Below are 57,671 nucleotides of genomic sequence, written 5' to 3'. Positions count from 1 at the left end.
AGTCGTTCCCCAGTGCATCGGCGCTCGCCACCCGTTTTGGGGTCTCCCGGCCGACCGTGGCCAAGGCGCTGGACAAACTCGAGACCGCGGGGCTGCTCTCAGCGACGCGGCAAGGAAAGCAGCGCACTGTGCTGGCAGTGCCGAAAAGGGAGGAGGGGTCGAAGCTGTGAGCACACCCGGACTGACAGAGCGGGCGTACCCCCTCGCCGAGTCGCTACTGGCCGAACCTCTGCCGCGGCGGTGGAAACACTCGCTCGGGGTGGCCGAGCGAGCGCGAACCATCGCTCTCATCCTGGGGGAGGATGCCGAGCTGTTGGAGGCTGCGGCGGTACTCCATGACATCGGGTACTCACCGGACCTTGCCAAGACCGGTTTTCATCCGCTGGACGGTGCCCGGTATCTGCGGGATCACACCGATGCGGACGTGCGGGTGATCCGGCTGGTGGCTCACCACTCGTGTGCGTGGATGGAGGCTGAGGCGCGGGGACTGCGCGACGAGCTGGAGAGCGAGTTTCCCCGCGAGCGCCCGCACCTCGGGGACGCGCTCTGCTACTGCGACATGAACACCACGCCGGACGGGACCCCTACCAGCCCGGTGGACCGCGTGAACGAGATCGCTGGGCGATACGGGCCGGACAGCCTGATCGGCACGTTCATCCGCCGCGCCGAACCGGAGATCCTGGCCAGCACCGCCCGCGTGCTGGAGCGGGTTGCCGCCGCGAAACGTCAGCCGATATAGGGGACCGCGCGCGTCCGGTCCATGGCGTGCTCGATGCGCAGGCGCATCGTCGGGTGGATGTCGAGTTCGGCCAGGTCCGCTGGGTCAACCCAGCGGACCTGTGTCGTCTCGCTGCTCGTACGCACGTCACCGCCGACCGGCCGGGCCCGAAAGCAGATGCTGAACTGCTGCCGCGCCTCGCCGTCGTCGTACAGCATCACGTGTCCGGGGTCGGTGTAGATCCCGGACATGTCGATGACTTCGGCCTTGATTCCAGTCTCTTCCCAGACTTCACGCACGACCGTGTCACTGATGGACTCCCCTACGTCGTGTCCGCCGCCGGGGAGGGCCCACCGGCCGTTGTCGGACCTTTGGATCACCAGTACCTCGCCCGCGTCGTTCTGGACGAACGCGACGACGGACGGCACTACCGAATTAGCCGGCGGGGCGTCAGGGTCGTGCAAATAGTCAATGCGTCCCATGGTCAGACTCCCGTCAGGTCGTGATCCGTCACCTGGCGCGCGCCTCCCCAGGTCTGTTCGATGCTATTCGCGTACGTGTCGAAGAGGCCGCCGCCCGGCAGGCGCCGGAGGTGCAGGACCGGGGCCAGGTACGCGCCAATGCCGTAGACGTGAGTGTTCACCAACATCTCGTCATCGGCCCGGAACAGCGAGTTGTAGAGCGTCGCGTCATGAAGCCGGAAGCCGATGTCCGGGTGACTGGCAAACAGCGGCCGGTAGTTCATCAGGGCGTTGCGAATCTTGCCATCCATGATCTGGTGACCTTCGTCTATGCCGCGCTGCTTGACGGCTGCGCAGCCTGGGTCGCCGAGCAGGATGCGCACCTGGGCATTGGCCTGCACCTTCGCCTTGAGCAGGTCGTGGAAGAGTGGGTCCTCTGACAGCCACAGGCCGGAGTAGACGAGAACGTCTACGTGCGCCTGGGCCCGCCCGTAGATCTCGCGCCACAGGCCAGCGGGCACCATGTGCCGGTGCGGGTAGACCGTGACAATCTCGGCCTTGCTCAGGTCCGATGCGCTTTCGACCGTGCGGGAGTCCTCCCACAGCGTCGTTACATCAACCTTGAGCAGTGACGCTGTCGCGTATTGGTGCCTCCGGTACGGGACCTTCCCCTGGGTGATCCAGCGTTCGACGGTCTTCGGGTTGACCTCGATCGCGTCCGCCAGGTCCTGAACGGTCATGCCCTGCGCCAAGAGGGCCGACCGTAAGCGCTCGTTGGACATCTCAACCCCCGGTGGGACGTCTAGGGACTTCCTGACGGTACTGAGATCTCCCCAAGGTGTCCACGAGCGGGGTAAACAACGCCCCCTACCTGCATCGATTCTGATGGTGCGCCAAGAAGTCCCGGCGCGAAGCACGGAGAGTCCGCCAGCAAGCTTGACGGAACTCGATGCAGTACCTGTAATAGAGGTACTGCATCTAGCTTCGGCTCGATCGCGGTTCTCAGCGTGCCCGTGCGACGGGCGCGCCGCTCAACAACTCAACAGCGTGATCCACCGCAGCATCTCGGCCGTGACCAACCCGGCCGAGGCGAGTGGAGACCAGCCGACCGAGAAACGGCCCGCGTCACACCCGGGCCCACACCCCTAACCGGGAACGCCATCGGCTCTAAGAACCGCACGGCACACCTTGAAACTGCGACGACATCCGGGATTTCGGACCTCCCCGGGTCGAGCAGCGTCGTGCGAAACAGGAGATCCGAACCTGTACCAGCGCTCACGGTGCCCGACATCCCATCGCCGTTCCGGCTGGCGGGTGTCGGGTCGCCGTGGTCGCTCGTAGCCCACGACCGACCCACCCAACGGCGCGCGGCCCCGGTGTCCTACCACCGGGACCGCTTCGAGCCGTCCACCTGCTAGGGAGACACGACTCATGAAGCACATCGTTGCTGTTCAGGCGGTTGTTACCGCCGAGCGGATCGACTGCGAGCCTACGGCCGCGGAGCTGGATGCGATCGAGCGGGAGATGCCGCTGATCGTGGCGGAGGTCGAGTTGTTGGACGCGCAGATCACGACCCTGGACCGGGAGCCGTCGCCGTTGGATGTGCGGCGGGTCCGCCGTGCCCGCAACCGGGTGCTGGCCGCCCGCGCGGCGCTGGCCAACCGCGGTGCGTGTGGGGAGGCGGCGTGAGCGCGCAGACTCTCGCGGACCTGTCGGCGCCGCTGGTGGCGCTTCGGCTGCTCTCTACGGAGTGCGGGCATCTGCCCGCGCCGTCCGTGGCCGTGTCGACGGTCTACCCGGATCAGTTGACGCTGTCGTTCTACGACGGTCACGCCGACTTCGAGGCGTGGCGAGAAGCCTTGGCTGTTCCCCCGGACGATGTTGTTCACCGTGTTCAAGGTGACGGTCAGACCGGGGTCCTGGACGTTCACGTCGCCTTCGCCGGGGCGCGGCTGCGGCTGATCAGCTACGCCGACATCCCCGTGTCCGTGGCGGCGCGAGCGCTGTCGGAGGTCGGCCGGTGAACAGTGTTCAGATCCGTTCAGCGGAGCGTGCGCTGTCGGTGGGGACGTGGACGATCGTGGCGGGGGCGATGCTCTATTCGATCCTCACCGTCACGCCGCTGGCGGCCCGGCATACCCCGGACGAGTGGGCGTGGACGGCTCCGATCCTGCCCCTGGTGGTGGACGCGGCGGTGGTCATCGTGGTCAAGCTCGATGACGTCCTGGCCCGTCTGGGCGGGCACGGCGGCCGGTGGCCGATCGTGCTGCGCTGGATGACCGGCCTGATGACCTGGGCGCTGAACGTGGCCGACTCCGCCTTGAAGAAAGACCTGGTCGGGGTCGCGGTTCACTCGGTCGCGCCACTGCTGCTGATCGTCACCGCTGAGACCGGACTCGCCTACCGTCGCGCCATCGCTGCCGCGCTGGTCGCGCTGGATGCCAAGCAGCGGGCGGAGCGGGAGCGGCGGGAGCAGGCGGCCCGAGACCGTGCCGAGCGGGCCCGTGCTGAGGCGCGTGAGGAGCGGGAGCACACGGCGATGCTGGCGCGTGAACAGCGTGAACATGAAGCCCGCCTCACCCGTGAACAGGCTGAGCGTGAGGATGCCCGGCGCCGCGAGGAGACCGCCCGGACGGAAGAGGCGGCCCGGGTGGAGCGGGAGGCTCGTGAACGCCGTGAACACGAGCGTGAACAGCAGCAGCAAGACCGTGAACGCCTGGAACACGCTGCTGAACAGCGCCGTGAGGCAGAGCGGCTGGAGCGTGAGGCGCAGGCGCGCCGGCAGGAGCAGGAGCGGGCCGAGCGTGAACGCCGTGAACGCGCCGCGCTCCTGGCCGGTGGGCCGGTGAACGAGAAGCTCCCCGAGGAGCGTGCCCGCCAGATCGTGAAGGCGGCGTTCGGTGAGGGCCTGCCCGTGCGCACAGCCGTTGATCTGTGCGGCTGGTCGGTCGGCTGGGTCTCCACCCGCTACCAGGAACTGCGCGACCCCAACCCGGCGAAGAGCACCGTCCTTGAGGGGGCTTCCGCATGATCACCCTGGTCCGTACCCGCACCCTGAACACCCTGCGAACCAGCCTGGCGGAGGCGGAGAACGAGAGCGCTGCCGCGCGCAACGAAACCGAGCAGCACCGCCATGAGGCCGAGCTGGCCACAGACTCCGCGATCCGGGCGGCGGAGACCGTCGTTGAGGAACTGCATGCAGCACTCGCCCGCGCAGCGGCCGACATGGCTCGCCTTGAGGGTGAGCTGAACGCTTTGCGGGCGCAGTCGCTGTTGGACACCGAGGACCGGCAAGCACTCCGCACGCTGCTGCGCATCACCCGCAAGCAGCGCGCTTCGACAGATCGCGTCTACGTGCTCTTCCATCGCGGGCATCTGCACAGCCTGCACCCCAGCATGGAGGGGGCGGAGCTGGCGGCGGAGGCTGAGGGGGCGCCCCGCTCCGGGTGGACCGCCCACACACCGGGCGCCGCGCAGCCTGCAGCCTGCGAGGTTCTGTGGCGTATCCAGCCGCTTCCCCTCGGCAGCACCCCGTGAGCACCCTGCCCGTCTACCGGTGGCGGCTCGCCCCGGACGGCTACGCCACCTACCGCCAACTCCGCGCCCTCGGACTACGACCAGGGGGCCAAGGCGTCGCCGCACAGCTCGAACGTCCCCGGCGCCGCCGGGGCCCGCTGGTCGCCTACCTCTACCGGATCGACCGCGCTCTGCCGGTGCGGCCGATGACCCCCGCCAAGTGGGCGGCACTCGGCAAGGCGCACGCCGCCCAGCAGGTCTGCGCGAACTGCCGCCTGGACGTCGGCTACCGCATCCCACGTTCGGCCGGCATGTGCGGAACCTGCATCCACCTTGAGGAACAGCGCGCTGCCTGAAATCCACAGGGCCCGACCACACGCCTCCACAGCACTGGTCGGGCCCCTCTTTGCTCCCGAAGGGAGTGCCTTCAGCATGACCGAAGTCAGCACAGAACCGGTAGCCGCCCCGGCGGCCCCGACCCCGCCGCCCGAACCGCCCACGACACCCGAGCAGAGCACGAAGACGCCGCCCGAATCGGGCGTGGAGCACACGCCCGGGGGTTGGCCGGTCGCGCCGCTGGCCCTATCGGGTGCGAACGCGACCGTCTCCACGATCGCCGCGGCCGGTCTAACCGGCGGGCCGATCGCCGCGGCGGTCGCCGCCACCGGCATGGTCGTGTTCGGCTCCCTCGCCTCTTACCGCAGTCGCAATCCGCGTCCGAGGCAGGCCGCGCGCCGGGCCGCCGCGCGTACCGCGGCCCGCCAACAGGCTGCCCGCCACCGTTCCGCCGGAGTCAGTACGGCTGGCCGGAAGGCCGGTTCAGCCGGTGGTCGTACCGCTGGCGGACCGGGAAAGGTGCACGGTCAGAAGCGGCGCGGACCGGGCCCCGGTTCGGGGCGCGGCGGGGCTGGTCAAGGCCGCTCCGGGGCGGGCAAGCACCGCGCTCCGGTCTCCCTGAACAAGCCCGCCGGGCTCAAGAGCAGCGGCGCTGCTTCGGGTGCGCTGTCCAAGGCGGGGCAGGTCAAGGCACTGCGTAAGGCGCAGAAGCAGACTGGGAGCTCCCGCGCGCAGAAGCGGGAGCAGACGTCCGCGGCCCGGCGCGCCATAGCTGATGCTCGCCGCAACACCCCGAAGCCGAGCAAGCCCAAGGCTGGCACGAACAGGCCCGGTGCCGGCAGGGCGCGGGGGCGGTCGGGTGGTGTGGCGGGACGGATGCTCAATGGTGCAGGCCGGAAGGCGCGTGCAGTGAAGCAAGCGGCCATTGCCAAGCAGCGGGCGCGTCGGGATGCGGCCACCGCGCGGAAGGTATCCGCCGGGCGGTCGAGCGTGCGGAAAGCGCCTGCCCGGCAGGCCGCACGGAAGGCGCTGCGTCGCTCCGCGGCACGGTTCCACGGGCGTCGTCTGCTCGCCGCACTGCTCGCCCTGCCGGTCGGGCTGCTGGGCTGCCTGACCACTCCGCTCGGGCGCAAGCTCGGGTGGGAGTGGCTCCAGCACCCCGGGCGGTGGCTGTTCCGGCATCTGGCCATCAAGGCCGCTGAGCAGCGCGGCGAGCGGGACAAGGCCATCCGCGCCGCACAGGCGGACGAGGAAGACACGGCGGATGAGGAAGCCGCCAAGGAGACCACGGAAGGGCTCGGGGACCGGGTGGAGCGCCCGGCCGGGCCCGTCCCGAACAGCAGCGATCACACGTCATCAACCAGTGAGGGAGAGCACGTGTCCGGGTTCCAGTTCGAAGAGCACGCCGCAGAGATGGAGCAGGCCGCCCAGTCCTATGACCCCGAGGACGCCATGGAGATCCTCGCCATGGTCGAGGGGCTCCCCGCCGCGCTGACCAGCGTCGCGAACGTGATGAAGACCCTCGCCGAGCGCGCCGACAGTGAGTTCCCGCTGGAGAAGGAAGTCGCGGACGGCTTCAACGACATCTTCGGCGCCCTGATGTCCGCGGTCGCGGTCGCAGAGGACATGGGGCCGCTGTTCCGCCAGGCCCACGAGCAGGACATCGCCCGTCACGAGGACCCCCGCAACGGCCCGGAAGCCGAGAAGGGCTGGAACGTCTGACATGACCGCCACCACTGCCGCAAACAAGAAGAAGAGGCAGGCGGACAGTGGCCCGGTGCTGGACTGGAGCGCCGGTCACGGACCCGTGACCGGCGCCCTGTCCGCGACCACCGGAGCCCTGGCCATCGCCACCACCGGCGCCGCCACCGGCATGCCCCCCATGTGGGCCATGGCGGTCGGCGCGGCCGGAGCCCTCGGTCACACCGTGGCCGGGCTGAAGGTCCGCAACGCGGGCCGCACCCTCGCCTTCAAGGCCGCATCGTGGCTGGTCGGAGCCGGGTGGACCACGTGGGCCATGGCCACCGGGCCCCTTTCCTGGGCCGCCCTTGGATCGCTGGCCACGATCGGTGTCGGCATGGGTGCCGGCGCGCGATCCGTCGCCCTGTACGAAGAGGCCCGCGAGGAAGAGGCCCTGGCCGCGGAGCGGCGCCAGGTCGCGCAGGAGATGAGCGCGGAGCGGCGTCAGATCGCTGCGGAGTGGGTGGAGCGGATCCGCCGGATCTGCAACATCACCGTGCGTGTGCTGGCGGTGGAGATGTGGGAGACCGGCAACGGCTACTCCCTCGATCTCGAACCGCAGGGCGGCATCACCTACGACCGCATCGCCCAGTACGCCGCGGCCCTGTCCGCTGATGCGAAGCTGCCGCACGGCTGCACCGCCGCGGTAGGCCCCGGCGCCCACCAGGGCCGGGCGATCGTGGACGTCACCACCCGCAATGTCCTCGCCGAAGCGCGCGAGTACCCCACGGATTACACGCCGCTGTCGATCCTGACCGGCATCCCCTGGGGTTTTCGCACCAACGGTGACGACGTGCTCGCCTACCTGCGCGAACAGTGCGCGCTCGTGGTCGGGCCGACCGGATCGGGCAAGACGAACATGCTCCACACGATCCTGGCCGGACTCGCCCGCGCCGAAGACGTCCTCACCTGGGTGATCGACCTGAACGCTGGATCGGCCGGCCTGCCCTGGGTACGTCCCGCCCTCGCAGGCGAGCTGAAGCAGGCGGACGGGAATCCGGTGCAGCCCGGTGTGGACTGGCTGGCCGGCACGTATGAGGAGGCGTTGAAGCTGCTCGATGCGGCGATCGCCATCGGCCTGGCCCGCAAGCGCGGCTACCAGGAGCTGATGGCCAAGCACGACACCGACCTGTTGCCGGTGAGCGCGAAGATTCCGCAGATCATGCTGGTCATCGACGAGGGCGCGGAGATCCTGGTGTCCACTGACCGGCGGATGAAGGAACTCGCGAAGCGCATCTTGGAGTTCATCCGCATGCACCGCTCCATGGGCGGACGCACGATCATCACCGCGCTCGGGGCGACTGGCAGTGTGCTGGGGAACCTGATGATCCGGCGTGAGGCCAAGGTGAAGGTTGCCCTGACCGGTGGCGAGACCGAGGGCATGGACCTGTCGAAGATGTTCCCCGGCCGCCGGGGCTTGCGGGTGGATCAGGCGCCTTTCAAGGGCGCCGGGTTCATGGGCACCCCGGAGTCCCCCGGGGCGCTGTTCAAGGCGTGGCGGATCAAACCGAGCCAGATCCGCGACATCACCGTCGCCACCAGCGACCGGCGTCCGCGGCTGGACGCGGTGTCGGTGAACGCGGCCGGTGCGGACTACGCGCGGCGGTGGGACGCGGAGCGCACCGCGTGGATGCGCGACCTCACCCCCGATACGACCGGCCCCGAGCAATCCGCGCCCTGTGCTGGGGGTGGGTTGAACCTGTCCGCCCACCGCACCGACCGGGCCAGGCAGGCGGGTGGGGACGATGACCTGTTGCGCCGGTTCCGTGAGGAGATCGACGCCCAGTTCGCCACCGCCCCCGACCCGAGCGCGCCGCCGCCCGCGTCAGGGTTGAACCTGTCGGCGCTGCGCAAGGAGCAGGAGGACAGTCCCGCGCAGCGGGCCGCGCTCGCCGTGCTCCTCGCGGCCGGGCCGGACGGCACCGGGGCGTCCGCGATCGCCCGCGCGCTTGCGGACGAGTACGGCACGACCCGGCAGACGGTCGTGGGATGGCTCAAGGCGTGGGCTGAGGACGGCACCGCGGTGCGGGTCGGGGAGGGCACCAAAGCCCGCTACGTCCACCGCGACCACACCCCCGGGCCGCCCTCGGGCGAGTAGCGCTTGTCGCCTGTCACCTGCCCCACACGAACACCCGTCCTCGGGGTGTGGTGGAGGTCGGAAACGGCTTGTGACCTGCGAGGCGACAAGCGACAAGACAAGCAAGGCGACAAGACAAGCGACAAGCCGCACGACAAGTCAGACGACAAGCCATCGGCGGGCAGCACCCAGGTTCGGGGTGCTGCCCGCCAGCCGTTCCCGGGAGGCCCGCTCGTGATCGTCACCCTGTCCGCCGTCGCCCTCTTCGGGCTCATCACCTTCGTCCTCATCCGCTCCCGCTACGTCGGCCCCGCCGCCGCGCTCGTGGTGTTCCTCTTCGGGTTCTTCACCGCCGACACCGGGGCCTCCACCGCCATCCGCTCCGCGATACAGGCCCTCATCAACGCCGCGTCCAACATCACCTAACCCCGAAGGGAGGCACGGCCGTGAGCGAGACCGACACCCCGGCTACCCCTGCCGACTGGTGGCCGCGCATGAGCGACGAGGCAGCCAACGCCGAAGCCCGCCGCATCATCAACGACATCTACCGGCCCGCACCGCCCCCGGCGCCCATCCCGACGTCCTACCGCGACACCACCGAGTCGCCGAGCGTCGGGGACGCGCAGCCGGTCTGGCAGTACGACCACCGGATCGTGCCCGCCTGGGCCGCCGGAACCGCCATCGCCTCCATCGGCATCGGCGCCGGCACCACCGGCATCGGCTGCGGCGTCTGGCTCGTGCTGAAGGGATTCGCCTCCATGAGCGTCACCGGCGTCATCTGCATGGGCGTCCTCCTCTCCGGCATCGCCTTCGCGGCCTTGTCCATTGGTGCCGCGTTCGCCCGCGCCAAGCGCAGCGTCTCCAAGGCGGTCTACACCGGGCCGGTCACCAAGAACACCCACGTCACCACCCACACCCGGAGCACGTTCTCCCGCTCCCACACCCACCTGCACAACTGACAGGAGGCGCCCCGTGATCCGACCGCGCATCCAGGTCACGACCTGGCCCCGCAAAGCCCTGATCCTCACCGACACACCCCACCCGAACTGCCCCGACTGCGAGGGCATCGGCGGCATCGAGCACCCCTACGGCGACCACTACACCGGCGAATACGCCGACAGCGACTGGGCCCCTTGCCACTGCTGGGACGAAACCCGCCGCTGGACTCTGCTCCCTCTCCCGCACCGGCCCCGCTGGCCGCGCCGCCACACGAACCACCCCGACCCGTGGGCGAGCGACGAACCGCCGTTCTGACCCGAAGGACACCTGTGTTCGAGATCCGCATCATCTGCGACGACCACGACGCCGATCGCATCAAGACCGCTCTGGCCGAAGTGTTCGACACCGGCCCGCCCCGCCTGTACCCCGCCCGCGACACCAGGCGGACTCGCCTGTACATCACCGCCGACCACCAGCCCACCACGCCCGAAAGCGAGTGACGATGTCGTTCGGAGAGACCCCGATCACCATCATCGGCAACCTGACCGCCGACCCCGAGATCAAGTTCCTCGAATCCGGCCAGGCCCTGGCCCGCTTCACCGTCGCCTCCACCCCGCGCACCTTCGACCGCGAGACGAACCAGTGGAAGGACGGCAGCTCCACGTTCTTCCGCTGCTCCGCCTGGCGCGCCTTGGCCGAGCATGTCGCCGAGTCCCTCACCAAGGGCTCCCGCGTCGTGCTGTCCGGGCGGATCCGCCAGCACGACTGGCAGACCCCCGAGGGCGAGAACCGCTCGATGCTCGCCGTCGAAGTGGACGAGATCGGCGCGTCCTTGCGCTTCACCACCGTGACCATCAACGGCAAGCGCGGCAACGGCGCCGCCCCGACCGGCGACCCGTGGAACACCGCAGGCAACCCCGCCACGGACAACAAGCCGCCGTTCTAGACCCGCCCGGGGCGACCGCCCGCTCTCGCCAAAGATGCGCGGTCGCCCCGGCTTCTCCGTCCTCATCACAGAACTGGAGACATCCAGCATGGCCCATCACCCACCCCGTACGCTCCTGTCCGCGGCGCTGGACGCCGCGGCCCGGGGCTGGCGCGTCCACCCGCTCCGCCCCGGCGGTAAGGCATCCGCCCTGCACGGCGAACCCGCCTGCCCCCGTACCGGCCCGTGCGATCGGGGCCACGTGAAGTGGGAGCAGCGTGCCACCACCGACTCCGACCGTATCCGCCGGACATGGGCGGCGGGCGCGTTCAACGTCGGTATCGCCACCGGCCCCTCCGACCTGATCGTCATCGACCTGGACGTGCCCAAGCAGAGCAGCGCGAAGAGCAGTTCGGACGCGCCTTGCGGCGCGGCGTCCTTCCAAGCGCTCTGCGAGCGCGCCGGACAGCCTTGGCCAACTACGTACGCGGTGCGGACCCCGAGCGGCGGCATGCACCTGTACTTCCACTCCCCGGCCGGGGTGCGGCTGCCGTCCACAGCCAAGACCGTGGCGCCGAACGTCGACACCCGCGCGTGGGGCGGCAACATCGTCGCTGCGGGCAGCACCACTCCCGCCGGGCCGTACCAGGTGACCGAGCCCGCGCCCGCCGCACAGCTTCCCGACTGGCTGCTGCACCTCCTCCAGCCCGTACCCACCCTGGCTGCCATCCCCGCGTCGCCCGCTCCGCTGCTGGTCCCGGGCCGGGCCACCCGCCGCGCCACGGTGGCGCTGGAACGCGAGACCGCACGGGTCCGCAACGCCCTGGAAGGTCAGCGGCACCACCTCCTGCTCACCCGCACAATCGCCATCGGACGCTTCGTCGACTGGGGCGAGATCACCAAAGAAGCGGTAGAGACGGCATTTGGGGCGGCCGGGGAAGCAGCCGGACTGCCGCCAGCCGAGTGCCGCGCCACGATCAGGGACGCACTGGCCTACTCCGCCCGTACCTGCCGCGCCCGGGAGACGGCATGACCAACCACACTCCCCGCCCGCAGCCCAAATGCCGTCCCGACACAGCTGTCCGGACCAACTCCGCTACCAGCGCCGCACCCCAGACTGACGAATGCGACCAGAGCGAGGCCGCCCGTCAGGGCGTCCTCTCAGTCCTTCCCTCCGCCCAGCGCTCCATGGCCACGTCCCCGGGCAATGGACGCTTCCCTATCGCGTGGCTCCACATCCGAGCACCTCGCGGCGCCACCCCTACCGCCACCTCGCAGTGCGCGTGCGGCCGGGACCGCAGCGCCATCGGCCATCGCCGCGTACTCGCCCTCATCACCGACCACGAAGCCCACCGCGCCCTCTGCCCCCTCCGCACCACTGACCAGGAAGGGAGGAACGCCGCATGACCAGTACCGACCAGACCACCATTGGCGGCGCCGCACTGCTCGATGAGGTCGAAGCGTTCCACCGCCGCTTCAACGTCTTCCCCACCGAACACGCCTACGTCGCCGTCACCCTGTGGGACGCACACGCCCACCTGATCGACGCACTCGACGGCACCGCACGCATCGCCTTCCTGAGCCCTGAACCCGGGTCGGGGAAGTCACGCGCGCTGGAGATCATCGAGACACTCACCCCGCGCTCCGCGACCACCGTCAACGCCTCCGCGAACGCACTGTTCCGGCTGGTGGCGGCCGATGCGGGAACGCCGACGCTGCTGTTCGATGAGATCGACACCGTCTTCGGCCCCAAAGCCGGGGGGAACGAAGAAGTCCGCGGGTTCCTCAACTCCGGCTACCGGCGCGGCGCGAAATCCCTGCGTTGCGTCGGAGAGGGCTCCGAGCAGAAAGCGGGATGGTTCGACTCGTTCTGCGCGGTCGCCATGGCCGGACTCGGTTCTCTGCCCGACACCATCCTGACCAGGTCCGTCATCATCCGCATGCGCAAGAAGGCCCCGAACGAGAAGTGCGAGCCCTACCGACGCCGCGTCCACGAGAAGCAGGGAAACGCCCTGCGAGACAGACTCGCGGAGTGGACCGACACCATCCATGACCAGATCGCGGAAGCGTGGCCGCAGATGCCTGACGGCATCACCGATCGGCCCGCAGACGTGTGGGAACCGCTGCTCGCCGTCGCGGACGCGGCCGGTGGTCACTGGCCCGAGCGGGCCCGCGCCGCATGCGTTGCCCTCATCAAGGCCGCATCCGAAGGCGACCAAGCCTCCCTCGGCGTCAAGCTGCTCACCGATCTGCGGGACCGCGTGTTCTGTGGCGTCGACCGGATGCCCACAGCCGCCATCCTGGAAGTCCTCCTTCAGCTCGATGACGCCCCCTGGTCCGATCTGAGCGAGGACGGGCAGAGCAGCAAGCCGCTCACCGCACGGGCTCTGTCCAAGCTCCTGAGCCAGTACGTGCGCCCCGACAACACCACGATCAAGCCCCGCGGAATCCGGGTCGGCAGCACCACCCCGAAGGGCTACTACGCGGAAGACCTCAGCGACGCCTGGACCCGCTATTGCCCCCCGCCCCCCGGAGAATCCGCAACACCCGCAACACCCGCAACACCGCAGGTCAACGGGGGTGAATCTGTGGCGGAAACCCCTTCCGAGAGCCGCCACATGTCCGCGGGTCCCGACACACGCCAACTCCGGATCGTCGGCTGACCCATCGCACGCCATGGGTGCCGCCGCGTCCCCGCGCGGCGGCACCCATCCGCAACACGACCGGCATCCGCCACAGATTCAAGCCGCTGACCAGCAATGTTGCGGCGTGGCGGATGTTGCGGATTCCCCGAAAGGCCCAGAACGAGGAGTCGCAACGATGGCCCGACCCAAGATGCTCAAGCTCCCCGAAGTCCTCGAAGAGATCGAGATGAGCCGCGCTGCCTTCTATCGCATGCGCGCCCGCGGCAAGGCGCCCAAGCTCATCAAGCTGCCGAACGGGCAGATCCGCTGCCGTCGCAGCGACTTGGACGCGTGGTGGGACAAGCACGAGATCGCCGCCTGACCTTTGCCCAATTCGAAGGGGCTCCGCCGTGCGGCGGAGCCCCTTCGTCATGAAGGAGCACGATGCACAGCTACGACGTCCGTATTTGGAGCGTCCGGAAGCGTTCCAGCAAGTCAGCTCCATACCAACTCCGCTGGTACGTCAACGGGACGGAGTTCCCAGAGCGCTTCACCACGAAGACACAGGCTGAGGCTCGCCGCGCGGAATTGCTGACCGCGGCCCGCAGGGGCGAGCCATTCGACACCGAAACGGGCCTCCCCGTGTCGGAGCTCCGGGAGCGGAACCGTACGACTTGGTACGACCATGCCCGTGCTCACGCCGCGCGAAAGTGGCCGACAGCTGCCGCGAAGCACCGCGCGAGCATCGCCGAGAGCCTGACTGTCACCACGATGGCGCTGTGCACGGAAGGGAAGGGACGCCCTGCGGACGATCTCTTGCGCCGGGCGCTCTACCAGTGGGGATTCAATGCTGGACGCCATGACCAGGAGCCACCGGAAGCGGAGGCCAAGGCGTTGGCATGGGTGGCACGTAACTCGCCGGCGGTTGTCGACCTGGACAGCGCGAAGCGCGTGCGCGTGGTGCTGGAAGCCCTGGCCAAGCGCCAGGACGGCAAGGAAGCCGCAGCGAACACTTTTCGCCGTCGCCGAGCAGTGCTGAGTAACTGCCTACGGCTCGCCGTGGAACAGGAACTCTTGCCCGGCAACCCCCTGCACCGCGTGCACTGGGAGACCCCCAAAGCGGTGGAGGAGTTGGACGTACGCAGCGTCGCCACTCCGGCACAGGCGCGGGCGCTGCTGGACGCAGTCCGCGCGCAGGGGCCGCGCGGCGCCTACCTGGTCGCGTTCTACGCATGCATCTACTACGCCGCGATGCGGCCAGAGGAGGTCTCCATGTTGAGCGCGGATCAGTGCGAACTACCTCCAGACGGTTGGGGACGGCTCATGCTCGCTGGTGCACGACCGCAGGTGGGATCTGCCTGGACCGATGACGGCAAGCCATACGAAGTGCGGCAGCTCAAGCATCGTGCCCGCCGCGCGGTCCGACCGGTGCCCATCCCGCCGGTACTGGTGGCCATCCTTCGCGCCCACCTCGAAGCGTTCGGCACTACGACCGGGGGTCAGCTGTTCAGTGCCGTGCGTGGTGGGCCCGTCCGGTCGCAGGAGTACGGCGCGGTGTGGAAGGAGGCTCGCAAGAAGGCACTGACAGCCGCCCAGGTCGCCTCTCCCTTGGCCGCCATCCCGTACGACCTGCGCCACGCCTGTGTGTCGTTCTGGCTCCGTTCCGGGGTGAGCCTGGCCGAGACCGCGCGGCGAGCGGGTCAGAGCGTCGCCGTGCTTCAGCGCTACTACGCCAAGGTGCTGGACGGTGAGGAAGCGAGGATGAACGAGCTGATCGATCAAGGGTTGGCGGAGCAGGAAGACGAGGCCGAAGAGCCGTAGATCCTGGCCGCAGGTTGGCCGCACGCGCTGGTCAGAGGTGGGATACCGCCGATTCAGGGTGAGACAGCCTGCACGCAGAAGGGGTGCCGCTCCGGAGAGTGGCACCCCTTCTGACCTGCAAGCTTCTGACCTGCGGCGGTGGGTGTGGGATTTGAACCCACGGTGACATCGCTGCCACGACGGTTTTCAAGACCGTTCCCTTAGGCCGCTCGGGCAACCCACCCAAGCCCCGCATCACCTGCTGCGGAGCGGGCTACAGCCTACCCGCTGGGTGCCTCGCGCGCCGAAGCCTGGTCGCAGGGTGCCGGATGTGCCCCCGGTCCATTCGGCGGCTTTCGCGATGCCGCTTGGCGGGAGGTTCGAGCGGGCGGCGATGGGGCGGCTCGAGTGCCCCGTTCCTACCCCGCTCGTTGTGGCCCTGCAGGACGACAGGCCATCGAGTGCTCAACCCGGAGAGGTAATCGGGCTATGCGGTCACTTCGTCGACGTGGTCTCCTCCTCCACCGCCTTGCGCAACCAGGTGGGCTGCTTCGGAATCGAGGCTCCGTGTCTCAGATGATCTAAGGTCTGGGCGACCTGCCCGGTGGCCTCCTCGGCGTTCAGCCCCTGTTCCGCACGGCGTGCTCCATCGCTCAAGGCAGGCGCGTCTCCCAGCAGTTCCTGGGCCTTGACGAGTTCCCAGGCGCGGCCCCATGCCGCCGTGTCCGTCCCGCTTCCCCCGCAGGCCGAGACGAACGCTTCCACGAAGGACCACTTGGGCAGCTTCTTCCGCCGCAGGGTGTCACTGATGGTGCTGGTCGGCAGGGTGCCCTTGGCCGCTCGGCGCGACAGTTGCACGAAGGAGAGTCCGGACCAGGCTTGAAGCATCCTCAGCTGCAGGATGAAGGCTTCAGCCGTTCCGGCCGTGTGCGGGTTCGCAGCGAGCGCCCTGTATGCAGGCTCATACGGCCGCGGGGGGTTCGCTCGTCGGCGCCGCGAGGGGGCGGCGGGCTCGGATTCCTCCCGTTGCTTCGCTCTGGTCCAACTCTCGAACCATGTGTCGAGGTCCTCCTTGGCCTCGGCGGTGGACAGGGCGTTGAGGCTGGATATGAAGGCCTCGGTCACCGGCCAGGTCGGTACGCGGCTGCCGGCGGCAGCCTTGGACAGGGTCGAGTGCGCCAGGCCGCATCGAGCAGCCATGGCCCGGTAGTCCGGGTTTCCTGCCCGCTCGCGCGCACCCCGTATCCGGCAGCAGAAGCCACCGGCCGCGCTTTCGTACGAAGTGATTGCTTTTTCGGGGCGTCCCATTGCGTCCTCCCGAGGTCTCGGCACGGGTACGGGAGTTGCGGCCTGATCGACATCTCCTCAGGGGAGGTAGGGTTGTTTCCCCGCATCCGATTTCATCCGTAGGCATCACCGAAGCGCCCCAGGAAAACCGAGAAGCAAGAATCATTGCAGGTCGGAACACCTCACTGCATCCGAAGCAGGCCAGAAGATTCAACCCACCAGGGGAAACAAACCCTGATATCCCTGACCGACGTCCTCGAATAATGGGAAACAACCCGTGCACGACTCGCCCGCCAGCCGGACGGATCCGTTTGTTTCGGGCACCTGACGCGCCGGGAGCTGGGTCTGGCAGCCACGGGCCAAGCCTCACCAGGAGAGTTCGATAATCACACTCCGCGGAGCCGGCCCCGTCGCGGTCTGGATTCCGATGCCCGTACCCACGTCCATTCTGCGGGTTGAACTGCTGGTCGATGCTCACGAACTTGAATATAGAGCAGCCCAGGATGCGGCTTTGAGGGTGATGTCATGGCGTTGGCGCTACAGCGGCTGAAACGTTCTGCCTGTACCCGGCGACCGGCCACCGATGCTGCCAGCCCTTCGCGGCGCGTATTGACCTATCGGAAGTAGTCACTCGGCTGAAGTGTTGATCTCTGAGCGCGCCTCTCCCGTATGCAGCGGTGGTCATCGAAATGATTCCGGAGGGGCCAAGGCGCTTCGCCGCGGCCTCCGGATGAGTTCGAATCCACCAGAAAGCAGGGGACCTCATGAGTCCTGAGATCAGGACCGGATCGGGTTTCGGCCCGCGGCCCAAGCGGGCCAGGTTGCTCGCCGGTTGCGCGACCGCCTCGCTGACGCTGACGATGCTGGGCCTCACCACACCGGCCGTGGCAGCCGACACGGGCACTCCCGTGGCCGAGGGCGTCTTTGCGGCATGCAGCGGGTACTTCTCCGACGGTGTCAACAGCATCCTCGCGGCAGGCGGCGGAGACTGGTGCGGCGGCGGCCGCGGTCCGCAGGGCCCACGGGGTGACCGGGGTGACCGGGGCCCGCAGGGCCCACGCGGAGACCGTGGTCCGGCAGGTCCGGCCGGACCGTGCACCGACATCGACTCCACCGAGTACTTCGCACTCGACGTCTCCGAGCTCACGCTTCGCGAAGAGCTGAGTGTGGCGCTGCGCACCAACGGACGGGTCTTCGTCGGCCAGCGCGACCTCGAGCTGAACGGCGAGGCGGGAACGAACGATTACGCCTGGGTGCGGGTCGACGACAACACCGGCTACCCCACGGGTACTGCCTACAGGGCCTGCTCGGTCTCGGTCTCGGTGCCTTCGGCCGGAACCGCGGCCGCCGGCGACACCGCCTACGTCAAGGTGCTCTTCCAGAACGGCGAAGTGTGGGAGCTGCCGGGGGCCCGCACCGGTTCACTGCAGACGGATTCGTTCGACTTCAGCGGCAGCACGTGGGTCGCGGTCGACGACCCGCTGCCCGCCTGACAGCCCTGCACGAACTCGGAGGGTCCGCGAAGAGGTCGCAGGTGACACGCTGCGTCCGACGCGATCCCGCGCTGAGGCGGCCGAGGCTGGGGCCCGCTCCGTACGCTGGTCGGCGGAGCGGGCCCCGGCCCGTGCGCGAGCCCGTCCCTGCCTCGTCACCGGTGGAATACGCGGTCAGACTCACGACCTCATCGGCTGGTCGTGTCGGCGCTGCTCCCAGACTCAGCCACCGAGCGAGCGCGCGACGAACCTGTCGAGCACCACGAGCCGATCAGCCCTGGGGCGGTCGCGATCCGCGGTCGTGGCAGCCTGAGGCGCGCGGCTACGCCGTGAAGGCGTCAGCGATCGGCGATGTCCTCGCGCAGGCCGTCGGAGAACTCCCACCACGACAGGGGGAGCCAGTCACCATTGACGAAGGCATCCACCGTCGCACCGCGACCACGGACCGTGACCGTCGTACCGGGCGGGTAGGTGGTGCCGGACAGGCCGGGGACGGGGACGAGCAGGGTCCCGAGTCGCTGCGCTGCCATTCTCGTCCTCGCTTTCCGATTCCGCGGTTCATACCAGGGCTCACCAGGGCTTATAGGCTTCATTCCGACATTACCGGGTTGTCCGTCACCTGAGGTCGGAGAATCATGAGAGATGGGTCACGCGAGGCGCGGGCGGGACGAAGCGCGGGCGGGGACGGGCCGGGGGGCGGCACAGCACATGCATCGCCGAGCGGAGGTGGCAGGCATGAAGGCCGTCGTCTACAAGGGACCGTTCACCGTCGCGGTCGAGGACGTTCCGAAACCGGGGATACAGCACCCCAACGACGTGATCGTACGCGTCACATCCACCGCGATATGCGGCTCCGACCTGCACATGTACGAGGGCCGGACGGCGGCGGAGCCCGGCATCGTGTTCGGGCACGAGAACATGGGGATCATCGAGGAGACCGGCCAGGGCGTCACCGCGCTCAAGGAGGGCGACCGTGTGGTCATGCCCTTCAATGTCGCCTGCGGATTCTGTACCAATTGCGTCGAGGGATTCACAGGATTCTGCCAGACCGTCAACCCGGGCTTCGCAGGCGGCGCATACGGATACGTCGCCATGGGGCCCTGGATGGGCGGCCAGGCCGAGTACCTGCGGGTGCCCTATGCCGACTTCAACTGCCTGAAGCTGCCCCAGGGGAACGAGCACGAGACGGACTTCATGCTGCTCGCCGACATCTTTCCCACCGGGTACCACGGCTGCGAACTCGCTCAGGTACGCCCCGGCGAAAGCGTCGCCGTGTACGGAGGCGGTCCGGTCGGGCTGATGGCCGCCTACTCCGCCCTGCTGCGCGGCGCGAGGAAGGTCTTCGTCGTGGACCGGGTACCGGAACGGCTGCAGAAGGCCCGGGAGATCGGGGCTGTACCGATCGACTTCGCCGAAGGCGACCCGGTCGAGCAGATCAAGGAGCAGACCGAGGGCATCGGCACGGACAAGGGCGTGGACGCCGTCGGCTACCAGGCGATGGCGCACGGCAAGGACCAGGAGGAACCGGCGACCGTGCTGAACTCGCTGGTCGGTACGGTGCGGGCGACCGGGGCGCTGGGCGTGCCAGGACTGTACGTGCCCGCCGATCCGGGTGGCCCCGACGAGCAGGCCAAACACGGGATGCTGCTGGTCTCGATCGGCAAGCTCTTCGAGAAGGGACTGCGGATGGGCACCGGGCAGTGCAACGTGAAACGTTACAACCGCCATCTTCGCGACATGATCATCGAGGGCAGGGCGAAGCCCAGCTTCGTCGTCTCCCATGAACTGCCCCTGGACCAAGCACCGTCGGCGTATGACAAGTTCGACAAGCGGATCGAGGGCTACACCAAGGTCGTGCTGCACCCGAACACCTGAGCCGGGAGAGGGCGAGGGGCCTACCGAGAATCGGCAGGCCCCTCGCCCTCGTCATGTCGGCTGTCGACCGCGTCAGCCGTCGCCCTTGCGCTCGCCCAGCGTGAGGTCGACCGTGGACTCCTTGCCGTCGCGCTTGTAGGTGACGGTCACCGTGTCGCCGGGCTTGTGGTTCCAGATCTCGCTGATCAGGGTCGGCCCGCTGTCGACCGCCTTCCCGTTGAACTTGGTGATCACGTCGCCCGCCTTGAGCCCTGCCTTGGCGGCCGGGCCGTCGGGGGTGACCGCGGCTGAGCCGCCGGCGCCCTGGGCGGCGATCACGGCACCGTTCTCGTCACTCATGTTCACCGTGGCACCGATCACCGGGTAGACCGGCTGGCCGGTCTTGATCAGCTGCTCGGCCACGTTCTTGGCCTGGTTGATCGGGATGGCGAAGCCGAGGCCGATGGACCCCGCCTGCGACTGACCGAGGCCGCTGCCACCCGCCGACTGGATCGCGGAGTTGATACCGATCACCGCGCCGCTGGCGTCGAGCAGCGGGCCCCCGGAGTTACCCGGGTTGATCGATGCGTCGGTCTGGAGGGCGCTCATGTACGAGTTCTTGCCGCTTGAGCCGTCACCCGATGCGACCGGACGGTTCTTGGCGCTGATGATGCCGGTGGTGACGGTGTTGGACAGGCCGAAGGGCGCGCCGATCGCGATGGTGGAGTCACCGACGGCCACCCGGTCCGAATTCCCGAGTGCCAGCGGGGTGAGACCGGAGGGGGCGTTCTTCAGCTTCAGCACGGCGACGTCATAACCCTGGGCGCGGCCGACGACCTCGGCGTCGTACTTCTTACCGTCGGAGAAGGTCGCCGACAGCTCACCGCCGTCTGCCGCCGATGCCACCACGTGGTTGTTGGTGAGAATGTGGCCTTCCCTGTCGTATACGAAGCCCGTGCCTGTGCCGCCCTCGGGCTGGCCCTGGGCGACACCGGACTTGGCCTCGATGGTGACGACGCTGGGCAGCGCCTTGTTGGCCACGGCGGCGACCGTGCCCGGCTCCCGCTTGAAGTCGGCGGGGGCGTCGCCCGCGGAGACCGTTGTCGAGACACCGCCGCCGTCGCCGTGTTCCGCCGCCCAGTAGCCGATGCCGCCGCCCACACCACCTGCGATGAGCGCGGCGCCGATCACGGCCGCGAGCAGACCGTTGGCGAGGCCTCGCGGCCGGGACGCGGGGGCGGGGGCGCCCGGTGCCGCCGCACCCCAGGGCGCGGCGGGCGGGGGCCAGCCTCCTGAGCCGTGCCCGGCGGCGGGCGGCATCGGAGGGACGGCCGCCGCCGGTGCGACCGGACCGGGCGGTACGGGCGGCAGCTGCTGCGTCGGGGACACGGGCGGGACCTGCTGGGTCGGTGCGTCCGTGGCCGCAGGGGTGGAGGGGGCATGGGCGGTATGGCCGCCGAGTCCGGGATGGCCCGCGTAAGGCGCGCTGTCGGGAGCGGCCGGCGGCACAGAAGGGGGCACAGGAGGTGCGGACGGGGCGGACTGACCCGCGGGGCCCTCGGTGCCCTCGTTCTCGGTGCTCACAGGTGTCTCCTCGATAGCCGTGTCAGTGTCAGTGTCAGGTGCCAGCTTTTCCCACTGGCTGTCAGGCCACTGTAAACAGGAGCTGTGCATATGGGCGCGACACCATCCGCGACCTTTATCACGGACATAGCGGGCAGCGGTACGGCGCGGCGCCACGGCGCCTTTCGGACAGTGGCACCATGACGCGGTGACACAACTCCCGATCCAGGTCGTCGCTCATCGAGGCGCCTCCGAGGACGCTCCGGAACACACCCTGGCCGCCTATGTGAAGGCGATAGAGGATGGGTCCGACGCCCTCGAGTGCGATGTGCGTCTCACCGCCGACGGTCATCTCGTCTGTGTGCACGACCGCCGCGTCAACCGTACGTCGAACGGCCGCGGCGCGGTCTCCGCCCTGGAGCTGGCCGAGCTGGCCGCCCTCGACTTCGGTTCCTGGAAGGACAGCGAGGAGAGCCCTGACTGGGGTGATCGGGAGTTCACCTCGGTCCTGACCCTGGAGCGCCTGCTGGAGCTGGTCGCCGATGCCGGGCGGCCCATCCAGCTGGCCATCGAGACCAAGCACCCCACCCGCTGGCGCGGTCAGGTGGAGGAACGGCTGCTCCACCTGCTGAAGCGGTTCGGCCTGGACGGTCCGGTCGGGTACGAGGAGTCCCCGGTCCGGGTCATGAGCTTCTCGGCGCGTTCGCTGCACCGGATCGCTGCTGCGGCACCACAGATCCCCACGGTGTCACTGATGCAGTTCCTGCCGCTGCGGGCACGCGAGGCGCGACTGCCGGCCGGTGCGCGGATCGCGGGACCCGGCATCCGTCTCGTACGCAATCACCCCTCCTATGTCGAGCGGTTGCACGCGGCCGGTCACCAGGTGCACGTCTGGACGGTCAACGAGCCCGAGGACGTCGAATTCTGCGTCGAGCTCGGTGTCGAGGCGATCATCACCAACCGCCCGAAGCAGGTCCTGGAGCAGCTGGGGCGCGGCTGAGCACCTCGCGTGACTACGGGGAGTGCACCGGCGCGTTCGGTGCGTAGCGGGATGTGACGAGTGCGTCACCAGACACGGATTGGCCGGTTTCCGGTCCAGTCCATTGGGGCATCCACACCGTGGCGTGGGTGAAGGAGGTCTCGGGGGTGGCGTTGGTGGTGGCACAGGAGGTGCCCGCGTCGTCAAGCATGGCCGTTCCCCATGGCCCTGCGGGCGTGGGCGAGGCACGGCGCCGGATGCGCGAGCAGCTTCGGCGCAGCGAGGTGCCGGAATCGGTCGTGGACGATGCCGTTCTCATTCTTTCCGAACTGCTCAGCAATGCCTGCCGGCACGGCAGACCGCTGGGCCGGTCGGATATCGGGGACGGCGCCATCCGCGCTGCCTGGCACATGGACCCGGCAGGCCGACTGACCGTCGAGGTGACGGACGGGGGTGGCCCGACCCGCCCGGTTCCGGCGACGCCTTCGGTCACCGCTCGCGGCGGCCGGGGGCTCAACATCATCAGCGCACTCGCCCATGACTGGGGAGTGCGGGACAGCGCCGCGGGCGAGGTCACGGTGTGGGCACTTGTGAGCGGGAGCCATCGGCACGCCGATTTCGCTACGCGCGTCACCGGTCCCGGCACAGCCGTCCCCAGGCCGGGCTTCGACTTCGCGGACGCGTACGACTCCTACGACCGCGGTGCGTATGACGAACCCCACGAGTGCGCCTAAGGGCTTCGCAGCACTGGAGTCCGAGGAGTCCCGCCCGGGCCCTCTCGCTCCGTGTGTCCGAAGCCGCGTCCCGTGCGTCCGGAGTTCCGGGTCCGTCCTGGACGGCTGGGGAGTTCGGGCGCGCGCCGCCCGGTGACGCCGGCGGACGGGCACGGCCTACGTTGCCGCCTGAGCGCGTCCCGTAACGGCTAGGCTCGCGCCCGAGACAGAGGCATCACACAGCACCGCAGCCCTCGGGAGAGAGCCACACCATGGCCAAGAAGCGCCCCCAGACGAAGGCCGTCAAGTCACAGCTCACCGACGGCGAGATCCCGGTGGTCGGGGCCCGCGAGCCCTGCCCCTGCGGCTCGGGCCGTCGCTACAAGGCCTGCCACGGCCGCGCCGCCGCTCACGCGGTGACCGAACTGGTCCAGCGCCCCTTCGAAGGGCTTCCCGGCGAGTGCGACTGGGTCGCCCTGCGCGAGCTGGTCCCCGCCGCCACGGTCGAACTGACCCTGAAGGGCGGACTCCCCGACGACGTACCGTCCGTGACGCTCGCGACCGTGCTGCCGATGGCCTGGCCCGCGCTGCGCCGTGACTCCGGCGCCGTACTGCTTGCGCTGCAGAACGACACCTCGTCCGGCGATCTGAGCCGCGACATGGCTCACACACTCCAGCGTGCGCTCACGGCCGCGCCCGGCACCCCGATCGCGGGTGAGCGGGTGCCGGCGGACGGGCCTCGACTCCAGGACCTGCTCGACCTGGACGCGCCGTTCGAGCCCGTCGTGCACAGCGGCTTCGAGTTCTGGATCCCGGATTCCGCCGAGAATGCGAACCCGGAGGTCGCCGCTTCGCTGGAGCGTGCCAACGCCGCCGCCATCCCCACCGTCAAGCTGTCCGGCGTGGACGCGGCCTACTGGTGCGAGACGCCGGAGAAGAACCACCTGCGCTGGGTCATGCCGCACCCGGAGGAGCAGCTGCTCGACGCCCTCGCCCGACTGCACACGGCGGGCACCTCCAGCCTCGGTGAAGGCACCCGCCTGGTCGGCTCCTTCCGCGCGCACGGGCTGATGGTCCCGGTGTGGGACCTGCCGAGCGGAATGGGCGCGGAGGAGTGCGAGAAGCCGGCAGCCGAGTTCGCCGAGCGGCTCACGGCGGCGCTCTCCGCCGACTCACCGCTGACCGCCGACGAGCGACGGGCTCGCGGTGGACTCACCAACCGCCAGGTGACCCTCAGCTGAATAGCCGACAGACCGACCGTGCGGTCGGCGTAAGCGGAAGTTGATATTCCTGTCCACGCGTGACCGGGGGTAAGTGATTCCGGTCACAAACACCGCTTTGGAACGGTAATTCGGTGTCCGAATACCCGAGATCGAATTTGCGAACAGCAGATCTCTTGTTACCGTTCTTGAAGCCCGGTCGCTGGTGCATCCCCCGTCGCCAGCGACCGGGCGCTGCTATTTCCGGATTACGCGCCCCCGCATCCGCAGGTCGGCCCGGCATCGACCGGCTGCCGCACCGCCTCCTTCAACTCGCGCCGACCGTGCGCCAGTTGATCACGGAGCGCAGTGACTTGGCTCTCCGCCGAGAACCCGGAAGAGCCGTGTGGCCCCCGAACTGAGCGCTGAACTCCTCGACAACGCGAACTCGACGACCGACTCATAGGCATGGGTTTCACACAGGGTGCTCTCAGATCGATCTCAGCGGTGATTCGCAGCGCCGCCACCGCATGGCCGGCACCATGGCGAGACCACGCCGACGCACTCACCGTTCCTGTCCCGGGTTCGTGCGACGCTTCCTCTCAGCGACGAGGCATAGACGAGGCAAAGGCGAGGTGGCGGCATATCGATTCCGGCCAGAATTCGCGACTGCCACGCCCTCTTGCGAACCCCGCACCAGGCTCAGTAGGAGGCAGCAGCCCGGCGGGGGATCCGCAGGCTCAGTAGCTGAGCCACGCCCCGTCACCGGCTTCCGGCGGGCTGAACCCATCGGCCGGCACACTCACGCTCGCCTCGACCAGCGCGTCGACAACCGCCTCCACATCCGGCAGCCAGGGCCGCGCCGACCCGGGCAGCGGCTCACGTACCCAGTGCACCGGGCCCGTACCGGCCTCCGACGGGGGCAGCACCAGATAGCCACCACCCCCGTGGAAGCGGAGCGAGCCGGGCACGCTGTCCTTCGCGTGCAGCAACTCACCCAGCTGCTCCATCGAGTAGGGCGCCACCAGCAACGACCAGCGGGTCGGTGTGGCCACGACCGGGCCGAGTCGGACACCCATCCGGTCGAGCGCCGCCAGCGCCCGCGCCCCCGCCACCGCGGGCAGGCTCACCGCGCAGGGAGCCTTGCCGCCCGTCGCCAGCACGATCGGAGCCTTGGGGCGGTTGCTCCACCACCAACGCACCATGCGCCCGTCGGTGGTCGCCGCGAGAATTCCGGGGTCGAAGGGGTGCGCGCCGGGAACGACGCACTCGGGATCGGGGCAGGCGCAGCCGCGTGCCCGCTCGCCGCGCCGTTCGGGCCCGAGGCCCACACCGGGGAGCACCGGCCACCGCCACTCCGTGGCGCAGACAAGCGCCATGTCGAGCAGGGTGGGGGGCACCTTCTGCCGACTCCGGCGGTTCTCCCGGCCCTGCCGCTCCTGCCGGTTCTCCCGGCCCTGCCGCTCCTGCCGGTTCTCCCGGCCCTGCCGCTCCTGCCGGTTCTCCCGGTCCTGCCGCTCCTGCCGCTCCTGCCAGTTCTCCCGGTCCTGCCGGCCCGCCCGGGACCAGAGCCTGCGTCGCCTTCCAGGGATCTCGCGCATGAGCGCTCGTTCCTTTCCGTTGAACGCCGAGGGCCACATCACACCATGTGTGCGTCACTTCACCATGCGTGCCGCTGTGCGTACTGCTGCGTACTGCCGTGCGAACGGTCATGCGTGTCGCTGTGCGTCCAGCGTGCATTTACGTGCGCGTCTTCTCGCGTACCGCCGTACGACTCGCTGTGTGCCCGTACGTGTGCCCGTACAGATGTCTGTACGTGACGTGCGTCTGTGTGTCTCGCTGTGCGTCCAAGTCGGCCGCCACCACTCCGCACCGTGGACTTGCCACAGGCATGAGCTGCGGCAACGAGCACCGCAGGGGCCGAACGAGATGGGCTGTGTCCATTAAACGCATGGCGAGGGGTGGCGCATGCATGGCGCTTTGCTGTCCCGTGGAACTGGTCCCGCCGCCAGGGATGGGGCGCGGCGGCCTCGGCGGTTAAGACGCCCGGGCTCCCCGCCAGGTTCCAGGGCCGTCTCAACTACCCCTGGCCATCACCGTGTACGTAATGTACGTACCCAACGCGCTCGGAAAGACGCTCCTCCTGGAGCACCGGCCTTCGGTGTCCACTGCGGGGAGGTTCGGCCTCTCGAACGCGCTCAGTCGACCGCAATCAGCCGCCGCCTGAGGCAATTTTTGGCCAGATTTTTCCCGGGCCCCTCAGTCCCACAATCTCTCGAACACCCCGTGGACACCGGCGATTCCGCGAGGACAATGCTGGACATCCCCTTACGAGTACGTGTAGATGTGGATCCATTGATAGCGGAGCAGCGCGACATGGGGGTTTGCGATGCTATTGGCCGAAACGCGCCAGCCGGAAAGCCGGCAGGCATGAGCACCCCTCACCTGCCGAAAGTGGCCGGAATCGATTCATCCACTCACGATCCCGAGCACACTGCGGCACACACGCAGGCGCACGCTTCCGCAGCCTTCACCGCCGCCGAAGCCCTCACTGCGGCCGATCCGAGCCCTGTCCCGGCCATCGGCACCGGCGCACTGATCCAGGACAGGCTCGCGAGCTGGGTCTCCGACCTCACCACGCTCCACGAACTCACCGAGCGCCTCGCCAGGGCAGCGCCCCTGGACGACGCCCTCCATGAACTCCTGCGCGCGGGCGCCGCCCTGGTCGGCGCCCGGCGGGGCATGGTCGTGCTCGAACCCCCGGAGGGCCGCGGCCCCGCCATCACCACCGGTCTGGGCCTCGCCCACGCCGACCTCGGTCACATCGAGACCGTCCCCCGCAGCGCAACCCCCCACGGCCGGATCCTCGACGGATCGCCGAGCTCGGTCCCCGGGGCTGTCGCCCAGGCCGACCTGTTCCGGGACGAGGGCTTGGACCCACGGCTGCGCGAGGTCGCCGCCCGCCTCGGCTACGCCGCGAGCTACGCTCTGCCGTTGGCGACCCAGGAGGCGGGAAAGCTGGGCGTGGCCGTCTGGTTCTACGACGAACCGGCGGAGCCGGTCGAACGGCAGCGCCATCTCGTCGGCCTCTACGGGCGCTATGCCACCGAGCATCTCGCCCGGCTGCTCGAACTGGACCGGGCGCGGCGGCGGCTGGCCACCATCACCGAGGAACTGCTGCCCAGCCGGCTGCCCCGGGTGCCCGGAGTGCGGCTCGCCGCCCGCCATCTGAGAGGACCACGCGGCGGCGGCGAGTGGTACGACGCGCTGCCGCTGCCGGAGGGCGCGCTGGGGCTGGCCGTCGGCGCGGTGTCCGGTTCGGGCCCGAGCGCTCTGGCCGCGATGGGACGGCTCAGGGCCAGCCTGCGGGCGTACGCCGTGATGGAGGGCGAGGACCCCGTCGCCGTACTCTCCGACCTCGAACTCCTGCTGCGGCTGACGGAGCCGGCCCGCTCGGCGACCGCGCTGTTCGCCTACTGCGAGCCCGCGCTGCGCAAGGTCGTGCTGGCCGGCGCCGGGCACACCCCGCCGCTGATCACCGGCACCAGGCGCACCGAGTTCGTGGAGACCTCGCTGTCGGCCCCCTTGGGGATGCTGGCCTGCTGGGAGGCACCGAGCGTGGAATTCTCGCCCGCTCCCGGAGAAACGGTGCTTCTCTATTCCGACGGGCTGCTCCGGCATACCGGGGATTCCATGGACCGGGCCTTCGCACGGCTGCACTCGGCGGCGGCGAGTGTGCCCAGGGCCCTGCGGGACGACCCGGCGGCGGTCGTCGACCATGTGCTTCGGACCGCGCTGCCGGGGGCTTCGCTGCCGGGCGCCGACGCAGAAGGGCCGGGAACGGGACCAAGCACGGCCGACGGGTGCGGTGACACCGAGGACGTGGTGATGCTGGCCGCCTGGTTCGAGTGACGGCGGCCTCGGGGCCAGGCCTCGGCTCGCACTCGTGGGGCAGTGCCCGGGGGCGGACGGCTGCGGCCTGGACGCGGCTGCGCCGTGGTCCGTGGGCGGCGGCTGAGATCCGGGAACATCCGGGAACAGCTCCGGGGACATCCGGGAACAGCGGACGCTCTTCCGCACGCCCGTACGATGGGTGAGGGTTCAGTGTCATACCAAAAGGAGGCGGACCCGTGGCAGAGGAGCTCACTCCGGAGACCCCGGAAGAGTCGGGCGAAGAGCCGATCAAGCAGCGCAAGAACGGCCTGTACGCGGAAGTCTCCGACGAGCTCGCGGAGAACATGAAGTCCGGCTGGGCCGATACCGAGCTGCACGGTCTGGAGCCGATCGCACAAGCCGGGCACACGGCCCGCCGTCGCGCCGCGCTGTCCGCGCGCTTCCCCGGCGAGCGTCTCGTCGTCCCCGCGGGGAACCTGCGGACCCGCTCCAACGACACCGAGTACGCCTTCCGCGCCTCGACCGAGTACGCCTACCTCACCGGTGACCAGACCGAGGACGGCGTCCTGGTCATGGAGCCGGTGGCCGGCGCGGACGGCACCGGCGGCCATGAGGCGACCATCTACCTGCTGCCCCGCTCCAACCGCGAGAACGGCGAGTTCTGGCTGGACGGCCAGGGCGAGCTGTGGGTCGGCCGCCGCCACTCGCTGGCGGAAGCCGAGCAGCTGCTGGGCATCACCGCGAAGGACGTCCGCGAGCTCCCGAAGCGGCTGAGCGAGGCCACAGGACCGGTCCGCGTCGTCCGCGGGCATGACACCGCCATCCAGGCGGCTCTGACCGACAAGGTCACCGCCGAACGCGACGAGGAGCTGCGGTGCTTCCTCTCCGAAGCCCGGCTGGTCAAGGACGATTTCGAGATCGCCGAGCTCCAGAAGGCCTGCGACTCCACCGCTCGCGGGTTCGAGGACGTCGTCAAGGTCCTCGACCGTGCCGAGGCCACCAGCGAGCGCTACATCGAGGGAACGTTCTTCCTGCGCGCCCGCGTCGAGGGCAATGACGTCGGCTACGGCTCGATCTGCGCCGCGGGACCGCACGCCACCACCCTGCACTGGGTGCGCAACGACGGTGCCGTCCGCTCCGGTGAGCTGCTCCTGCTCGACGCCGGCGTCGAGACCGCCGAGCTCTACACCGCGGATGTCACCCGCACCCTGCCGATCAACGGCCGCTTCACCCCGCTCCAGCGCAAGATCTACGACGCGGTCCACGAGGCCCAGGAAGCAGGAATCGCCGCGGTGCGTCCCGGCGCCGCCTACCGGGACTTCCACGACGCGGCGCAGCGCGTGCTCGCCACCCGGCTGGTGGAGTGGGGGCTGCTCGGCGACTTCGATGTGGAGAAGGTGCTTGAGCTCGGCCTCCAGCGCCGCTGGACCCTGCACGGCACCGGCCACATGCTCGGCATGGACGTGCACGACTGTGCCGCCGCACGGACCGAGATGTACGTGGACTGCACCCTGGAGCCGGGCATGTGCCTGACGGTGGAGCCGGGTCTGTACTTCCAGGCCGATGATCTGACCGTGCCGGCCGAGTACCGCGGCATCGGCGTCCGGATCGAAGACGACATCCTCGTCACGGAGGACGGCAACCGGAACCTGTCGGCTGCGCTGCCGCGGCAGGCGGACGAGGTCGAGGCGTGGATGGCGCGGCTCAAGGGCTGACAGCTCCACTAGGCCTCTGCCCCGGGCTCGCTGTTCCGTGGGACGCCGCGGTATCCGGAGGGCGCCCGCTCAGGTGACTCTGAGCAGGGCGTCCTCCCGCCATTTGAGGATCTTGTCGAAGCTCACCACCGCACCACGCCCCGGCCTGTTCCCGAAGTGGACGTGGTCGGCGAGCTGCTCGATCAGGCACAGGCCCCGCCCGGACTCGGCAGACAGGGAGGATCCATCGGCGAGAGGTACGTACGGGGCCGCTGCCCGGCCGACGGGGAAGCCCGGGCCCGAGTCCGACACCTCGATCAGGCACTTCTCACCGTCGAGGTAAGCCGTCACCCGGTACGCCGCCGATGGCGCACCCGTCCGGGCCTCGTCGCCGCCGTGCTCGACGGCGTTGGCACACGCCTCGCTCAGCGCGACCGACAGGTCGTAGGAGATATCGGGATCGACGCCCGCGGTCTCCATCGTGCCGAGAAGGAGACGACGGGCGAGCGGAACGCTCGCAGCCTCGCGCCGCAAGTGGAGGGTCCACCAGATGCTCATGCTCCAGCCTCCTGGCTGCGGCTCGACATACCGATACGTATTGCCGCGCAGCACCGTTCGTAAGCGCCCCTTGTACCGAGAGACGGCATTGCCCCTCGTTCGGCCGACGCGAAGACCGCGCATACCGGGGTACGAGGGCCGGTTGCGGCCCGCGTCCGAGAAGCGGCGCACAACCGGAGCACGGGTTGGCCACGCAGTCGGGACGGGGAGCACAGGAGCGTACGACAGGGCACGAGGACGTACGGAGGGGCCCGGCCCGCACGTAAAGCCGCCGCAAAGCGACCTTCCGGACCTGCCGCCCGGCGCCGACACCCCCAGTGCGATGATGACCCGGCCATGTCTGCCCCACCGGCGGTCGAGACCTCGACCGCGTATGCCGGAGCCGGTCTGCGGCTACTGAGGGCCGCGGTGTTCGCCGCGGTCTGCGTCGTGCTGTCCGCGCTCGGGCACGTCATGGCGTCATGCGCGGCAGTACCGTGGTGGACGCTGGCGGCAGGGTTCCTGGGCGTCTTCACCGTGGTGGTACCACTCGCCGGGCGTGAGCGGTCGATGCCGGTCATCGCCGCCGCGCTGACCGGTGGACAACTCGCCCTGCACGCCCTCTTCGGGCTCGGTCAGCGGCAGCTCACGCTGGCGCCGACCGCAGACGACGCCCTGATCAGGACGGCGGCGAAGCTGCTGTGCGGATCGGGGGCCGCCGCGCTGAGCCCGGCCGACGCGCACCGGATCGTGACCCGCGCAGGGATCGACCCGGCGAGCCTGCACTCCGCCGCGGGAGCGGCGCACCGGCATCCGGCGCTTGCTCCCCCGGAGACCACCGGGCTGCTGCCCGACCTGCCGATGGTGCTCGGCCATCTGCTGGCCGCCCTCGCCATCGGCTGGTTGCTGCGCCGCGGTGAGATCGCGCTGTTCCGGCTGGCCCGGCTTTCGGCACGCGGTGGCACGGAACTCGCCGAAGAGGCGCGGGCACGAGCCCTGCGCGCTGCGCTCGTATTCGCGCGGGCCTTGCTCGCCGGGCTGCCGGGGGCGCCCGGACGGGCTCCGCGTGCCCTGCCCCTGCCTCTCGACACTCCCTTGCCACCGGCGAGCGGGGCACTCCAGCACACGGTGATCAGGCGCGGCCCGCCGGCCGCCCCCATACGCGAACTCGTACGCGAACTCGAACTCGCAGCCTGACGCGGACCACTCCAGGGGGGTGGTGCCGCAGTGTCCGGGCGTACCCGCGCACGGGCCGATCACCTTTCAGCTTCTGCTCCGTGGAGTGTCCTTCACCATGAACACCTTCTCCCGTCTCACCGTCACCGCCGGGATCGCCGCTTCCTCCGTGCTGCTGCTCTCCGTCCCCGCCTTCGCCCATGTCAGCGTGCAGCCGCAGGGCGAAGCGGCCAAGGGCGGCTACGCCACGGTCAACTTCAAGGTCCCCAACGAGCGGGACTCCGCCTCCACGGTGAAGCTGGAGGTCAATCTCCCCACCGAGCACCCGCTGTCCTCCGTGATGCCGCAGCCCGTCCCCGGCTGGAAGGCAGCCGTCACCAAGGCCAGGCTGGCCAAGCCGCTCACCGTGCACGGCAAGCAGATCACCGAGGCCGTCACCAAGATCACTTGGACCTCAGACGGCGGCAAGATCGCCCCCGGTGAGTTCCAGCAGTTCCCGGTGTCGCTCGGCAAGCTGCCCGAGGACACCGACTCGCTGGTCTTCAAGGCCCTCCAGACGTACGACAACAAGGAGGTCGTGCGCTGGATCGAGGAGCCGAAGGAAGGCGCTGCGGAGCCGGAGAACCCGGCGCCCGTGCTCACCCTGTCGGCCGCGACGGGTGATCACCACGGCGGTGGCGCCGCGACCGACGACAAGAACGCCAAGGGCCACCAAGGCGGCGAGCACGGCGATGGCGGGTCCGAATCCGCGGCGGCCGCGTCGGGCAGCGACACCACCGCCCGTGTGCTGGCCGTCGTCGGTATCGCGGTGGGCGTCGCGGGGGTCGCGTTCGGCGTGCTGGCGGGGCGGCGACGCACCTCCTGACCGCGCCTCCTGACCAGGCGCCTCCCGACCAGGCGCCTCGCAACCCTGTGTACCGGCACCTCATCACGTCACCACTGGGACATTCCTCCATGCACAAGCAGAACAAGCAGAACAAGAAGCACGCGAAGAAGCTGACAGCCGCCGCCCTCGCGGCGGCCGCCGCGCTGACCCTCTCCGCCTGCGGCTCCGCCGACGATCCGGCACCGGCCGGGGCCGGTGGCTTCGGCGATGTCTCCGCCGAGCCGAAGACCAAGGCGGCCACGGTCCTCGACCGCCCCTTCACCAAGCCCGACCTCGTCCTGAAGGACACCGAGGGCAAGGCCTACGACTTCCGCGCACAGACCAAGGGCAAGCCGACGCTGGTCTACTTCGGCTACACCCACTGCCCGGACGTGTGCCCGCTGACGATGAGCAACATCGCCGTCGCCAAGAAGAAGCTGCCCAAGGCCGACCAGGACAAGCTCCAGGTCGTCTTCGTCACCACCGACCCCGAACGGGACACCTCCGCCGAGCTCGCCAAGTGGCTGCCGTCGGCTGGTGACGCCTCCTTCACCGGGCTCACCGGCGACTTTCCGACCATCCAGGCGGGCGCGCGGCAGCTGGGCATCGGGATCGACCCGCCGAAGAAGGAGAAGGACGGTTCCGTCGTCTCCATGCACGGCGCACAGGTGATCGCCTTCTCGCCCAAGACCGACCAGGGCTACGTGCTCTACGGGGAGGACACCAGCACCGAGGACTACGCCAAGGACCTGCCGAAACTCATCAAGGGGGAGCGACCGTGAACCGCCGCACCGCTGCCGCCATCGCCGCGTGCCTGGTCGCCGCGGCGAGCATGACACTGGCGGGGTGCTCGTCCGGCGCGGTGCCGGACGGCCCGGACATCAAGATCAGCGGCGCCTTCATGCCCCAGCCTGTCGGGGACATGGCCTCCGGGTTCCTCACCGTCACCAACAGCGGCGGTGAGGGGGACAAACTCACCTCGGTCACCAGCGAGATAGCCGACGAGGTGACGATCCACGAGACCAAAGGCCAGAAGATGCAGCACGTCACGGCCTTCGACGTCCCGGCGAACGGGGAGCTGAACCTCGAACGCGGCGCGAGTCACATGATGTTCATGGGGCTCAAGCGGCAGCTGAAGGCTGGCGACAACGTGTCCGTGGAACTGCACTTCGAGAAGTCCGGCCAGGTCGAGGTTGAGCTTCCGGTGAAGGAAGCCACGTACAACCCGAAGCACCACTGACGCACCGAGGGAACACACCATGACGGCCACCGCCCCGCGCTTCGGGACCCTGGGCACCGCCCTGGTCCGGCTGCTGCTCGTCACCGCCGCCCTGATCGGCACGCTGCTCGCCGGCGCCACGCCCGCGAGCGCGCACGCCGCGCTGACCGGGAGCAACCCGAAGGACGGGGCGGTGCTCGCCACCGCACCCAAGGACGTCACGCTCACCTTCTCCGAGCAGGTCGCCATGGGGAACGACTCGATCCGGGTTCTCGACCCCAAGAGCAAGCGGGTCGACAGCGGCCTGCTGCGCGATCTGTCCGGTGCGGGCGTCGTCCGGTACGGCGTCTCCATCGATACCGACGGCCTGGTCAAGGGCACGTACACCGTGGCGTGGCAGGCGGTGTCCGCCGACAGCCATCCGGTGGCCGGCGCCTTCACGTTCTCGATCGGCGCCCCCTCGCGGACCGTGGTCGCCCTGCCGAAGCAGGAGGCGGGCGGCGGCCTCGTCGGAACGCTGTACGGGGTCGCGCGGTACGCGGCCTATGCGGGCTTCATCATGCTCGCGGGCGGTGCGGCGTTCGTCCTCGCCTGCTGGCGGGACGGCGCGGGCGAGCGGCCGTTGCAGCGGCTGATCGTGCGGGGCTGGGGGACGCTGATCGCCGCGACGCTGGCGATGCTGGTGCTGCGCACCCCGTACACCGGTTCCGGGGAGCTGGCTGACGTGCTCGATCTGGGCGGGCTCAAGGCCGTCCTGGGGACCAAGACCGGGACCGCGCTGGTGTCCAGGCTGCTGCTACTCGGCGCGGCGGCGCTGTTCCTGGCGGTGCTGTTCGGGGCGTACGCGAGGCGCGGCACCGAGGCAGAGCAGTCCGAGCAGACGGACAAGGCGGACAAGGCGGATAGGGCGGACAAGAACGACCTCACGTTCGGACTCGCCATCGGCGGCACGGTCATCGCGGCCGGGATCGCCGGCAGCTGGGCGCTCTCCGAGCACGCGTCGACCGGTCTGCAGGCGGGCATCGCGATGCCGGTGGACGTGCTCCACATGCTGGCCGCCGCCGCCTGGCTGGGCGGTCTGGCCGCGGTACTCGTGGCCCTGTACCGGACCCCGGCACTGGACCGCGCGGCGGTGCTTCGCTTCTCTCGGCTCGCGTTCGTCTCGGTTGTCGTCCTGACACTGACGGGCGCGTACCAGTCCTGGCGCCAGGTCGGCTCGTGGTCGGCTCTGACCGGGACCTCGTACGGGCGGCTGCTGCTGGTCAAGGTGGGTCTGGTGGCCGTGCTGGTCGGGGCCGCCGCGATCTCCCGGCGCTGGACGACGCGACTGGCCGCCGGCACGGAGGGCACGGGCGCGGAGAGCATCGGCACCCGGACGGACACGGACACGGAACAAGGCAAGCTCGACGCGGACGGCGACGGCGAGCCGGAGGCCGCTCGCGGAGGGGGGGTCGGCAGCGGAGTCGGCCCCGAAGCCGCGACCGAGACTGAGAACAGGAACGAGACAGGGACCGGCACCGGCGGCACCGGCGCTGAGACCGCGTCGAAGCCGGAGCCGGTCGCCCCGGAGCGTGCCGCTCAACTCGCCCGCCAGCAGGTCGCGCTGGCGACCGCACAGCGCAAGCGCGTCAGAGACGCGGACCCCGCCCGCACCGGCCTGCGGCGCTCGGTGCTGGCAGAGGCGGGCATCGCCATCGCCCTCCTCGCCGTCACGACCGCGTTGACCTCCACCGAGCCGGGGCGCACCGAGGAGAACGCGGCACGGGCGTACGGCTCCCAGGCGTCCACCGGTGCCACCCCCGGCAAGCCGGTGGACTTCGCCGTCGGCTTCGACGCCGGCGGCACCAACGGCAAGGGCACGCTCCGGATGAACGTCACGCCCGGCAGCTCCGGCGCCAACGCACTGCGGATCCAGGTGAACGGACCCGATGGGCGTCCGCTGGACGTCCCGGAGGTAAAGGTCTCCTTCACCCTCGAGGACCAGGCGATCGGACCGCTTCCAGCCCGGCTCACCCGTTCCGCGCCCGGCCGGTGGGGGGCGGACAACATCCAGGTCCCCCTACCTGGCGAGTGGCGGATCCTGCTCACCGTACGGACATCGGACATCGATCAGACGTCCGTCGAGAAGAACGTGAAGATCGGCGGCTGACGAGGCCATGAACGACAGCACCAGCACGACCACCGAATCCACCACGGCCACCGCCGCAGCCACGGCGGCGACCTCATCCACCGCCTCGGCCGCAGCCGCCGGCGGCGACGGCCCCGGTGTCTCACGGCGGCGGCTGCTCGGCGCGGCCGGGGCAGCCGGCCTCGCACTGGGCGGTGCCGCCGGGGCCGCGGCCCATGCCGCTGCAGCCGGTGATGCACCGATCGCGCTGGCCACGGTCGGCTCCACGGCCGAGCGCTTCCACGCCGCGGCCGCGGGCGGCCACCAGGCGGGAATCACCACTCCCCTCCAGTCCCGCGGCCATCTCATGGCCTTCGACCTGACCGCTGGTGACGCGAGCGCGAGCCGCAGGAAGGCCGCCGCGCTGATGCGCCGCTGGTCGGTGGCGGCCGCCCTGCTGATGGCGGGAAAGCCCGCGGGCAGCGGCGACACGGGCGTGGCGCTGGACGCGGGCCCGTCCTCGCTCACCATCACCTTCGGCTTCGGCCGCACCTTCTTCGACCGCACAGGCCTGACCGCGCGGTGCCCGGCCGAGTTGGACCCGCTGCCGCCGTTCTCGTCCGACCGGCTCGACAACCGGCGTTCGGACGGCGACCTCTGGGTGCAGATCGGAGCCAACGACTCCCTGGTCGCCTTCCACGCCCTCCGGGCGATCCAGAAGGACGCGGGCGACGCGGCGCGCGTGCGCTGGCAGATGAGCGGCTTCAACCGCTCGCCGGGTGCGACGGCCCAGCCGATGACCGCGCGCAACCTGATGGGCCAGGTCGACGGCACCCGTAATCCGAAGCCCTCCGACCAGGACTTCAGCCGACGGATCTTCGTACCGGCCGGTGGCACGCCAGCGTGGATGGCGGGCGGCTCGTACGCGGTCGTCCGCAGGATCCGGATGCTGCTCGACGACTGGGAGCGGCTGTCCCTGACCCAGCAGGAGCGGGTGATCGGCCGCCGAAAGTCGGACGGGGCCCCGCTGACGGGCGGTGGCGAGAGCACCGAACTCGCGCTCGACAAGACCGGCCCGGACGGGAAACTGGTCATCCCCGACAACGCCCACGCCAGGATCTCCGCTCCGGAGCAGAACGGCGGAGCCGCGATGCTGCGACGCCCCTTCTCCTTCCACGACGGAATCACCGCCGACGGCACACCGGACGCCGGGCTGCTCTTCGTCTGCTGGCAGGCGGACCCCCTCAAGGGCTTCGTCCCGGTGCAGCGCAAGCTGGACCGCGGCGACGCCCTGTCGCCGTTCGTCCGGCACGAGGCGAGCGGGTTGTTCGCCGTGCCGGGCGCGCCGGGGGAGGGCGAGTACGTGGGGCAGCGGCTCCTGGAAGCCTGATCGCGAACGCGCCGAGGGGCATGGGCGCACTAGGGTGACGGGTATGTCCGCCATGCGCTACACCTATCTCGGCCCCGAGGGCACCTTCACCGAGGCGGCCCTGCGTACCCTGCCCGAGGCAGCGACCCGGGAGCTTGTCCCGATGGTGTCCGTACCGGCCGCCCTCGACGCCGTACGCAACGGAGAGGCCGCCGCCGCGCTGGTGCCGATCGAGAACTCGGTGGAGGGCGGGGTCACCGCGACTCTGGACGAATTGGCGTCGGGCGAGCCGCTGATGATCTACCGAGAGGTGCTGCTGCCGATCACGTTCGCGCTGCTGGCACGTCCTGGCACCACGCTGTCCGACGTGAAGACGGTGACCGGGCATCCGGTGGCGCAGCCGCAGGTGCGCAACTGGCTGCGGGCCCGGTTGCCCGACGCCGTGTGGGAGTCGGCCGCGTCGAACGCCGACGGTGCGCGGCTGGTACAGGAGGGGCGTTTCGACGCCGCCTTCGCGGGGGAGTTCGCGGCGGCGACCTACGGGCTTGAGCCACTGGTCACCGACATCCATGACGCCGAGAACGCGGAGACGCGGTTCGTGCTGGTCGGGCGTCCCGCGAGGCCCGCCGCACCGACTGGTGCCGACAAGACCTCGATCGTCATCTGGCAGCGCGACGACCACCCGGGCGCCTTGCTGGAACTGCTCCAGGAGTTCGCCGTCCGCGGTGTGAACCTGATGCTGCTGCAGTCGCGGCCGACGGGCGCGGGCATCGGGAACTACTGCTTCGCGATCGATGCCGAGGGCCATATCGCGGACCGCCGGGTCGGCGAGGCACTGATGGGACTGAAGCGGATCTGCCCGAAAGTCCGGTTCCTCGGGTCGTATCCGCAGGCGGGTGTGTCACCGCCGGAGCAGCAAGGCCCCCAGGAGCGGACGCTGCGCCGGGGGACATCCGACGCGGATTTCGTGGCGGCCTCGGATTGGCTGGCGCGCTGCCAGGACGGCCGCGCGTAACCGCTCGCCCAGTTTCCGTCACCCATCGGCAAAAGTTATCCACAGGGCCATCCCTCGGCCTGGGGACAAGTCGATACCGTCGATCGACATGGTCGACAAATCGCTCCACTGGCCCCACATGCATCCACAGCGCGTCACGACGGCCCCTCAAAGCAATTACCTTGATCGAATCTACAGATCCGGGAATTGCCACCCGAAAGAGTGCACGAAGCGGGTTCAAGAGAGGGCCCACCTGAAACTCGATGATCCTTAAACCAGGATCAGCCTCAACGCCGGAACGATCCCCTCCGCAATCCACAGACAACCGAAGCACCCTGTGGATAACTTTCACGGAACGCCACACCCTGTGGACAACCCGCACCGACAATGCCGCGGCGCGGCACCCAGGCCCGACAGTCGGGACGAGCAAGCGCCCGCTCCCGCGACCACCCCCCGCGACCACCCCCTCGGCGACCGGATCACCGGCCGGACATCCACCGCCCCGACCAACAGTCGATGCCGTTCCGGATCCACGACCGCTTTTCCCATATCCGACATTTTCTGACAGTCGAGGCAATTGCGATAAAGGGACACGCACGCGATATCAATCGGGTGGGGAAGCGACAGACGGCACCGGTAGCCTGGGGGGGTGATTGACCTTCGCCTGCTCCGTGAGGACCCCGACCGTGTTCGCGCCTCCCAGCGCGCCCGTGGAGAGGACGTCGGCATTGTCGACGCCCTGCTCTCAGCCGATGAGCGGCGCAGGTCGTCCGGCATCCGCTTCGATGAACTCCGCTCCGAGCAGAAGTCGCTCGGCAAGCTCATCCCCAAGGCGTCGCCCGACGAGCGCGCGGAGCTGCTGAAGAAGGCCGAGCAGCTGAAGACCGACGTCAAGGCGGCCGAGGCGGAGCAGAACGACGCCGACGAGGAGACCCGTCGGCTGGCGCTCCAGCTCGGCAACCTGGTCCACCCCGATGTGCCCGTCGGCGGCGAGGAGGACTTCGTCGTCCTGGAGACCCATGGCACGATCCGGGACTTCACCGCCGAAGGCTTCGAGCCCAAGGACCACTTGGAGCTCGGCGAGGCGCTCGGCGCCATCGACGTGGAACGGGGCGCGAAGGTCTCAGGGTCGCGCTTCTACTATCTGACGGGTGTCGGTGCCCTGCTGGAGCTCGCGCTCGTGAACGCGGCGATCGCCCAGGCCACCGAGGCGGGGTTCATCCCTATGCTGACCCCCGCGCTGGTCCGCCCGCGCGCCATGGAGGGCACCGGCTTCCTCGGCCAGGCCGCGGAGAACGTGTACCACCTGGAGAAGGACGACTTCTACCTGGTGGGCACGTCCGAAGTGCCGCTGGCGGCGTACCACATGGACGAGATCATCGACGCGGACAAGCTGCCGCTGCGGTACGCGGGCTTCTCGCCCTGCTTCCGGCGTGAGGCCGGCACCTACGGCAAGGACACCCGCGGAATCTTCCGTGTGCACCAGTTCGACAAGGTCGAGATGTTCACCTACGTCGACCCGGACGACGCCCAGAACGAGCACCAGCGGCTCCTCGAGTGGGAGAAGCAGTGGCTGAACGCCCTGGAGCTGCCGTTCCAGGTCATCGACGTGGCCTCCGGCGACCTCGGCTCGTCCGCCTCGCGTAAGTACGACTGCGAAGCGTGGATCCCCACTCAGGGCAAGTACCGCGAGCTGACCTCCGCTTCGAACTGCGACGGCTTCCAGGCCCGCCGCCTGTCGGTCCGCGTGCGGGACGGCAAGCAGGTCAAGCCGCTCGCCACGCTGAACGGCACGTTGTGCGCCGTGCCGCGCACGATCGTCGCGATCCTGGAGAACCACCAGTTGGCTGACGGTTCGGTGCGGGTGCCCGAGATCCTGCGCCCCTACCTCGGTGGCCGTGAGGTCCTGGAGCCTGTCGACAAGTGAGCCCCGCCTCCCTTCTTCCGTTCCGGTTGATAGCCACAGACCTCGACGGGACGCTGCTGCGCTCCGACGGCACGGTCTCCGGGCGTACGCGCGAAGCGCTCGCCGCCGCAACGGCGGCGGGCGCGGCGCACATCGTCGTCACCGGGCGTGCCGTGCCCTGGACCCGTCACATACTGGACGCCCTGGACTACCGGGGTCTCGCGGTCTGCGGTCAGGGTGCTCAGGTCTACCACGCGGGGGAGCACCGGCTGCTGACCTCGGTGACCATGGACCGGCAGCTTGCCGGGATCGCGGTCGCCAAGCTGGAAGCGGAGGTCGGGCCGCTCGCACTGGCCGCTTCCCGCGACGGCCTGGACGGCAAGGTCGTCCTCGGGCCCGGTTATGAGTTCCAGGGCTACGAGCTGCCGGTGGTCGCCGCGACCGATCCGGCCGAGTTGTGGTCGGCGCCGCTCACCAAGGTCTATGTGCAGCATCCGACACTCGGCGACGACGAGTTGACGCGGATGGCACGTGAGACGGTGGGCGGCCTGGTCGATGTGGTGCTGGCGGGGGCGGGGATCGTCGAGCTGCTGCCCCTGGGACTCACCAAGGCCACCGGACTCTCGCTCGCCGCACGCCGGCTGGGTGTGAAGGCCGCGCAGACGATCTCCTTCGGGGACATGCCCAATGACATCCCGATGCTCGCCTGGTCCGGTCATGGTGTGGCGATGGCCAACGCCCATGACGAACTCAAGGCCGTGGCCCAGGAGATCGCCGCTTCGAACGACCACGACGGCATCGCGCTGGTGATCGAGAAGCTGCTGGCCGGCTGAGCAAGCCGGATCGCGGAGGATGCGCGGATCGAACGCGCGCGGGGGAATCCCCGACCATGGCTCTCCGCTGAGCGAACATCGAACACAGCGCGAGCCGGTGCCTTACCACTCGGCCAATCCTCCGGGAGGGTGGCCCGCGCTTTCGCGCGCTCGAAGCGGCCACCCCGGGCAGCGTGCGGGCGGCTCGACGGAGTCCGATGATTACTCCGAAGCCTGCCGCGCGCCGCCCTGCGGGGAGCTCGGCGGACTCGTGCATCCGGTCATCGCCGTTCTCCTCCCCGGTCTCGGTATCTCGTCGGGCTTTTGCGTCGCACTGCCGTGCGCTGTCTCCATCACTCTGCCGTGCGAGGCGGTTGGGCGCCACCGAATTACACGGGATCACGGCGAAGCCCCCGGAACCGACGAATCGGTGGATTCCGGGGGCTCTCCACAACACGCTTGCCATACCGCGTCACCGGCGGTGTCGCGTCACCTCTCGCTCCGCATCACCTGGGGTATACCGCGTCACTCTTCTCCGGCCAGGGTCAGCGTCCGCAGCTTCTGCCCCGCGTACGCGGTCGCCAGCAGTGTCACGCCCACCAGGAGCGACACGGCCACGGGCAGACCCACGTCCGAGGCGATCATGCCCTCGGGCCCGACCCTCTCGGCCAGCGCAAGCGACCACTGCTGCACGCTGAGCGTCTTCGCACCCTCGATCAGGCTGCCGAAGAGGGTCTCCCACACCAGGGCGTAGACGAGTCCGATCACCACAGCATGTCGGCTGACCGTGCCGAGCAGCAGGAAGAGTGCGCTGTACGCGATCGAGGAAACCAGTGCGGCGACCGTGTAGGCCGTGGCGATCTGCTGGCCGTTGCCGTTCAGGATGAGGCCCGCCAGCAGCGTGGGGATGGCGGAGAAGGCCATCGTCACGGCGATCGCCACGATCAGCTTGGTGGTGATGATGGTCGGGCGCTTCACCGGCTTGGAGAGCAGATAGACGATCGAACCGTCGTCGATCTCCGGCCCGATGGCACCGGTGCCGGCGATCACACCGATCAGCGGCACCATGGTCGCGATGGCGAAACCGCCCAGCACGTCCGATGCGATCTGGTCGTCCACACCGTTGAACAGCCTGATCATGGCCGCGATCAGCAGCAGCAGCCCGGGCAGCACGAAGAGGACCGCGGCCCGGCGGCGGCCGAGAAGGGCCCGGTAGGTGAGCCGGGCGACAGTGGGGTTGTACATGTCGATGGCTCCTTTTCAGGCCGCTACGAGGTACGAGAAGACCGACTCGAGGGACTCGTCCGACGGCGAGACCGTGAGCAGCCGGATCGAGTGCTCGCGGGCGACCCTCGGCAGCAGTTCGGTGAACCGCCCGAAGTCGACCGCCTGGATCCGCAACGCGCCTTCGCGTACGTCCACTTCGATACCGGCCGTCGACGGGTCGGCGATCAGCGCGGCGGCGAGCGCCCGGTCGTCGCTGGAGCGGACCAGGTAGCGGTGCGGTCGGTCCGTCATCAGGCGCCGGATCTTGCGGAAGTCGCCACTCGCGGCATGCCGACCGGCCACGATCACCTCGATGTGGGAGGCGAGTTGCTCGACCTCCTCCAGGATGTGCGAGGAGAACAGGACCGTACGGCCGTCGGCGCCCATCCGCCGCAGCAGGTCCATCAACTGCATGCGCTGGCGCGGATCCATGCCGTTGAACGGCTCGTCCAGGAGCAGCACGCTGGGCTGGTGCACGAGGGCGGAAGCCATCTTCACCCGCTGGCGCATGCCCTTGCTGTACGTGGCGATCTTGCGGTCCTGCGCATACTCCATCTCGACCGTCGCCAGGGCCTGCTGGGCCTCCTTGGCGCCGAGTCCGTGCAATTCGGCGTTGGCGACGACGAATTCCCGGCCGGTGAGGAAGTCGTACATGGCCTCCCGCTCCGGCACGACGCCGATCTGCCGGTAGACCGACTCATTGCGCCAGATCGGCTGCCCGTCGAGAGTGACGGCGCCCGTTGAGGGGGCGAGGAAGCCGCCCATCATGTTGATGAGTGTGGACTTGCCCGCGCCGTTGGGGCCGAGCAGCCCGGTCACACCCGGACCGATCTCCATGGTCACGTCGTTGACGGCGACCACGTTGCCGAACCAGCGGGAGGTGTGGTCGATGGTGAGAGTACTCATGGGCGCAGCCCATTCCTTCGAGGGGTGGTGGTGGGTGACGGTTGGGAGGTCACAGCCCCACCTTCCGGTAGCGGCGCATCAGCACGGCGTGGGAACCGATGATCAGCGCGAGGACGACCAGCAGATACACCGCGCCGGCAGCGCCGCCGGGGCCGTCGCCGCTGGGGAAGGAGGTGGTCGCGCCGAGGAAGGCGGTCTGCACTCCGTCGATCAGCGTGATGGGCGAGAAGAGCCCCATCCACTGCACCACACCGGTGGCTCCGGTCTCGCCCGCGATGGCCTGGACCGTGGACACCGCCCCGTAGGAGAGGGTGAAGGTCGCGATGACGGCGGCGACTCCGAAGCCGCGACGCGGCGTGAGCGCCGCCATGACCAGACCCAGCCCGCCGAACAGCAGCGACAGCAGGGCCACCGACACCAGCGCCTGGGCCAAGCCCTTCGTCTGGTCGGCGAAGTCCATCTTCGCGAGCAGCGATCCGATGTACAGGATCAGCAGCGGCACACCGGTGAGCACGAACAGCGCGGACGCCATGGCGCCGACCTTGGCGAGCACGTAGTCCACCCGCTCGATCGGGCGGGAGAAGTACAGCGGCACCGTCTTGAACCTGAGGTCCCGGGAGACCGACTGCGGCGCCTGCGCGGCCAGGAAGAGGCCGATGACCGCCTGCATGATGATCGCGTAGCGCGTGTACTCGACCGGCAGCTCCGTCATCTTCGTGGTGACCGCGACAGCGACGATGATCGCCGCCGGCACGCACATCACGGCGAACAGGATCATCGGCAGCACCTTGGACTTGGCGCTCCGGCCGAGTCCGTACGCACCGCGCAGCGATTGCGAGAAGAGCGAGCGGCGGGCGTAGGCCCGGCCCAACCTGGCGCCGTCGTAGCTGCGGTAGCCGATGTTGTGGATACGGGTGCCGCGGTCGCGTGTGTCGCGGTGGGCGTCCACGGTGCGGGGTGTCGGGGTGCTCATCGCGCCGGGACCTCCATGGGCTGGGGCTGAGCCGCTGCCTGCGGACGGAAGACCTCCGCGATGTGGTGGCGGCGCTGTTCCATCCGTACCAGTCCGAGGCCGAGGGCGGCGACGGTGTCGCGGACGATGTCGTAGGTCTCCTCGCCGGTCGCCTCCAGCAGGAGGATGTGGCCGGCGCCCGGCAGTCCCTCCTCGACCTCGGCGTGCAGGGTGATCCCGGCGGCGGTCAGAGCCTTCCGCAGCGCCGCCGCCCCGTCAGGGTGGGCGTCGCTGTCGGTGACCTCGACCGCGAGGGTGGTCGTGGTCTGGGTGAAGTCGCTGGTGGAGCTGGAACGCAGCAGGGTGCCGCCGTCCACCACCACCACATGGTCACAGGTGCGTTCGAGCTCGCCCAGCAGATGGGAGGTGACCAGAACGGAGATGCCGAAGTCGGTGTACACGCGGCGGATCAGGCCGAGCATCTCGTCGCGGCCGACCGGGTCCAGACCGTTGGTCGGCTCGTCGAGCAGTACGAGCTGGGGATCGTGGACCAGCGCCTGGGCGAGCTTGACCCGCTGTTTCATGCCTGTCGAGTAGCCGCCGATCGGGCGGTAGCGCTCCTCGTAGAGCCCGACATGGCGCAGGGTGTCCGCGGTGCGCTCGCGGGCCGCGGTCGGCGGAAGTCCGGACATGCGCGCCATGTGGACGACGAACTCCGTGGCGGAGACGTCCGGCGGCAGGCAGTCGTGCTCGGGCATGTAGCCGACCCGCTCGCGGATGGCGGCGCCGGAGGTGGCGACGTCCAGGCCGAGCACCTCGGCGCGGCCTTCCGTGGCGGGGGACAGACCCAGCAGGATCTTGATCAGTGTGGACTTGCCGGCCCCGTTGGCGCCCACCAGTCCGGTCACGCCGGGCCCGATGTCCAGGGAGAGCCGGTCAAGCGCGGTCACCCGGGGGAACCGCTTGCTGAGGCTTTCGGTCACGATCACAGTCACGCTACGACGGTAGTGGCGGGGACCGGAGCCGTCGTCAGCCTTGACGGCTGTTCCGCATCAGACTCTGGTCGTACGGATTCCAGGGACGACAGCCCCGACAGGAGGAGCGGGCCCGGTGACAGAAGGGGGCCCCGTGGGGCCGGAGTCGGCCGAGGAGCACCGGCGGAGTTGTCCACAGGCTTGCGCACTGCCCTTGACGCAGTCGTCGGGCATTGTCACATTCATCAATGTCACCATGCGGACACGGAGCGCGAAGCGCCGCGGGACAAGAGTCCGGGCCGGCATGGGGCCGACGGCCGGCGCGTGCCGAAGCGCGACCGCGAACCGTGGTCGACGACGCGTTCGAAACGGGGGACGGAGCCTGGGAGGGCGGTGTGGGCATGAGCCTTGAGGGCGCACGCGAACGACGGGTGCGGACGGGCGGAATCGAGCTGTGCGTCGCCGAGCTCGGCGACGAGACCCGGCCGACGGTGGTGCTGGTGCACGGCTATCCCGACAGCAAGGAGGTGTGGTCCGAGGTCGCCTCCAGGCTGGCCGCGAGCTTCCATGTGGTGCTGTACGACGTGCGGGGGCACGGGCACTCCACGGCTCCGCTGCCGCTGCGCGGCGGCTTCACCCTGGAGAAGCTGACCGACGACTTCCTGGCGGTCGCTGACGCGGTCAGCCCCGACCGCCCGGTGCATCTGGTCGGGCACGACTGGGGGTCCGTGCAGGGTTGGGAGTTCGTCACGGTCGCGCGGACCAAGGGCCGGATCGCCTCGTTCACCTCGATGTCCGGGCCTTCGCTCGATCATTTCGGGCACTGGATCAAGCAGCGCCTCACCCGGCCGACCCCGCGCCGCGTCGGCCAGCTCGTCGGCCAATGGGCCAAGTCCTGGTACGTGTACGCCCTGCACACACCGGCCCTGCCCGAGCTTGCGTGGCGCGGTCCGCTCGGCAAGCGATGGCCGAAGATCCTCCAGCGGATGGAGAAGGTGCCTGGCGGGGAGTACCCCACGGCCTCGCTTCCGTCCGATGCCGCGCATGGCGCCTGGCTCTACCGTGACAACGTTCGCGCCCGGCTGCGCCGCCCCCGCTCGGACGCGTACGCACACGTACCGGTGCAGCTGATCACCCCGACCAAGGACGCCTATCTGTCCGGGCGGCTCTACGACGGCCTCGGGCAGTGGGCGCCCGGTCTTGTGCGCCACACGCTGCCCGCCAAGCACTGGGTGCCCCGCACGCGGCCGGACCAACTGACTGTCTGGATCACCGACTTCGTCAACGCACGGGAAGCGGATGCGGAGGCCGTCCCTCGTCCGACGACCGGGTCGAAGAGCGCCTCCTCGGTCCCCGGGCGACACCGGCGACGGCATCGCGCGTTCGCCGAACGCTTCGGTGGCCAACTGGTGTTGGTCACCGGCGCGGCAAGCGGGATCGGACAGGCCACCGCGCTGGCGTTCGCCAGGTCGGGTGCACGGGTCGTCGCCGTCGACGTGGATGCCGCGGGAGCCGCGGGCACGGCCGCCAGGGCCCGGCAGCTCGGCTCTCCGGAAGCCTGGGGGGAGCAGGCGGACGTCGGCGACGAGCAGGCGATGGAGAAGCTCGCCGGGCGGGTCGCCGCCGACCACGGCATTGTCGATGTGCTGGTCAACAACGCCGGGATCGGGCTCGCTGGCTCCTTCTTCGACACCACGGACGAGGACTGGCGCCGGTTGCTCGACGTCAATCTGTGGGGGGTCATCCACGGCTGCCGGATCTTCGGCAGGCAGATGGTCGAGCGCGGCCAGGGCGGCCATATCGTCAACATCGCCTCGGCCGCGGCCTTTCAGCCGTCCAGGACGCTGTCCGCCTACGCCACGTCGAAAGCAGGGGTGCTGATGCTCAGCGAGTGCCTGCGGGCGGAGCTGGCGGGAAAGGACATCGGGGTGTCGGCGATATGCCCCGGCATCGTGAACACCCACATCACCGCCACCACGCGGTTCACCGGGGTGTCGGACGAGGAGCAGCAGCGCCGGCGGCAGAAGTCGTCACGGCTGTACGCACGGCGCAACTACCCTCCTGGGCGGGTCGCCGACGCGGTGCTGTACGCCGTACTGCGAAACGAGGCGGTGGTCGCGGTGACCCCGGAGGCCAGGGGTGCCCGTCTGCTGTCCCGTGCCACCCCTGGGGCGACGCGCGCGATGGCCCGCTGGGAGCCACGGCTGTGAGCATGTCGGGGCAGCCGTCCACCGGCTACCGCGCCGAGTACCGGATCGAGGACCTGGCGCACCACAGTGGTGCCACGGTCCGGACGATTCGCGCCTACCAGGACCGGGGGCTGCTGCCCAAGCCTGAGCGGCGCGGGCGGTCCAATGTGTACGGAGACTCGCATCTGGCCCGACTGCGGCAGATCGCCGAACTCCTCGACCGGGGCTACACACTGGCCTCGATCAAGGAGCTGCTGGAGGCATGGGACACGGGACGGGGACTCGGCGGCGTACTCGGCCTGGTCGCCGAGGTCCAGGGCCCTTGGACCGACGAGGTGGCCGACCGCATCAGCCGTTCCGAACTCGCCGCGAGGTTCCGGGGGTCACCGGGCGAGGCGGCTATCGCCGAGGCCCTGGAGCTCGGCGTTCTGGAGCGCGTCCCAGGCGAGGAAGACGAGTTTCTGGTCCCGAGCCCCCAAGAGCTGTCTGTGGCATTCGAGTTGCACGAGGCGGGTGCACCGCTCGGCGCGATCACCCTGCACCTGCGCGAACTTCGCGCCCACATGGAGCACATAGCTTCCCGTTTCCTGGAGTTCACCACCGAGCATGTCTTCGCCCGCTACCTGGGCCATAGCCCACCGACGGACGCAGACGCCGCGGAGGCGGCGGCGATGGTACGGCGGCTCAGACCGCTGGCACAGCAGGCGGTCGATGCCGAACTGGCTCGTGCCATGAGGATGTTCGCCACCAGGGAGCTCGACCATCACCTGAAGGTGGAAATCCCGCCGGCCAGAGACGACGCGCCCCGCACGGTGATGCTTCCGGTCACGACAATCCATTCCGTGGAGCGTCTTGTTGGGGCGGCACACGCGAGCGCGTTCATCACCTCGGCGGTGGAACGCGAGCTCCACACCCGGATTTTGGACACAATCGCACCAATACAGCCCAAATCCGATGAAGTTGATCAAATGCGATGAACGACAAGGTGGTTGTCCACAGGAGCGGCAATTCTCCTTGTGGATAACAGACTTGGCTGTGGACCAAACATATGCAGCACCATCGTCCGGATGAAATCTCATGGCGGTGAGGCCACCGGCCAGGCACGCTGACGAGACGGACGGCTGAACGGGGTGAACGGTGAGCGGGTCGAGCGAGATGGATGAAAGACGCGCCGTGAAGGTGTCGAAGTACCTGGCGAAGCATCTGCGGCATCAGCCGGAGCGGATCGGGATCGCTCTCGACCCGAATGGCTGGATCTCCATCGAGGAGTTGCTCCGCGCCGCCGACGCGCACGGCTTCCCCATCACCCGGGCCGAGCTGGAGCATGTCGTCGCCGTCAACGACAAGCGGCGCTACACGATCGACGGCGACCGCATCAGGGCCAGCCAGGGGCACACCGTCCAGGTCGATCTGGAACTCCCGGTCGCCGAACCGCCTCCGCACCTCTACCACGGCACTGTCGCGCGCCTCCTGGACGCGATCCGCGCCGAGGGCCTTCGTCCCATGGCCCGCCACCATGTACACCTGTCACCCGACCGCGAGACGGCCACCCGCGTGGGCGCCCGCCGGGGCCGGCCGGTCGTCCTCGGTGTGGACGCGGGCGCCATGCACCGAGCCGGTCATGTGTTCCATGTGAGCGCGAACGGCGTCTGGCTGGCGGACACGGTGCCACCGGAGTTCCTGCGCTTCCCGGACAGGAGCGGCTGAGCTCTCCCCCAACCGCCCGGCGAGGCGCGCGGTTCAGCGGAGGTGGGCGGCTGCCTCGGTGGCGATCTTCTCGAAGACGGACAGGTCAGCGGCGAAGTCCGAGTCGGGGATCGGCCAGTGGATCACGATCTCGGTGAAGCCCAGGTCCTGGTGGCGCCCCGCGAAGTCCACGAAGGCGTTCAGTGACTCCAGAGGACGTCCACGGTCCGGGGTGAAGCCGGTGAGAAGGATCTTGTCGAGATCTGCCTCTTTCCGGTCGATCTCCGTGCATGCCTTGCCGAGCTTCTCGACCTGGCCGCGGATGGCTTCGACGGACTGCTCCGGCGTGCCCTCCTCGTACAGCTTCGGGTCACCGGTGGTCACCCACGCCTGTCCGTACCGTGCCGCCAGCTTCAGCCCCCGCGGGCCGGTCGCCGCCACCGCGAACGGCAGCCGGGGCCGCTGAACGCAGCCGGGGAGGTTGCGCGCTTCCACGGCGGAGTAGTGGGTGCCCTTTGCGCTGACGGCGCCCTCCGTGAGCAGCCGGTCGAGCAGCGGTACGAACTCGCCGAACCGGTCCGCCCGCTCCTTCGGCGTCCATGGTTCCTGCCCCAGTGCGGTCGCGTCGAAGCCATTGCCGCCCGCCCCGATGCCGAGCGTGAACCGTCCGTCCGAGACGTCGTCCAGGGAGATCAGCTCCTTGGCGAGCGTCACGGGGTGCCGGAAGTTGGGCGAGCCCAACCCATGCTCATACCATCGGTGCCATGCCCCGCCCCAAACGCCGAGAGCCGACCATCACCCCAGGTGAACCGGCCGCCCTGTACTGCCGAATATCCCAGGCCGACGATGACGACCAGACCGGCGTCGACCGGCAGGAACGTATCTGCCGAGAGATCGCCGAACGGCGCGGCCTGGCCATCGACCCCGCCCACGTTTTCGTCGACAACAGCCGATCCGCCTGGCGGCGCAACCGCAAGCGCCCCGGCTGGGACCAGCTCCTCGAACGCGCCCGGCGCCGCGAGTTCCGGCACATCATCGCGTACCACCCCGACCGGCTTATGCGGCAGCCGCGAGACCTGGAGGAACTCCTCCAGGTCTCCGACGAGCAGGAGATCGTGCTGCACGGCGAAGCGAACCGCCGGAACCTCTCCGACCCCGACGACCGCTTCATCCTCCGCATCGAGGTCGCCCATGCCTGCCGCTCCTCCGACGACACCTCGCGCCGCCTGAAGTCCGCGCTGGCGGAGCGGGCCGAGACCGGCATGCCGCACTCGGGCAAGCGGCGATACGGGTACGAGGCCGACGGCATGACCGTCAGGGAGGACGAGGCCGAGATCGTCCGCGAGGTATTCGACCGCTACCTCAAGGGCCAGAGTCCGGTCGCCATCGCCCTCGTCCTCCACAAGCGCGACATCAAGACCGTGTACGGCAAGGAGTGGACCCAGGGCACGGTCCGGGCCCTGCTCGACTCCCGCCACGTCGCCGGCATCCGCATGCACCAGGGCGAGGAGGTCGGTGCCGGGAAGTGGCCGGCCATCATCGACGCCGGCACCTGGGCCGAGGTGCGCGCCCGCCGCGAGTACCGGTCCGCGATCCACCAGACCAACCTGGAACTGCGCCGTTTCTACCTGCTGCGCGGACTGGTCATGTGCAGGCGCTGCGGCACCCTCATGTCGGGCACGAAGGTCGGGGCCGTGCCCTCGTACCTGTGCACGCGCAAGAGCCGCAACGACGAGAAGAAGTGCGTGCGCCGCATCGCCGCCGTGAAGCTGGAGGAGTTCGTCACCGAGGCCGCGATCGATTTGCTCGGCCGACTCACGGTCTCCGGCCAACTCGCCTCCGCCACACCGACGAACGCCCTGACCGAGGCGGTGGAGGCGGACCAGCGGCAGCTCGCCGAGCTCAACCAGATGTGGACCGCCAAGGAGATCTCCACGGCGGAGTACCGGGCGATGCGCAAGGAGATCACAGACCGGATCGCCAAGGCCCAGCGACGGATGGTCGTGCGGCCGGTGAAGCTGCTCGACGGGCTCACGGGGCCGGGGGCCAGGGCTGCCTGGGAGGCCGACGAGATGACGGACGAGCGGCGCAACGCCGTGCTCCGCTTCCTCTTCTCCGGCGTGGTCATCGACGCGTCGAGCAAGCCGAGCGGAGTCTTCGACTGGGACCGCATCGACATCGAGCAAAACCAGCTCTGACCACAGGGCACGGGCTCGGGCGAGGGCGCATTATCCACGAAATCGCCGGTTAGCCCAACCGGCCATTTTCCGGAAACTGAGGGCGTCGCGTGCGGATGACCTGCCAGTCGTCCGTGAGCGCGGCACGCGCGGCCCCAGGTGTTGGAGCACCTGGAAGCAGCGCGATGCAACCGACCGCCCGACGACCTCATGCGGTGCGGGGACTGCCATCCCCGCACCGCCCACAAGGAGCTGCCCGTGCGCCTGCTGCCCGAGGCGAGCACAGCACCGACCACGTCCACGACGACTCAAGCCACACGACAGGAGGAAGCCCGAGCCCAGGCCCTGCGACGCGTCTGCGCCGGATTCACCACGACGATCAGCCCGCACAGCGCGGCGCGGCTGGCCGACCTGATGACCGGATCGCGGTACGAGAAGGCCGCCTGAGACCCGTACAGAGAAGCGGCCCCGGTGTTGGAGCACCAAGGCCGCAGCGACTCCCAAGACGACCGCCCAAAACGATCTACACGGTGCCGGGACCTGCCAGTCCGTATCGGCCCGAGACAAGGAAGCTCTGTGCCCCAGGGTACGACCCCGCAGTGGCAAGCACCATTCACTCACTCCCACCCCGGCCCGCAGGACGCGATCGGCGTCTCTGCCACCCCGCCTCACGACTCAGACGCCGAGACGGCCGTGCTCGGGGCGTGCATGTTCCAGAGCGCGGTCATCGACGAGGTCCGGCAGGTGCTGGAGCCCGGCGACTTCTTCCGGCCCGCGCACACCACGATCTGGCACGCCCTGCTGGAGCTGCGCAGGCAGGACGCGCCGACCGACGCGATCGCCCTGTCCCACCAGCTGAAATCCACGGGCGACCTCACGCGGGTCGGCGGACCCCAGTACCTGCACTCTCTGGCGGCTTCGGCAGCCGTGGGATCGGGCGCCTCGTACTACGCGGACATCGTCCGCAGCCATGCTGACCTGCGCGTCCTGCAGGCCACGGCGGTCCGCGTACTCCAGGGTGCCACCGCACCGGGAGCCGACCCCGCCGAGGTACGGAACCTGCTGGCGGCGTCGCTCAGCGAGGCCGCGGACCGCGCCCGCCGCAGCTCAGGCGGGCGGCTCCAGAGGTACGCCGTGGACGGCTGGTCCTTCGTCACCGACACCCCTTCCACCGCCGATCCCGTGTGGGGGACGCCGGGAAAAGCGGCCTGGGCCTCGGGTGAGAGCCTGATGCTCGTCGGGCCACCTGGCGTCGGAAAGTCGACGATCGCGCAGCAGATCGTCCTTGCTCGCCTCGGCCTGCTCGCCCAGGTCCTGGACATGCCCGTGCGCCAGGGCGAGAAGGTCCTCTACATCGCCGCGGACCGGCCCAGCCAGCTCGCCCGCGCCTTCACCCGGGTCGTGCACCAGGCCGACCGGGACATCCTGCGCCAGCGCCTGGTCTTCTGGTCGGGACCGCTGCCCGCCTCGCTCAACACCGAGCCTCAGCTTCTCGCCGAGCTGGCCGCCGAACACGGGGCGGACACTGTCGTGATCGACAGCCTCAAGGACGTGGTCGGCAAGCTCACTGACGACGAGGCCGGCCTCGCGTACAACAACGCCCGCCAGCAGCTCCTTCGCGACGGCGTCGAGCTTCTCGAACTGCACCACCAGCGCAAGCAGGGCCCCGACGCCTCGCGCACCCAGCGCCCTGTCCTCGACCAGGTCTACGGCTCGGCCTGGTTCACCGCAGGCGCGGGAAGTGTCCTGTTCCTCAGCGGCGCGGCCGGAGACCCGGTGGTCCACCTCCACCATCTCAAGACCGTCAACGACGAGATCGGCCCGCTGCCGGTCATCCACGACCACCCCCGTGGCACCTCGCGCGTCGACACGAGCCTCGACCCGCTGACCCTCCTGCGGCAGGCAGGCGCGAGCGGCCTCACCGCCCGCCAACTCGCCACCCAGATCACCGGCGAGGACAAGCCCATCGCGGCGGACATCGCCAGGGCGAGGCGTCGCCTGGAGAACCTCACCAAGAGCGGGCACGCCACGCAGGAGACCGGTGCAGGCGGCGGCACCGGCGGCGGCCAGGCGACCCGCTGGAAGGCCGTCGCCCGCCACATCAGCGCCGTGTCCTGACCGGGCGGACCCGTACGCGGTGCCGTACGCGCCCCGAACCGCCGAAGGCGCGTACGCACCGCCTCCACCGCGTACGAATCTCGGGAAACCGCAGGTCAGACGCCTACGTGCCATCGAACGGCGCATTCACACCCTTGGCGCGTACGCGCTGCCCCCTCCTTGGAGAGGGGGCAGCGTAAGCGCCCCGCCCTCACAGCTCGTGGAGATTTCCTTGCTCATCACCACACCCCCGGCTGGCACCGCCCCAGAGCTTGTCGTCACGGCGACAGGAGCGTGGGCATGACCAAGCAAAGCACCGAGCGATACGCGCTCGCGGCGGCCGGAGGCGTCATCGTCGCCCTTACCGTCGGTGCCTTCTGGCTCTCGTACGCGCACCTCGCCGAGGTCGCCGGGAAGCACGGGCTCGGCAGCTCCCCGGCGCGGCGGTGGGCGTGGCCCGCAACCCTGGACGCCTTCATCGTCGCGGGCGAGCTGCTCATGCTCCGTGCAGGTCTGCGACAAGTCACCGATCGATGGGCCATCGCCATCACCGCCATCGGGTCGGTCGGTTCCATCGCGCTCAACGTGGCGGGCGTGAGCGGAGCGGGTGACTCCCGCACTGTGCACTGGCTCGACTACGTGGTCGCTGCGGTCCCGCCGACCGCCGCGCTCCTCGCCTTCGGCGTCCTGATGCGGCAGATCCACCAGCTCGTCGCTGAGCCTGCCGACCGTCCGGTCCCCGTTCCCGATCAGGTACCTCGACCGGCGGCCGGTACTTCCGTTCAGCAACCGGAACCCCAGCAGCTGGTTCCGCAGAGCAAGCCGCGCGGCGGCCGACCGCCCGGGGCAACGCTCGACGAACTCGTGGAGATCGGCCGCATCGCCGTCGCCGAAAAGAGCAGCCTCACACGGGCAATCGTCCAGCAGGCCATACGGGACAAGGGACTTTCGGTCAGCGGCAAACGGCTGACCGAAGTGATGAACATCCTCCGGCCCGAATTCGAGCCCGACGTCGGAACCGACCCGGTCAGCGGCTGCCGGCCCCAGTGACCGGCCGGAACCTCACGGCCGGCCCGCCGAGAGTCGGCCGCCCCCTTGTCCACACCTGTGGATAAAGGAGGTGACTGCTCAGGCGCGACAAGACCCTCCCCGTTGGTCCCCCTGCCCTCCTTGCCCCTCCCGGAGAACACGTTCGTGTCGCACGAAGCCCACCACACCGACCACACCCCCGACGTGCTGCCGCAGCTGGCGAAGTCGCCTACGATGCGAGACCGTTTGCGGCGCGCGTTCGGACGGACGGCCCTTGGCGGAGCCAGTAGTACCCCGAGTCCGACTCAAGGCCGGTCTTCGGGGGTCTCCGCCCCGGGGGTGGCGGAGACGGCCCAGCGCCAGGGGGCGCCGGACCGGGAGGCCGGGGCCGAGGGCGGCCCCGACCCGGACGGGCTCCACGCCGTCCAGCAGCAGATCCTCCGCCCCGCACTCGCCGCCGATCCTCCGGTCGGCGAGCGAGCGGTGCAGAACGTGCAGCCGGCGATCCGCCGTTTCACCGGCACCAAGCGGACCGTCCGTGTCGGACCGCTGAGGTTCACCGGCGACGAGCACGCCGACCTCCAAGAGGGTGCTGCCGAGCACGGCTACAAGGGGGAATCCGGCTTCGCTGCCGACATCGTCCTTGCCTTCATCACCGGCCGGTTCACCGCGAACCTGCCGCTGTCCGAGGACCGCCGCCGCACCCACATGTTCCGCGCACAAGTGCTGCGCGAGCTCAACCGCATCGGCGTCAACGTCAACCAGATAGCCCGCGCCCTCAACAGCGACCTCACCCCGCCCGACATCCGCCACCGACTCGACGAGCTCCACCGCCTGCTGGAGCTGATCGCCGAGGCCCTGCGCGAACCGACCGAATCCAGGAAGGACCTGGCCGCGTGATCGCCGCCATCAAACCGGCCGGGTCCAACACCCGTGGCTTGCTCGCCTACCTCTACGGCCCCGGCCGCCACGACGAGCACACCGACCCGCACATCGTCGCCGGATTCGCGATGCTCGGGATGCCCGACCCCGGACGTGACCCGGACGCCACCCTCACCCAGCTGGCCCGCCACCTCGACGAGCCCGTCCATCTTCGGAACAGCGAGTTCGGAAGGAAGGTCACCGACCACGTCTGGCACTGCCCCGTCCGCACCGCCCCCGAAGATCGCCGCCTCTCCGACACGGAATGGGCCGACATAGCCCAGCGCATCGTCGAGGCCGCCGGCATCGCACCGCCCGGAGATGACCTGGCTTGCCGGTGGATCGCCGTACGCCACGCCGACGACCACATCCACATCCTCGCCACCACCGTCCGCGAAGACGGCCGCCGCCCCCGGCTCCACGACAGCGGCATCCGCGTCGGCGACGCCTGCCGCCAGATCGAAGCCGACTACGGCCTGCGCCAACTGAAGAAGGGCGACCGCACCGCCGGACGCCGGCCCACCCAGGCCGAGATACACAAAGCCGAACGCCTCGGTTGGGAGCAGACCAGCCGCGACTGGCTCCAGGACCGCATCCGCGCCGCAATCCCCCACGCCAGCAACACGGAAGAACTCCTCTCCTACCTCGAAGCCATGGGCATCGCGGTCAAACCCCGCCGCGGACCTTCCGGAGACCTCCTCGGCTACGCCGTCGGCCGCCCCGGCGACCTCAACAAGGACGGCGAACAGATCTTCCACCCCGGCGGCAAGATCGCCCCCGACCTCACCATCCCCAAACTCAAGGCCCGCCTGGAGACCACCGCGCCGGAGGAACACCCCACCGCCCGCCGCGATCAGCCCGCCACTCCCTGGCACCAGGCCATCGACGCCCTCGACACCCTCCACCAGGGGATGGCCGACGACACCCACGCCCAGGCCCACATCACCGCGCTCGGCGACCTCATCGAAGCCACCGCCCAGAAGGCCCCCAACCGTCTCCACGCCGAACTCCGAGCAGCGTCAAGGGCATTCGGTCGCGCCCAGCGCTCCCAGATCCGCGCTGAGGACCAGGCGGCCACGATCCTACGCAAGGCGGCCCGGGACCTCGCCCACACCGCCACCGGCCCCGACGGCAGCGCCCTGGCGACCCTGCTGGCCGCCCTCGTCTGGGCCACGATCGTTGCCGCCCGCTGGCACGAGGCGAAGAACCACGCCCACCAGGCCGAAGCCGCCCGCCAGACCCTCCACCACCTCCAAGCCGCAGCAGACCGAGCCCTCACGCCCGTCGTCGACAGCCTCGCCACCCGCGGGCCGAGTGATCAGGCCCGCCGGACCCTGGCCCACGACGTACGGGCCGCCGTCCCCGACCACGCCGACCACATCCTCACCGACCCCGCCTGGCCGGCCCTCGCCACCGTCCTCGCCGAGGCCGAAGCCGGCGGCCACAAACCCCACCAGCTCCTCAAGGAGGCCGCCGCCCAGCGCGAGCTCGCCACCGCCCGCCAACCTGCCCGCGTCCTGATCACCCGCATCCAGCACATCAGCCGCAACCCCGCCCCCAACGCCCGAGCCGAAGCCGCCCGCCGCCGCTCGACCATGGCGCCCACGCCCGCCGGACAGCAGGCCCGCAACCTCCAGCCCACCACGGCAGCAGCGACACCCAACGCCCAGCGCCACCGACAGCGCTGACAACCACAAGGAGCACACCCTGAAGATCCACCCCACCGCCAGCATGTTCCCGATGCTCAGCAAGGACGAGCTGCTCGACCTCGCCGAGTCCATCAGGGCCGAGGGCCAGCACAAGGACATCGTCCTCGACGCCGACGGCGTCCTCCTCGACGGCCGCAACCGCCTCGCCGCATGCGAGATCGCCGGCGTTGAACCCCGCTTCACCAATTACACCGGCAACAACCCCACGGCGCTGATCCTCTCCAACAACGTGTACCGCCGGCACATCAGCAAAGGCCAGCAGGCCATGATTACCGCGATGGCCATGCGTTCCGTTTCGGGACACTCCCTGCGGGACCTGGCCAAGCTCCACGGCCTCAGCCGCAGCCGCCTCTCCGCCGCCAACGTCGTCCTCAAGCACGCCCCCGACCTCGCCGAACAGGTCCGCACCGGCACCGTCCCGCTCGACACTGCCTACAACACCGTCTCCGAGCGCAAGGCCCGGGCCGCCGCCCTACAGGAGACGTACGACCGCCTCCGCGAGCACGCCCCGGACCTTGCCGAACGGGTCACCCAGAGCGAGATCACTCTCGATGACGCCACAGCGGCGCTGGACGAGCGGCTGGAGACCGAACGGCTCCGGCAGTATGTGATCAATGCCGACACCGTGCGTCTCGCCGATGGCGACACCACCCCGCCTCTGGCCGAACTCGTCGAACGGGGAGACATCATCTGGCCCGAGGCACACCAGCGTGCCGAGGAGTTCGCCGTCCACCGACGGGACAGCATCCAGCGATCCAGGCAAGCTCTCCACGTCATCGCCGAGCACTGGACCGCTGTTCAGGACCTGGCCGCCCGCCCCGACACCCCCTACGCCCGGGACATCCTCGACGGCCTCGCACCCGTAGCCCGGACCCTCGCCCAGCGCTTGATCACCCTGGACTGATCCATTGCACGTCCTCGGGGTCGGAGTGACCGCCGGCCCCGAGGACGATCGCTCATGCCACGAA

The 57,671-nt window shown here is 69.5% G+C and carries 54 protein-coding genes, 2 tRNA genes and 2 pseudogenes (1 of these 58 cut by a window edge); 44 read left to right on the top strand and 14 right to left on the bottom strand.

What is annotated here, in order from left to right; genetic code table 11:
* Positions 1-170 carry the 3' end of a GntR family transcriptional regulator gene (locus tag V1460_RS01335; RefSeq protein ID WP_338671617.1) on the top strand. 298 nt of this gene lie to the left of the window's left edge, so the window shows 170 of its 468 coding nt (coding positions 299-468); the start codon falls outside the window, past its left edge; the stop codon is at positions 168-170.
* Positions 167-739, top strand: coding sequence for an HD domain-containing protein (locus V1460_RS01330; RefSeq protein ID WP_338671616.1), 573 nt, complete (start codon positions 167-169; stop codon positions 737-739). Before V1460_RS01335 ends, V1460_RS01330 begins: the two co-directional genes overlap by 4 nt.
* Here the strand turns inward: V1460_RS01330 and V1460_RS01325 are convergent.
* On the bottom strand, positions 727-1,200 hold the full coding sequence (locus tag V1460_RS01325) for an NUDIX domain-containing protein (protein WP_338671615.1): 474 nt from the start codon (positions 1,198-1,200) through the stop codon (positions 727-729). The two genes, V1460_RS01330 and V1460_RS01325, sit on opposite strands and share 13 nt — an antisense overlap.
* A 2-nt stretch (positions 1,201-1,202) precedes the next feature.
* Positions 1,203-1,961 (bottom strand): helix-turn-helix transcriptional regulator, encoded by a 759-nt coding sequence (locus V1460_RS01320; RefSeq protein ID WP_338671613.1) that lies wholly within the window; start codon positions 1,959-1,961, stop codon positions 1,203-1,205.
* 649 nt (positions 1,962-2,610) lie between these two features.
* Here V1460_RS01320 and V1460_RS01315 point away from each other — a divergent pair.
* The 16 genes from V1460_RS01315 to V1460_RS01240 all read left to right on the top strand — a co-directional run bounded on the left by V1460_RS01315 (position 2,611) and on the right by V1460_RS01240 (position 15,157).
* Positions 2,611-2,868 (top strand): DUF6284 family protein, encoded by a 258-nt coding sequence (locus V1460_RS01315; RefSeq protein WP_338671611.1) that lies wholly within the window; start codon positions 2,611-2,613, stop codon positions 2,866-2,868.
* Entirely contained in the window at positions 2,865-3,203 is a 339-nt protein-coding gene (locus V1460_RS01310; protein ID WP_338671609.1) for a hypothetical protein, read from the top strand. The genes V1460_RS01315 and V1460_RS01310 overlap by 4 nt, the downstream gene beginning before the upstream one ends.
* A complete protein-coding gene (locus V1460_RS01305; protein ID WP_338671608.1) occupies positions 3,200-4,210 on the top strand; it encodes a DUF2637 domain-containing protein in 1,011 nt (336 codons plus the stop codon). Before V1460_RS01310 ends, V1460_RS01305 begins: the two co-directional genes overlap by 4 nt.
* Positions 4,207-4,716, top strand: a complete 510-nt coding sequence (locus V1460_RS01300) for a hypothetical protein (protein ID WP_338671607.1) — start codon at positions 4,207-4,209, stop codon at positions 4,714-4,716. Before V1460_RS01305 ends, V1460_RS01300 begins: the two co-directional genes overlap by 4 nt.
* Complete coding sequence (locus tag V1460_RS01295; protein WP_338671606.1) at positions 4,713-5,051, top strand: RRQRL motif-containing zinc-binding protein; 339 nt, start codon at positions 4,713-4,715, stop codon at positions 5,049-5,051. The genes V1460_RS01300 and V1460_RS01295 overlap by 4 nt, the downstream gene beginning before the upstream one ends.
* 76 nt (positions 5,052-5,127) lie before the next feature.
* The gene (locus V1460_RS01290) at positions 5,128-6,753 is read left to right on the top strand and encodes a hypothetical protein (protein ID WP_338671605.1); all 1,626 of its coding nucleotides are present in this window, start codon (positions 5,128-5,130) and stop codon (positions 6,751-6,753) included.
* 1 nt (position 6,754) lies between these two features.
* Positions 6,755-8,869: an FtsK/SpoIIIE domain-containing protein gene (locus tag V1460_RS01285; protein ID WP_338671604.1), complete on the top strand. Its 2,115-nt coding sequence runs from the start codon at positions 6,755-6,757 to the stop codon at positions 8,867-8,869.
* Positions 8,870-9,082: 213 nt separating this feature from the next.
* Positions 9,083-9,274 (top strand): hypothetical protein, encoded by a 192-nt coding sequence (locus V1460_RS01280; RefSeq protein WP_338671603.1) that lies wholly within the window; start codon positions 9,083-9,085, stop codon positions 9,272-9,274.
* A gap of 20 nt (positions 9,275-9,294) precedes the next feature.
* Entirely contained in the window at positions 9,295-9,807 is a 513-nt protein-coding gene (locus tag V1460_RS01275; protein ID WP_338671602.1) for a hypothetical protein, read from the top strand.
* A 13-nt stretch (positions 9,808-9,820) separates the two neighbouring features.
* Entirely contained in the window at positions 9,821-10,102 is a 282-nt protein-coding gene (locus V1460_RS01270) for a hypothetical protein (protein WP_338671601.1), read from the top strand.
* A 14-nt stretch (positions 10,103-10,116) separates the two neighbouring features.
* Positions 10,117-10,287, top strand: a complete 171-nt coding sequence (locus V1460_RS01265) for a hypothetical protein (RefSeq protein ID WP_338671600.1) — start codon at positions 10,117-10,119, stop codon at positions 10,285-10,287.
* Positions 10,288-10,289: 2 nt separating this feature from the next.
* Positions 10,290-10,733, top strand: coding sequence for a single-stranded DNA-binding protein (ssb, locus tag V1460_RS01260; protein ID WP_338671599.1), 444 nt, complete (start codon positions 10,290-10,292; stop codon positions 10,731-10,733).
* 88 nt (positions 10,734-10,821) lie between these two features.
* Positions 10,822-11,745 (top strand): bifunctional DNA primase/polymerase, encoded by a 924-nt coding sequence (locus V1460_RS01255; RefSeq protein WP_338671598.1) that lies wholly within the window; start codon positions 10,822-10,824, stop codon positions 11,743-11,745.
* Between the two features lie 370 nt (positions 11,746-12,115).
* Positions 12,116-13,375: a DUF3631 domain-containing protein gene (locus V1460_RS01250; protein ID WP_338671597.1), complete on the top strand. Its 1,260-nt coding sequence runs from the start codon at positions 12,116-12,118 to the stop codon at positions 13,373-13,375.
* Positions 13,376-13,532: 157 nt separating this feature from the next.
* Entirely contained in the window at positions 13,533-13,718 is a 186-nt protein-coding gene (locus tag V1460_RS01245; protein ID WP_338671596.1) for a helix-turn-helix domain-containing protein, read from the top strand.
* A 62-nt stretch (positions 13,719-13,780) separates the two neighbouring features.
* The gene (locus V1460_RS01240; protein WP_338671595.1) at positions 13,781-15,157 is read left to right on the top strand and encodes a site-specific integrase; all 1,377 of its coding nucleotides are present in this window, start codon (positions 13,781-13,783) and stop codon (positions 15,155-15,157) included.
* Between the two features lie 136 nt (positions 15,158-15,293).
* Here the strand turns inward: V1460_RS01240 and V1460_RS01235 are convergent.
* Both V1460_RS01235 and V1460_RS01230 read right to left on the bottom strand, forming a co-directional pair.
* A tRNA-Ser gene (locus tag V1460_RS01235) sits at positions 15,294-15,380 on the bottom strand.
* A 251-nt stretch (positions 15,381-15,631) separates the two neighbouring features.
* Complete coding sequence (locus V1460_RS01230; RefSeq protein WP_338671594.1) at positions 15,632-16,336, bottom strand: helix-turn-helix transcriptional regulator; 705 nt, start codon at positions 16,334-16,336, stop codon at positions 15,632-15,634.
* A gap of 851 nt (positions 16,337-17,187) precedes the next feature.
* Between V1460_RS01230 and V1460_RS01225 the strand changes: the two genes are divergently transcribed.
* Entirely contained in the window at positions 17,188-17,916 is a 729-nt protein-coding gene (locus V1460_RS01225) for a hypothetical protein (RefSeq protein WP_338671593.1), read from the top strand.
* 338 nt (positions 17,917-18,254) lie between these two features.
* Here V1460_RS01225 and V1460_RS01220 read toward each other — a convergent pair whose 3' ends face one another.
* Positions 18,255-18,446: a hypothetical protein gene (locus V1460_RS01220; protein WP_030931808.1), complete on the bottom strand. Its 192-nt coding sequence runs from the start codon at positions 18,444-18,446 to the stop codon at positions 18,255-18,257.
* Between the two features lie 205 nt (positions 18,447-18,651).
* Between V1460_RS01220 and V1460_RS01215 the strand changes: the two genes are divergently transcribed.
* The gene (locus tag V1460_RS01215) at positions 18,652-19,791 is read left to right on the top strand and encodes a glutathione-independent formaldehyde dehydrogenase (protein ID WP_338671592.1); all 1,140 of its coding nucleotides are present in this window, start codon (positions 18,652-18,654) and stop codon (positions 19,789-19,791) included.
* 72 nt (positions 19,792-19,863) lie between these two features.
* Here the strand turns inward: V1460_RS01215 and V1460_RS01210 are convergent, their stop codons facing one another.
* Entirely contained in the window at positions 19,864-21,354 is a 1,491-nt protein-coding gene (locus V1460_RS01210) for a trypsin-like peptidase domain-containing protein (protein WP_338671591.1), read from the bottom strand.
* Between the two features lie 187 nt (positions 21,355-21,541).
* Between V1460_RS01210 and V1460_RS01205 the strand changes: the two genes are divergently transcribed.
* From V1460_RS01205 to V1460_RS01195, 3 genes and pseudogenes are all read left to right on the top strand, one after another.
* A complete protein-coding gene (locus V1460_RS01205; protein ID WP_338671590.1) occupies positions 21,542-22,333 on the top strand; it encodes a glycerophosphodiester phosphodiesterase in 792 nt (263 codons plus the stop codon).
* 60 nt (positions 22,334-22,393) lie between these two features.
* Positions 22,394-23,046: pseudogene (locus tag V1460_RS01200) on the top strand (ATP-binding protein).
* Between the two features lie 251 nt (positions 23,047-23,297).
* Positions 23,298-24,266 carry a DUF5926 family protein gene (locus tag V1460_RS01195; RefSeq protein ID WP_338671588.1) on the top strand — a complete coding sequence of 323 codons (969 nt, stop codon included), beginning with the start codon at positions 23,298-23,300 and terminating at the stop codon, positions 24,264-24,266.
* 698 nt (positions 24,267-24,964) lie between these two features.
* Here V1460_RS01195 and V1460_RS01190 read toward each other — a convergent pair.
* Positions 24,965-25,603: a bifunctional DNA primase/polymerase gene (locus V1460_RS01190; RefSeq protein WP_338677848.1), complete on the bottom strand. Its 639-nt coding sequence runs from the start codon at positions 25,601-25,603 to the stop codon at positions 24,965-24,967.
* 934 nt (positions 25,604-26,537) lie between these two features.
* Here V1460_RS01190 and V1460_RS01185 point away from each other — a divergent pair.
* Positions 26,538-28,136, top strand: a complete 1,599-nt coding sequence (locus V1460_RS01185) for a PP2C family protein-serine/threonine phosphatase (protein ID WP_338677846.1) — start codon at positions 26,538-26,540, stop codon at positions 28,134-28,136.
* A 218-nt stretch (positions 28,137-28,354) separates the two neighbouring features.
* Positions 28,355-29,833, top strand: a complete 1,479-nt coding sequence (locus V1460_RS01180) for an aminopeptidase P family protein (protein ID WP_338671586.1) — start codon at positions 28,355-28,357, stop codon at positions 29,831-29,833.
* A 69-nt stretch (positions 29,834-29,902) separates the two neighbouring features.
* On the opposite strand, the gene V1460_RS01175 is transcribed toward V1460_RS01180, so the two are convergent.
* Positions 29,903-30,370: an ATP-binding protein gene (locus tag V1460_RS01175; RefSeq protein ID WP_338671585.1), complete on the bottom strand. Its 468-nt coding sequence runs from the start codon at positions 30,368-30,370 to the stop codon at positions 29,903-29,905.
* 336 nt (positions 30,371-30,706) lie between these two features.
* Between V1460_RS01175 and V1460_RS01170 the strand changes: the two genes are divergently transcribed.
* The 9 genes from V1460_RS01170 to V1460_RS01130 all read left to right on the top strand — a co-directional run bounded on the left by V1460_RS01170 (position 30,707) and on the right by V1460_RS01130 (position 40,818).
* Complete coding sequence (locus V1460_RS01170) at positions 30,707-31,546, top strand: hypothetical protein (protein WP_338671584.1); 840 nt, start codon at positions 30,707-30,709, stop codon at positions 31,544-31,546.
* 97 nt (positions 31,547-31,643) lie between these two features.
* A complete protein-coding gene (locus tag V1460_RS01165) occupies positions 31,644-32,390 on the top strand; it encodes a YcnI family protein (RefSeq protein WP_338671583.1) in 747 nt (248 codons plus the stop codon).
* Between the two features lie 89 nt (positions 32,391-32,479).
* On the top strand, positions 32,480-33,172 hold the full coding sequence (locus V1460_RS01160) for an SCO family protein (RefSeq protein ID WP_338671582.1): 693 nt from the start codon (positions 32,480-32,482) through the stop codon (positions 33,170-33,172).
* Entirely contained in the window at positions 33,169-33,630 is a 462-nt protein-coding gene (locus V1460_RS01155; protein WP_338671581.1) for a copper chaperone PCu(A)C, read from the top strand. The genes V1460_RS01160 and V1460_RS01155 overlap by 4 nt, the downstream gene beginning before the upstream one ends.
* A 19-nt stretch (positions 33,631-33,649) precedes the next feature.
* A complete protein-coding gene (locus V1460_RS01150; protein WP_338671580.1) occupies positions 33,650-35,758 on the top strand; it encodes a copper resistance protein CopC in 2,109 nt (702 codons plus the stop codon).
* A 7-nt stretch (positions 35,759-35,765) separates the two neighbouring features.
* Positions 35,766-37,106, top strand: coding sequence for an iron uptake transporter deferrochelatase/peroxidase subunit (efeB, locus tag V1460_RS01145; protein WP_338671579.1), 1,341 nt, complete (start codon positions 35,766-35,768; stop codon positions 37,104-37,106).
* Positions 37,107-37,149: 43 nt separating this feature from the next.
* Positions 37,150-38,100, top strand: coding sequence for a prephenate dehydratase (gene pheA / locus V1460_RS01140; protein WP_338671578.1), 951 nt, complete (start codon positions 37,150-37,152; stop codon positions 38,098-38,100).
* Positions 38,101-38,728: 628 nt separating this feature from the next.
* The gene (serS, locus tag V1460_RS01135; protein WP_338671577.1) at positions 38,729-40,006 is read left to right on the top strand and encodes a serine--tRNA ligase; all 1,278 of its coding nucleotides are present in this window, start codon (positions 38,729-38,731) and stop codon (positions 40,004-40,006) included.
* A complete protein-coding gene (locus V1460_RS01130; protein ID WP_338671576.1) occupies positions 40,003-40,818 on the top strand; it encodes a Cof-type HAD-IIB family hydrolase in 816 nt (271 codons plus the stop codon). Before serS ends, V1460_RS01130 begins: the two co-directional genes overlap by 4 nt.
* 13 nt (positions 40,819-40,831) lie before the next feature.
* Here V1460_RS01130 and V1460_RS01125 read toward each other — a convergent pair.
* The 5 genes from V1460_RS01125 to V1460_RS01105 all read right to left on the bottom strand — a co-directional run bounded on the left by V1460_RS01125 (position 40,832) and on the right by V1460_RS01105 (position 44,910).
* Positions 40,832-40,941, bottom strand: a tRNA-Glu gene (locus V1460_RS01125).
* 381 nt (positions 40,942-41,322) lie between these two features.
* Positions 41,323-42,042 carry an ABC transporter permease gene (locus tag V1460_RS01120; protein WP_338671575.1) on the bottom strand — a complete coding sequence of 240 codons (720 nt, stop codon included), beginning with the start codon at positions 42,040-42,042 and terminating at the stop codon, positions 41,323-41,325.
* Between the two features lie 15 nt (positions 42,043-42,057).
* Positions 42,058-42,969 carry an ABC transporter ATP-binding protein gene (locus V1460_RS01115; RefSeq protein ID WP_338671574.1) on the bottom strand — a complete coding sequence of 304 codons (912 nt, stop codon included), beginning with the start codon at positions 42,967-42,969 and terminating at the stop codon, positions 42,058-42,060.
* 49 nt (positions 42,970-43,018) lie between these two features.
* Positions 43,019-43,942 (bottom strand): ABC transporter permease, encoded by a 924-nt coding sequence (locus V1460_RS01110; protein WP_338671573.1) that lies wholly within the window; start codon positions 43,940-43,942, stop codon positions 43,019-43,021.
* The gene (locus V1460_RS01105; protein ID WP_338677845.1) at positions 43,939-44,910 is read right to left on the bottom strand and encodes an ABC transporter ATP-binding protein; all 972 of its coding nucleotides are present in this window, start codon (positions 44,908-44,910) and stop codon (positions 43,939-43,941) included. Before V1460_RS01105 ends, V1460_RS01110 begins: the two co-directional genes overlap by 4 nt.
* Before the next feature lie 386 nt (positions 44,911-45,296).
* Between V1460_RS01105 and V1460_RS01100 the strand changes: the two genes are divergently transcribed.
* From V1460_RS01100 to V1460_RS01090, 3 genes are all read left to right on the top strand, one after another.
* A complete protein-coding gene (locus tag V1460_RS01100) occupies positions 45,297-47,105 on the top strand; it encodes an SDR family oxidoreductase (RefSeq protein WP_338671572.1) in 1,809 nt (602 codons plus the stop codon).
* A gap of 2 nt (positions 47,106-47,107) precedes the next feature.
* Positions 47,108-48,061: a MerR family transcriptional regulator gene (locus V1460_RS01095; protein WP_338677844.1), complete on the top strand. Its 954-nt coding sequence runs from the start codon at positions 47,108-47,110 to the stop codon at positions 48,059-48,061.
* 178 nt (positions 48,062-48,239) lie between these two features.
* Complete coding sequence (locus V1460_RS01090) at positions 48,240-48,791, top strand: RNA 2'-phosphotransferase (protein ID WP_338671571.1); 552 nt, start codon at positions 48,240-48,242, stop codon at positions 48,789-48,791.
* Positions 48,792-48,824: 33 nt separating this feature from the next.
* On the opposite strand, the pseudogene V1460_RS01085 reads toward V1460_RS01090, so the two are convergent.
* A pseudogene (locus tag V1460_RS01085) lies at positions 48,825-49,505 on the bottom strand (LLM class flavin-dependent oxidoreductase); the annotation flags it as partial.
* A gap of 29 nt (positions 49,506-49,534) precedes the next feature.
* Between V1460_RS01085 and V1460_RS01080 the strand changes: the two are divergent.
* The 7 genes from V1460_RS01080 to V1460_RS01050 all read left to right on the top strand — a co-directional run bounded on the left by V1460_RS01080 (position 49,535) and on the right by V1460_RS01050 (position 57,607).
* A complete protein-coding gene (locus V1460_RS01080) occupies positions 49,535-50,968 on the top strand; it encodes a recombinase family protein (RefSeq protein ID WP_338671570.1) in 1,434 nt (477 codons plus the stop codon).
* Positions 50,969-51,205: 237 nt separating this feature from the next.
* A complete protein-coding gene (locus V1460_RS01075; protein WP_338671569.1) occupies positions 51,206-51,394 on the top strand; it encodes a hypothetical protein in 189 nt (62 codons plus the stop codon).
* A gap of 129 nt (positions 51,395-51,523) precedes the next feature.
* Positions 51,524-53,065, top strand: a complete 1,542-nt coding sequence (locus tag V1460_RS01070) for a DnaB-like helicase N-terminal domain-containing protein (RefSeq protein ID WP_338671568.1) — start codon at positions 51,524-51,526, stop codon at positions 53,063-53,065.
* Between the two features lie 279 nt (positions 53,066-53,344).
* Positions 53,345-54,094 carry a DUF2637 domain-containing protein gene (locus V1460_RS01065; protein ID WP_338671567.1) on the top strand — a complete coding sequence of 250 codons (750 nt, stop codon included), beginning with the start codon at positions 53,345-53,347 and terminating at the stop codon, positions 54,092-54,094.
* 318 nt (positions 54,095-54,412) lie between these two features.
* Complete coding sequence (locus tag V1460_RS01060) at positions 54,413-54,973, top strand: MobC family plasmid mobilization relaxosome protein (protein ID WP_338671566.1); 561 nt, start codon at positions 54,413-54,415, stop codon at positions 54,971-54,973.
* A complete protein-coding gene (locus V1460_RS01055) occupies positions 54,970-56,682 on the top strand; it encodes a relaxase/mobilization nuclease domain-containing protein (RefSeq protein ID WP_338671565.1) in 1,713 nt (570 codons plus the stop codon). The genes V1460_RS01060 and V1460_RS01055 overlap by 4 nt, the downstream gene beginning before the upstream one ends.
* Positions 56,683-56,734: 52 nt before the next feature.
* Entirely contained in the window at positions 56,735-57,607 is an 873-nt protein-coding gene (locus V1460_RS01050; RefSeq protein WP_338671564.1) for a ParB/RepB/Spo0J family partition protein, read from the top strand.
* Positions 57,608-57,671 lie beyond the last annotated feature (64 nt).

This window comes from Streptomyces sp. SCSIO 30461 (assembly GCF_037023745.1).
Lineage (GTDB): Bacteria > Actinomycetota > Actinomycetes > Streptomycetales > Streptomycetaceae > Streptomyces.
The sequence above is the reverse complement of the archived record's forward strand: the minus strand, read 5'-3'. Positions and strand labels throughout refer to the sequence as shown.

Coding starts and splice junctions, on each gene's coding strand:
- V1460_RS01325 (WP_338671615.1), bottom strand. CDS start 1,200: ATGGGACGCATTGACTATTTGCACGACCCTGACGCCCCGCCGGCTAAT.
- V1460_RS01320 (WP_338671613.1), bottom strand. CDS start 1,961: ATGTCCAACGAGCGCTTACGGTCGGCCCTCTTGGCGCAGGGCATGACC.
- V1460_RS01315 (WP_338671611.1), top strand. CDS start 2,611: ATGAAGCACATCGTTGCTGTTCAGGCGGTTGTTACCGCCGAGCGGATC.
- V1460_RS01300 (WP_338671607.1), top strand. CDS start 4,207: ATGATCACCCTGGTCCGTACCCGCACCCTGAACACCCTGCGAACCAGC.
- V1460_RS01290 (WP_338671605.1), top strand. CDS start 5,128: ATGACCGAAGTCAGCACAGAACCGGTAGCCGCCCCGGCGGCCCCGACC.
- V1460_RS01285 (WP_338671604.1), top strand. CDS start 6,755: ATGACCGCCACCACTGCCGCAAACAAGAAGAAGAGGCAGGCGGACAGT.
- ssb (WP_338671599.1), top strand. CDS start 10,290: ATGTCGTTCGGAGAGACCCCGATCACCATCATCGGCAACCTGACCGCC.
- V1460_RS01255 (WP_338671598.1), top strand. CDS start 10,822: ATGGCCCATCACCCACCCCGTACGCTCCTGTCCGCGGCGCTGGACGCC.
- V1460_RS01250 (WP_338671597.1), top strand. CDS start 12,116: ATGACCAGTACCGACCAGACCACCATTGGCGGCGCCGCACTGCTCGAT.
- V1460_RS01245 (WP_338671596.1), top strand. CDS start 13,533: ATGGCCCGACCCAAGATGCTCAAGCTCCCCGAAGTCCTCGAAGAGATC.
- V1460_RS01240 (WP_338671595.1), top strand. CDS start 13,781: ATGCACAGCTACGACGTCCGTATTTGGAGCGTCCGGAAGCGTTCCAGC.
- V1460_RS01230 (WP_338671594.1), bottom strand. CDS start 16,336: ATGGCTGCTCGATGCGGCCTGGCGCACTCGACCCTGTCCAAGGCTGCC.
- V1460_RS01225 (WP_338671593.1), top strand. CDS start 17,188: ATGAGTCCTGAGATCAGGACCGGATCGGGTTTCGGCCCGCGGCCCAAG.
- V1460_RS01220 (WP_030931808.1), bottom strand. CDS start 18,446: ATGGCAGCGCAGCGACTCGGGACCCTGCTCGTCCCCGTCCCCGGCCTG.
- V1460_RS01215 (WP_338671592.1), top strand. CDS start 18,652: ATGAAGGCCGTCGTCTACAAGGGACCGTTCACCGTCGCGGTCGAGGAC.
- V1460_RS01195 (WP_338671588.1), top strand. CDS start 23,298: ATGGCCAAGAAGCGCCCCCAGACGAAGGCCGTCAAGTCACAGCTCACC.
- V1460_RS01190 (WP_338677848.1), bottom strand. CDS start 25,603: ATGGCGCTTGTCTGCGCCACGGAGTGGCGGTGGCCGGTGCTCCCCGGT.
- V1460_RS01185 (WP_338677846.1), top strand. CDS start 26,538: ATGCTGGACATCCCCTTACGAGTACGTGTAGATGTGGATCCATTGATA.
- V1460_RS01175 (WP_338671585.1), bottom strand. CDS start 30,370: ATGAGCATCTGGTGGACCCTCCACTTGCGGCGCGAGGCTGCGAGCGTT.
- V1460_RS01170 (WP_338671584.1), top strand. CDS start 30,707: ATGTCTGCCCCACCGGCGGTCGAGACCTCGACCGCGTATGCCGGAGCC.
- V1460_RS01165 (WP_338671583.1), top strand. CDS start 31,644: ATGAACACCTTCTCCCGTCTCACCGTCACCGCCGGGATCGCCGCTTCC.
- V1460_RS01160 (WP_338671582.1), top strand. CDS start 32,480: ATGCACAAGCAGAACAAGCAGAACAAGAAGCACGCGAAGAAGCTGACA.
- V1460_RS01150 (WP_338671580.1), top strand. CDS start 33,650: ATGACGGCCACCGCCCCGCGCTTCGGGACCCTGGGCACCGCCCTGGTC.
- efeB (WP_338671579.1), top strand. CDS start 35,766: ATGAACGACAGCACCAGCACGACCACCGAATCCACCACGGCCACCGCC.
- pheA (WP_338671578.1), top strand. CDS start 37,150: ATGTCCGCCATGCGCTACACCTATCTCGGCCCCGAGGGCACCTTCACC.
- V1460_RS01120 (WP_338671575.1), bottom strand. CDS start 42,042: ATGTACAACCCCACTGTCGCCCGGCTCACCTACCGGGCCCTTCTCGGC.
- V1460_RS01115 (WP_338671574.1), bottom strand. CDS start 42,969: ATGAGTACTCTCACCATCGACCACACCTCCCGCTGGTTCGGCAACGTG.
- V1460_RS01110 (WP_338671573.1), bottom strand. CDS start 43,942: ATGAGCACCCCGACACCCCGCACCGTGGACGCCCACCGCGACACACGC.
- V1460_RS01100 (WP_338671572.1), top strand. CDS start 45,297: ATGAGCCTTGAGGGCGCACGCGAACGACGGGTGCGGACGGGCGGAATC.
- V1460_RS01095 (WP_338677844.1), top strand. CDS start 47,108: ATGTCGGGGCAGCCGTCCACCGGCTACCGCGCCGAGTACCGGATCGAG.
- V1460_RS01090 (WP_338671571.1), top strand. CDS start 48,240: ATGGATGAAAGACGCGCCGTGAAGGTGTCGAAGTACCTGGCGAAGCAT.
- V1460_RS01080 (WP_338671570.1), top strand. CDS start 49,535: ATGCCCCGCCCCAAACGCCGAGAGCCGACCATCACCCCAGGTGAACCG.
- V1460_RS01065 (WP_338671567.1), top strand. CDS start 53,345: ATGACCAAGCAAAGCACCGAGCGATACGCGCTCGCGGCGGCCGGAGGC.
- V1460_RS01050 (WP_338671564.1), top strand. CDS start 56,735: ATGCTCAGCAAGGACGAGCTGCTCGACCTCGCCGAGTCCATCAGGGCC.